This is a genomic window from Pedobacter sp. (genome assembly GCF_037719805.1).
Taxonomy (GTDB): domain Bacteria; phylum Bacteroidota; class Bacteroidia; order Sphingobacteriales; family Sphingobacteriaceae; genus Pedobacter.
On record NZ_JBBJLZ010000004.1, the window covers coordinates 576,716 to 634,386 of the forward strand.

Consider the following 57,671-nt stretch of genomic DNA (forward strand, 5'->3'; position numbering starts at 1 on the left):
TCTTGTAATCTGGTTCATCAGAAAAGTTGCCTTTGTAAACAGCGTATTTAAGTTGAGAGAGGGCCGGATGGGGCTTATCAAAACTCGTGTAACTGATGTTCTTAAATGCAACAGCTCCATGATCTCCTTGAATCCTGAGTGGACCGGTAATGCTTTCGTTATTGTCAGACGCACCGCGTGTAGGTCCTGACATTTCTACGTTCTCTTGTATTAAAATTCCATTTAGCCACAAATACAAGATCTTCGCGTTGGCCGTTTTTGCACCTTTATCATCGAAGCGTGGTGCTTGAAACGATACTTTTATATGCTGCCACAGGCCTGGTGCCCGGCTTACATTTTGACGCGGTGCGTACCCTTCATAGCCTTTCAGCCCCTCTGGTTTGCTATCGTCCCAGCGCTCGTAGATACCGCCATTGTCACTCGCTTTGGGATGTATTGTTCCCCAGGTATCGAACAATTGAACCTCATAGCGTCCTTGTAAATAAATACCTGAGTTGGCACCTCTAGCCATCATGTAGTCCATCTCAATGTCAATGTCGCCATGTTGAAGACTGAAGTAAAGATCGCTCCCAGGCTTTTTACCGTCAATTTGATTGACTAGAATACCTTTTCCTTTGGCAGTTGAAAAGTCATTAACTACCTCCAAATCCGCATGCACATCACCAACTATTTCCCAGTTTTTAGCTGGGACAGCAAATGCTGACAGATCATCTAAAGGAATCCGGTTCTTAAGAGCCTGTGCACTGATGCTACCTGGAGTTAAAAAACCGAATAGCCAAAGTGCGAGGCAAAATCCGGTATAAGTTCTTTTTTGCATTTAATATTAGTTTAGAGGTAAGTTCCTTTGTTTACCAGCGTTGTTTACCACCGTAATGCGTTTAATGTTACTATCACCAATGATAAACCTTGCCGACTGCGACAAAAAGGAAGTACCATAATAGAATTCCTGCCTTGCCGTTTTCCCGCTTTTATATTGAACTATAGCGTAAACATCGTTGGGCAGTACTGCTAGAGTTTTGGCGCCCGATTGCTGTTTAAAGATTTTTAAAAAGTCTTTATGCTGACTGGCAGCAACCAATACCTCTCCTTTACCGTCGCGCAGTTTCACTAAGGCTTTGCCGTTACCGGGTATGTAAATACCACTTTCCAAAATGCTGAGTGGTTTAAATCCCCCTTCACCATCCCCTTTCAGCAACAAGCCATTAAGGGCATCATATCTACCAATAGATACATCTGTTCCGTAGTCATTGCCGTTCATCAGCACATCAAGGTTACTATCACCGTCGAAATCACCAACCTCCATCCCATTAATTACTGACAGTTGAGCTTGCATTGGAAGCGGGATCAGGGTGAACTTACCGTTGCCGTCATTACGTAAAAAGCAAGATTTGAGCATATTGGCTTTAAGCCGCAATGCTCCCTGGCGCTGCTCAGGGCTCAGTATTTCATCGATGGTAGCTTTAGCGTATGATTTGTAATTGGTAAACTTCTTTTTCATGCTAATCATCTGCTTTGCCATATCATCACGCCCTGATACGGGAAATTCTTTGAGCTCCCCTTTTTCATCCTTAAGGAAAATAGAGGGTACGGCGCTGTAACCACTATTATCGAAATCTTTAGCTGTAACGTAAATGGGATACTCATCACTGGCTTGCATTAAGCTGTTTTGCCCGAGGTTACCTACAATATAATCAGTACGACCGGTATGGCGGAAGTCTCCCCCAACAATGGAGGTCCATAAACCAAGCTTGTTCTCAATACCCGTATTGGCTGTATGATTTACAAACTTGCCATGAACATTTCTAAGCATGGTAATGGGCATCCATTCACCAGCAAGGATTAGATCCGGCCAGCCGTCGTTGTCGAAATCTGTGAACAAAGCATCACAAACCATCCCTACGTTCTTCAGAATTGGTGCAGCCTGCGCGGTGACATCGGTAAACTTAGCAATGCCATCCTGGCTGTCATTCCGAAGTATGATGCTGGACACCGGTTTCGGATATTCCCATGGTTTTACCCGCCCAGAAATAAACAGATCAAGTTTTCCGTCTTTATTATAATCACTAGCCCTGACGCACAGTTTACTCGTCATGTTAACCGGGACAGCCTTAACATCAAGCTTAAAATTCCCTTTGCCATCATTTATATATAGCCTGTCCTGGTATTCAGCACTATTGGCAGCGCCCTCGTAGCCACCACTAGCTGCGTACAAGTCTAAGCTACCATCGCCATTTGCATCAAAAAGTAAGACGCCTGCATCTTTATAGTATGGCGTTTCCAACGCGGATTTAGGAAACAAATCCTTTTGAACAAACTTGCCGTTTCGCTGCTGTAAGAATAATTGCGTAGGGTTGTAAGCATTTCCACCGACCACCATATCGTCTAAACCATTGTGATCTACATCACCAACTGCTATTGCAGGACTGTATTCCGACAGCTTATGCGGCATCAATTTTTGCACGTTAAAATCAACAAAACTTGCATCCTTGCTGGCATAGTGCAGGTTTAGTGAATCAGTGACCTCTTTAAACAATGCCTTTGCAATATATTTTGGCATCAACGTAGAGCTACTTTCCGCATCTGCAATGTTCAGCAGCAAGGTTTGATCTGCCTTTATGTTAGTAAGCTTCTGCGTTTTACCATTTTGCCAAGTGATCAACAGAGAATCAACCTTAGATACCTTGCCCAAACCAAAATGAGCAATCCCCTGCATAGTTGACAGGTAGCCCCTGTAAGGGTTGTTTTCATATACTTGTTGCTTATCATGGTCATAATATACGTTAAGGACAGCTCCAAGCCCATTTACATTGTTCTTATCGCCAGCAAAACCTACTTGCAAGTAATGCCTCGCATCAAGCGTCTTTTTTTCGTCTCTTGAGGTATTGCGATAAATCAGCGCTTCATCATTGATGTTATTAATAACCATATCTAAGGCACCGTCATTATCTAGATCAGCATATACCGCCCCATTTGAAAATGTCGGTTGTTGAAGCCCCCACTCGGTGCTTACATCTTTAAAAGTGAGGTCGCCATTGTTGGAGAAACCGTAATTATGGAGCTTGATCTCCGGAATTTGCTTGATAACATCATGCTTTGCGGTTACCGCAAATGCTTCCTGCCGATAGGCCATGAAATCACGATCAGATACATCCCGTGGAAATCCATTGGTGACGATCAGATCGCGGAAACCATCATTATTGAAGTCGGCCACTAAAGGTGTCCAACTCCAATCGGTCTGTGCCACACCACTTAAAAACCCTATCTCACTAAAAGCGGGTGCACCTATTTCCCCAAGTTGACCAACACGGGGACCTTGATTAAGTTGTAAAGTATTGCGTACATATTGATATTGATAACCGTATTGATCAAAATTTTGGAAAGTTTGATAGCTACTAGGCCCAAGCATCATTTTCTTACGGTAATTGTCCTCCGGATTCATATCCAGTTCAATTACATCAGCAAGGCCATCATTATTGATGTCGATTACGTCCTGACCCATTGCATTATAGGAGGTGTGTTTGAAGTATTCTTTTGATCGATTGGTAAAGGAACCATTGTGATTATTGATGTATAATAGGTTGTCACCAGAGAAGTCGTTCGATATATAAATATCTATCCATCCATCCTTATTAAAGTCTACGGTTGTAGCAGCATGTCCAAATCCGTCCAGGCTAAGTCCTGCCTCTTTTGTAACATTTACAAAACGGCCGTGTTTAATCTTATCATCCCAATCGTTTCGAAACAGCTGACCAAGACTATGGTTATCGTTATAATTTACCGTTCCAAACAAGTTGGGGTTATAGCTGGCGGAAGCGCTGTTGACGGTTAAATACATATCCAGATCGCCATCATTATCGTAATCGAAGAAGTTAGCCATCGTAGATTGATTTCCAGCCTCTAGGCCATATTCTATTGATAAATCCTTAAAGGTTGGTATTCCATCTTTATTTACGCCTTGATTTACATATAACAGGTTATGGCGTCTATTTTCTTCTTTATAGATGGTGTTACAAACGTAAATATCTAAAAGACCATCATTGTTAATATCTACAATAGATACGCCACGGCCCCAACGTCCTGCACCGTCAACACCCGCTTTGTCTGTAATGTCTTCAAACTTAAAGTCTCCTTTATTTAAGTAAAGCCGACTGGCTACCATATTGCCTGTAAAATATAGATCAGGTAAACCATCCCCATTGAAATCACCAACACCAACTCCCCCACCATTGTATATATTTACCAGATCAAGGGGGTTAACTGTGTCAGATTCGGTTATCAAATTATTAAAATGGATGCCGGAATGAGTCGATGATATTTGCTCAAACAGCGCCTTTTTTTTACAGGACGAAGTGAGTAAAGCCAGTAAAACAATCAGCACAAGTGGAATTCTTATCATGTATAAACTTTTGCTATGGCGTGATGGTGATCCCATCAATAAAAATAAGAAAGACCCCTCCATTAAGGAGGGGCTTTCGTCAATACCACTTTCCTGTCTTAGTAACCAGGATTTGGTGCTAAGTTCGGATTTAGCCCAATTTCATATTGAGGAATAGGATATAACTCACGGCCAGTCGGAATCGATATGTTGTACACTTCTTTAACAAAAGAGGTAGCAACCCCTGCCCTTCTTAAGTTGTAGAATGTTGAATACTCTCCAGTGAGCTCGTGCCGGTAATCATGATATACCATTTGTAACGGATCGGTGATTACCTTCCCTTCGCTCATAAATACAGCCGGAGCAGTTCCACCGAATGCCCTGTCGCGAAGTACCTTGAGCGTAGCTAAAGCACCAGCATTATCCCCTGTTCTGGCCTGACATTCCGCTTTACTTAATAGAATCTCTCCATAGCGTAGCAGGATCTGATTTTGCGCACCAAAAATATTAGAAACACCCGAGTTGCCATCCAATGTCGGATCGCGCCACATTTTCGTACTGTAATAGCCACTGCGTGGAATCGCATTATCTGTTCCTATCCATGGGCGGGCGACCGTACCACAGGTGTTGATAATTTTACCGTCAGCGCCAGTATACTTGGCCCTAACTCCAGCATCTGCACTTGTAAAACCTGCAATAACCAGAGGATAACTTTTAATCCCACCTTTTGCAATTATAGCCGGACTTGGGTGTACATCACCAGGACCTAGAATAGAGGCCTCTTTACGAAGGTCACCTGCCTGAAATCCATCATATAAAATTTTGTTACCATAATCGTAACCAAAGTTTGATACCTCTTCAGGCATGCCAAAAGACCCGATCCATGCTACTTCGTTACCACCACCCCAGCTTTGAGTGCCCGCGGTTATAAATTGCACTTCAAATATTGACTCTGCATTATTTTCTTTATCATATTCGTGTATATCAATGAATTTCGGCAATAAGCTATACTTGCCGTTAAGTTGATTAAAACTTACAATAGCCTCAGCATATTTTTTTAGCCACATCTGCGAAGCCCCCAGGTAACCTAACGCGGCTCCTTTCGTTGCACGACCAAGGTCAGAAGCATCGTATCCTTCTTTCCACGGTAATAAATCTGCAGCAATCTTAAGATCTGCTTCTACCTGGGTGAATACTTCTGTCTGACTACTTCTCGGTTTCAAACCGTCATTAGCCCCATTTGATAATTCTAACGGTACCCCACCGAAGCTCGAGGCAAGATAATAGTATGTCATGCCGCGTAAGAAATAGACTTCACCAGTAAGCCGATTTGCCAATGCTTCATTCAAAACGCCTTTTCCCTTCATAGTTTTCAAGATTTCTAGTGCAGAGTTTGCACGAGCAATACCGATATATGCTCGTTCCCAAAACACCTGGATACCACCAAAAGTACTTGGTATTGCATAGGTATTATAAAACCTGTCGTTACCCCAGTTGAAAAAGTCATGAGTCTGAAAATTAGCATAATACCATAATGACTTTTTCAGCAAGTCAGCATTCTGGTACGTATCATATATCGCGTTTACTATTGCGACACCATCTTCAGGCTTATTAAACAATGCATCTGCAGTTGGATTAGAGGAATCACTTTGATTTAAAAACCCTTTTTTACAACTAAAGGGCGTCAATACTATCAGTCCCGCTGCTAGTATAAATAAATATTTTTTGTTTTTCATTTTTCGTTTCTATAACTTTAATCGACTAGAATGTAACATTTAAGCCCAGGGTAAAGAACCTCGACGAAGGATAAGTACCCACATCAACACCAGAGGCGGTTGGACTTGCTTTTGCAGCACTATTATTATTAGGGTCTGTACCAGTTGGCTGCCCAATCTCCGGATCTAGGCCACTGTATTTAGTAATCGTAAATAGATTTTGCGCAGCCATGTAAAATCTCACTCTATTTAACGTCAACTTTTGTGCAACTGCTGTAGGAAGTGTGTAGCCTAAGGTAACGTTACGTAAACGTAAATAACTTCCGTTTTCAACGTATATGCTGGAAGCCACGTTATTGGCGCTCACATCGTCATTATAGTTTACCCTTGCAAAGCGATTAGAGGGGTTTGTAGTTGACCATGCGTTTTGAGCATACTCTCCACTTACGTTTTGTATCCCTACAAATCCCGGTGCCTGAAAACTTTCTAAGTTACGTGCTTGGTAATTAAATATTTTATTGCCGTAACTGCCATAAAAGAAGGCATTAAAATCAAAGGCTTTGTAAGCAAGGTCTACGTTAAATCCTCCATAAAACTTTGGAATAGGACTTCCTAAACTAGTCCTGTCATCAGCTGTGATCTGCCCATCACCATTCAAATCTCTGAATTTACGGTCTCCAGGTTGTGTTTTCTGAGCATCATTACCCTGATAATGTCCATCTGGTGCTCTAGCGTTCAATGCATCAATTTCAGCCTGAGTTTGGAAAATTCCAAGACTCTCATATCCATAAAATTCACCTACTCCCTGTCCTATATTTGTTTGGCTAAATTCTGTCCACCCGTTTGCTGGTGTAGTCAGCAGGACTAGATTTCCGATAAAGTTTTTAGTTTGTGTAATACTTAATAACTGATTTTTAACTGTAGTAATGTTTACACCCAAACCATAAGTAAAGTCACTAACCGTGTGTTTGTAGTTTAAAGCGATCTCAAAACCCTGATTTCTAATGCTACCTGCATTCTGAGCAGATCTTTTTACACCAGATTGAGATGATGTTGGAATGTCCAATAAAAAGTCTTTAGAATCTTTTCTATAGTAATCTACTGTTAAATTAAGGTCGCCATTTAAAAATGATGCATCCACTCCTATATCTGTTTGTCTTGAAGTTTCCCAGGTTAGATTTTGGTTGTCAAGATTGATATAAGCTAAACCAGTTTGATAAGAGCCACCAAATGGATAACCTACATTGGTTGGTGAAGTTGCAGGTCCCCCTGAAGAATATCTAGCAAGGTATTGGAACGGACCGATACCTGCCTGATTTCCAACCTCACCATAACTTGCTCTAAACTTTAAATCTGTAATCGCCTTAACATCCTTTAAGAAAGATTCTTCTTTTGCTCTCCATGCAATTGATCCTGAAGGAAATACACCATATTGATTGCCTTCATAGAATTTAGATGAACCATCTCTTCTTACCGTAGCAGTAAAAATGTACCTGTCCATAAATTTATAATTTAGTCTTGCAAATTGTGAAGCAAGAGTATAGGTCTGCTGGTCTCCGTAGGCAACAAGGTTGTTCACTTTGGAAAGATCCCTAATGGCATCACTGATTAGATTATTACCATTACCACCAATCCGGCGAAAGGTATTATCCTGTTGTGAAATACCACCAACGAAATCTATAGCATGTGCGCCAAACGTTTTCGTGTAAGAGATCGTATTTTCCCAAAGCCATTCAAAAGTATTGTTCGCGCTTTGCGAATAAGTATTCAAAATATTAGGACTTGCTATGCCATACTGGTCAAACGAGCGGGTGTCTGAAGGCATAAAAAAGTAACCCGAATAGTCTGTAGTATTGATACCTAAATTTGTTTTGATCCTCAACCCTTCAAACAAAGTTGCTTCTAATGAACTGGTACCTAAGAAGTAATTGGTTAGGTTAGTCGCATCTTGTCTTTCAATAGTATAGAGAGGATTGTTCCAGCTTTTTACATAAGTGTTTTGAGGATCGTAAAAACCGTAGTTACCATTTCCATCTTTAGCTAAGTTAGTCAGTTTATTACCACCAATGGTTGGTATCAATTCACTTAATGTCGCTAAAGCACCTGTGCCAAAAGGATTGTTGGCATTTTGTCTGGAATATTTAGCGGTTGAGGATGATTTAAGCCACTTGGTAGCATCGTAATCAATGTTTAAACCAAGATTGATCCTTTTAAAATAAGAACCTGTTACTACACCTTTTTGATCGAAGTAACCTGCAGAAAATGCAGATTGTACTTTTTCACCACCTCCACGAACTGCGAGATTATAATTTTGTCTAAGGCCGGACCTATAAACTTCGTCCTGCCAATTAACATTTTGCAGGGCTGATGGGTTAGCCCATTCTGCTAAACGGTCAAAACCGGCAGTTTTATTTGCAAGTGTTGCCCATTGTTCTGCGTTTAAAACACTGTACTTTTTAGGTTCAGACTGTATAGAAGTATAAGCATCCAATGCCACTTCGACACCGTCTCTTCTACCTTTTTTAGTGGTAATGATAACAACACCATTTGATGCGCGCACACCATAAATGGCTGTTGCCGATGCATCCTTCAAGATGTCCATTGATGCAATGTCATTGGGGTTAATGTTGTTAAGACCACCAGTGATCGGGTATCCGTCCACTACATATAAAGGATCATTACTACCCAAGCTTCCTATACCACGTATGAGTACAGTTACGCCACTGCCGGGTGCTCCGTCATTATTGGTTACCTGTACGCCTGATGAACGGCCCTGTAATGCTTGATCTAAAGCCGTAACAGGAACTTTTGCTACTTGTTCTGCAGTAACAGAGCTTACAGAACCTGTTAGATCTTTCCGTCTAGATGTACCGTATCCTACAACTACAATTTCGTCTAATGCACTTACGCTTGAAGACAACTTAATTTCGTAAGTATTGCCAGCGCCAACTATCAGCTCCTGTGAGTCATATCCTACAATACTTATTACCAAAGTTGAATTTGCAGGTACGGCTAATTTAAAAGTGCCTTTAGGATCGGTCACCACGCCTATATTAGTTCCTTTTATTTTAACAGTAGCACCGGGAACAACCCCATCCGCTGAGGTGACGGTGCCACTGATTTGCCTTGTCTGAGCATAACCAGTCAGACTTATCAAGAGAGATAAGCTAAGCACGATCATTACCACGAAATGTTTAATTTCTAGTCTTTTCATCATAGTTTATATTTAGTTTAATTGGTTAGACAAATCGGGCGGATCTCTAAAGGACCTGCTTATTCATCAAATTAAAAGTACGGGACTGTATTTAGATGCGATGTCACAAATGTTAACGTTTATACAACAAATGTTAACCTTATGTAAACACCTGTTTTTCAAACGATTAATTTAAAATCTAACGCGAACACAGCAATTTCACTTAAACAGCGGTCTCCGCCTGTTCCTTTTTATTCTTGCGATATTCACTCACATATTCTGATGGGAGCTGGCCGTATTCTTCCTTAAAAACTTTTGAAAAATAAGTGGGATTGTTGAAACCAACCTCATAGGCAACATTGGCAATACTTAACTGGCTTTTCTGTAGCAATTGCACCGCTCTTTTTAAACGCACTGTACGGATGCAGTCAACCGGAGTCTTGCCAGTCAGTGTGAGCAGTTTCTTATATAAAGAGACCCTGCTTAGATTAAGCAGTTTACTTAATTCCTCGACAGAGAAATTGACGTTTGTAATATTCGATTCTATTTTCTCGAAGGCACTTTTTAGAAACCTTTCGTCTTCGGATATAATATGGATGTCTTCTGCCTTAACTTCTATTTGTTTTTGATAAGTAGTTTTAAGGGTGTGCTGCATTCGTAAAGAATTGTGAATTTTCGATAGCAGTATTTCAAAGTTGAATGGCTTTAAGATATAATCATCTGCCCCACTTTCTGCCCCTGCCAACTGATCTTCTTCTGTAGTAAGCGCCGTTAACAGAATAACTGGAATAAAAGCAGTCCGTACATCAGCCTTTATCTTCTTACAGAGGTCGATGCCGTTCATTTCGGGCATACTAATGTCGCTAACAATAAGTTTTGGATGCATTGAAAGTGCCTTTTGCCACCCATCTTTACCATTGGCAGCCTCTATGATGTGAAAGCTATTTTTTAAATTCTCTTTCAAATAGAACCTTAGGTCATCATTGTCTTCAATCAGTAGAATAGTTGTCTTCTTACCAGCTCCAGGGGACATATCTACGAACTTTGGAACAATAGGAACAAGTTGTGCAGACTCTTCTTTAGGAGATATTTCTGGTTCATCGCGGTCATGATGCTGTGTTACTGGTAAGGTCACCGTAAAACAGCTCCCATAGTCAGGTTCACTTTCCAACGTAATTGTTCCGCCCTGCATTTTCACGAATTCTTTAGTTATTGAAAGACCTATTCCACTTCCCTGGTTCAGCAGACTTGCTGGCATACTATCCTGAAAAAAACGATCAAACACTTTTCCTTGATTTTCTATCGAAATACCAATACCCGTATCTATCACTTTTAATTCAAGACAACTCTTATCCTCACCGTTATTGTTTTTTAGCAAACCTAACATCACGCATATTTTCCCACGATTTGGCGTGAATTTAAAGGCGTTAGATAATAGATTGAACAAAATACGCTCTATTTTGTCATGGTCAAATTCGGTAATGTAAGGATCCAAATCACTTTCAATTAAAAATTCAATCTGTTTTTGCTGAGCAATGTCCATGAAAGATGCTGACACTTCCTTAATAAAATTAACGATATCTCCTTTCTTAAGACATAGCTTAAGTTCGTTATATTCCATTTTCCGAAAGTCAAGCAATTGATTCACCAGATTCAAAAGTCTTTTACCATTTGTTTTTATTGTGACGAGTTGACTATGCTGATCAGGGTTATTAGCCGTCTTAACAAGATTATCTATTGGCATTAAAATCAATGACAGCGGCGTGCGAAACTCATGACTTACATTAGTGAAGAACTTTATCTTCATAAGGTCCAGTTGATGCATTCTACTTGCTTCTGCTCGCTCTTGTTCTATTTTACGCTCAACCTCAATACTCGCCTGCCTACTTTCAAATTCGCGCTTTAGTTTACGAATGCCACGGTGACGTAAGTAAAGCACGCCCCCAAAAATTAATACAAGGTAACTGATATAAGCAACGGTTGATTTAAAAAAGGGGGGTAATACAGTGATGTTCATCGCAATCTCACTTCTATGAAGCTCTTTGCCATCCTTTAACCGCACCTTAAACACATAATTACCACCATCGAGATTCGTGTAGGTAGCTTTTCGATCACTGCCTGCCACTGTTATCCAGCCTTCATCGAAACCTTCAAGTCTATACTCAAGCTTTGTCTTATCTCTATTGAAATAATCACATGCCGCGAACTCTATATCAAAAACATTCTGGTTATGATTTAAAGTAATTTCTTTTGTTTCGGAAAATGCTTTTGTAAGCACCCCTTTACCATTTACACTGTCACTGGCGGTAACGCTTTTGTTAAACAGCTTTAGATCAGTAAACACCAAGCTCGGTTTGGGTTTAAAAATGTTCAGCATTTGGGGATCGAACACGTTAAATCCATGTATACCGCCGAATACCAATTCGCCACTTTTTAAGCGTTTAGCAGCATATAAATTGAATGCTCGGCCTTGCAGACCATCCAGTTCGTTATAATGATTTATGGCTACACTATACTTACCATTAACCTCAGTAAGCACAATGCTAGCAAGACCATTTGTAGTGCTTACCCACATTCGGCCTGCATAGTCTTCTATTATATTTGACACATTATCTGCAGGCAAATTCACTCCTTCTTCGATATTTATAAATTTATCTGTTTTAGTATTTAAAATACTCAATCCGTCTTTCGTGCCTATCCAAATAAAGCCTTTTCTGTCCTCTGTAATAGTATTAACGTCGTTGCCTACAAGACTATTTGAATTTTTAGATTTTGATGAATAGTGTTTTACTTTGTTGGTCCCCTTAATTAACACGTCTATCCCTTTATCCCGACCTATCCATTTATTTTGCTGACGGTCTTCGTAAATAATAGAAGTATAGTCTGAAATGCCTATGTTCTTAGGATGCCTAAACCCTTTTGTTTTTGGATTAAAAACATTCAAGCCGCCAGCAAATGTACCCACCCACAGTTCGTTGTTAGCGTCTTCGGTAATAGTATAAACACGGTCGTCTGTTAAGCTGGCCGGATCATTTTGATTGTGGCGATAATGTGTAAATGTTTTACCGTCATAGCAGTCTAATCCTCCGAAGTATGTGCCTATCCACAGTTTTTTTTGTTTATCGATGTATAACCTTACTACTATATCACTTGTCAGGCTATTTGGATTTTTAGGGTCATGCTTAAATTGCGTGTAAGTGTTTGTGGCTCTGTTAAAATAAATTAACCCACCCCCATTTGTACCTATCCATAAGTTTCGCTTCTCATCTTCTTCAAAGCTATTGACATCTTCAAAGGGAAGGCTTCCATGATCAGTAGTGATTTGTTGATACAACGGAAATTGCATGATACCCCTGTGATAATAATTTATCCCCTGTTTGAACGTACCTGCCCATATAATCCCAGTGTTATCCTTGTATAGATAAAGGCTGTTACCGCTCAACGATTTGGCATCATCTGCCCGGCTTATTATGTAATACACCTTTTTAGTGGTTGGGTCTATTACATTTATACCGCCATGATCTGATCCAACCCAAATTTTGTTATCGTCTGTTTGGATAATGCTGGTGATTACATTCGAATTAAGTCTGCCCTCCGGATTATCCTTACTATAATGCACCAGCTTTTTGGTTTGTGTATCAAAGGAATAAACTCCGATAGGCCCTGCATCAGAGCATATCCATAAGTTTTGCTTATTGTCCATGATCATGCTAAAGTTCTGCGGTTTTGTAGACAAGGCTTTTGCAAATCCATCGTACCGGCTAAGCACGCTGTTAGCTCTTATATCCAGTTGCTCGATCACGCCATCACTATAAATAAGCCACAAAAGGTGCGGCTGCGAAGCCACAATGTCAATGACATGATTAGAGTGTAATACTACAGGGCTGGTTCGGGCGGTGTGATATAAAACACTTTTCCCGTTCTTGGGGTTATGACGGTAAAGGCCTTTTTTATCTGTTGCAAACCAGAATTCACCCTGACTGTCTTTTTTGACGCGGGTGATTGGACTGACTGGTATTTTATAACGAAGTAGTTCAGATTTTATATCATTCACAAAGCGCTCCACCGTTGGGTCGTATATGCTTATACTGCTATGTGTAAAAACCCATAATTTATTTTCAGGACCTTCTGATATATTCATCACATGGTTATCAACCAGAGAACTTGGGTCTTTAATATTATGCTTAAACACCTTAAACCTGGCCCCATCATAACGATTAAGGCCGGATGTTGTACCAAACCACATAAAGCCTTTCTTATCCTTATAGATGCAATTGACCTGGTTGTCAGAAAGGCCGTTAGTGATGTCTAAGTGAGAAAATTGGTAGCTATTGCTCTGTGAATAAAGGTTTTCAGAAATGGCAAAAATCCATATAAATAATAGATATATTTTTAGACGCATAATTATACTTGGTAAACGATCAATTACACAGAATAATTGACCGTCCATTAAAGATAATTATAAATGTCACCTATCGTATAAATAACTAAAAAAAGTACATCTTATGCTACTACTATTTATTCAACACATGGTCTGCAGCCATCACCAGGAACAGATAGTCAGAAGTGCCCCCACCCAATACATACTCAGCTTGCTGCCATAAATATGGCCAGTTTAGAAGTTCCGGAAAATCAGGCCTTATCAATGCCGTACCTGATACAATACCGCCTGGTATATAAGAAAGATCAGCCCGGTTAAAACCATAGGCAGTAGTCATTGACTTTGCGCCAACACCCGAAGCAAAGGACGATGTGTTTGACCCTGGATGACACCCCAGTACAAAGTTCATTGCATGTAGCATGTAGTCGTCAGTAAAGATTTTTGGAAAGTTGGCATATAAAAAATACTGCCTGTAACCAAAGTTTTGTATTCCCCAGCCTGCACCCCAGATACTTGGCTCGTAAGGTACACCATACGGGGTCTTTTTGCTTTGTTGCTGTACCTTGGTGTAAAACGTTTTAACCGCAGCAGTGATTTTTTCTGTATATGCTGCATCCTTTATCAGGTCCATGGTACGACTAACCAGCCACCCGTTGTTTTCAATACCGCTAGCAATCCCCTCAGTGTTGGCAACTAAGAAGTCAGAATATTCCTTTTCATTTGTGGTAATTAATAACTCTGTAGCTAAAGCCACCTTCCATAAAGGCTTGACGTTTTTGTTATCTTGCCAAACCTGCCTGGCAATTTGCAGACACTGGTTGGACAACGTATCATTGTAACCTTTCATTACACGACTGGAGGCCGCTAATGCAGCTGCCGTTTGCAAACTACGTGCAGGGTTGTCCTCTGTAAATACCCAACGGTCATCAGCCGGTGACGGCTGTTTTGACACCGGATCGGTATTGACAGCACTGGTAATAAAAGGCTTATTATCAGTAATGTTAGCCGCATCGCCTAACAATACATACTGCCTTATAGTAGGCTCAATCACGCCTCGATAAAACCTACCCATGGCCTGGTAACCTCCGGTTATAGACAGTAAGCCATGCTCAATCTGCTGCAAAAGATCAGGTTTGCCATCTGGTTGATGTATTTCTACCAAAAGGTCTTTTTGATTGATCGTAGTATTGTCATACTTGCTTCCAAATTGCTCATAGGCCATTGTCAATCCATGTATGGTCTCGGCCTGCGACTCTACCCGTAGATCAAAATCCCCTGCATCATGCCAGGCACCCCTGTTAAGGAAAGGAACATTATCCCCGGGATTAAACTTTGTAAGTGTACTGTGCCCGGAGATATAACCGTCGAAATGATTGGAGTCAATTGGGGCCATCCGGGCATCATCCATGTGACATAAGCCATGCCATACCCGATATTTATCGTTGATTCGCATGTGACACATTTGGGCAGGCATAAAATATTCTAAAGTGGGCTGCCAGACATCATGCTTAAAAACATCTGTACTGATCTGGAATGGTTCGGTCTGATAGCTCCCATATTTCACTACATACATACCAGGTCTGGTGATTTTAGTAAAGTCCAGTTGTAAATAATGGTATCTTAAAAAATTTCCCCAGTCGGCCGGCGCCGCCTTTAAAGCGGTTTCTAAACCGCCGTTTTCGTTCACACGCATCAAAGAGACCGGTAACCGCCTCTTGTCGGCTTGATCGAGCTCTATAACAGCAATCTTTTGCTGTTTTGGATGATAGCCGACTTGCGAAACCTGCACGACAGGGTCCGACTGCCACCCTTCTATAGCATGTGGTGTCACCAACCATTCTATCGCGTTTTTAGTAGCACCTTTTGCAATTAAAGAGCGCACAACAAACCAGCCATTGTTATGTTTCGCTCGGCCGTCCAGCAGTTGCAAGTTGTTGTCCTTCAAATTTTCGATGATCATTCGCTGGCCACTTGTTTCTGGCGCTACCGTTAATTTTTTACCTGTAGCTAAAGGCATGACTTCGTCCTCACCATAAGCGCTCTTATACATTTGGCCATTTGCTTGTGGCGTAAAAATTCCGAACTGCTTATCCATGTAAAAGGATTTACCGTATAAGGTACCCGGAAAAAGCTCTATATTGAACCCTACCCGTCCTATCCACTTATCCGGTAAAGGCTGATCCAGGTCAATAATTATTTTAAAAGACTTACCCACCGGTAGAACCCTTATCTTATAAGCGAATTTTAGATCCGGATAAATAATTGGGTTAAACCCTTTACGGTCTATTTCTGGATTCGGATATTCCATGCGGACGCTTATTTCATTCTTATCAATTACCCTTTTACCTACTTTCGGAATGGGCGACCATTGTCCGGGAGTGGGCTCCAATCTTAAATCTCCATTTGTAGCTACGCGGTGCCCATTTTGAATGATGCCCACACCTCCCTGATGCCCTTCCGGATAAAAATCGTGAGCAAGCATCACGTTTACACCCTGATACTCCAGGTACTCCAGCTTGTTCAAAATCATTTGACCTGAGCCCTTCTTTGATTGAGCTATGACACTCAGATTTGAAGCAATTGCTGCTATTGTAAAAAATGTGATAATTAGAAAATATCTGTTGTACATGTTTATCATTTGGTTTAGTCTTTAAAATAAGTTATTCTATTTGAATTGGACCCGCGTAGACCGGTTTCCCTGGAGGTCAATTGCTTCCAGATATATGTTTTTGACTACTTTTAAGTCAGCCTCCTTCAATTCAATGTATAAGAGCGGCGTAAAACCTACTCGTTCATTACCATTATAAATATCGTATCCCATCATCTTGTCGTTATCACTGGCTTTGTTCCAGCTTAAGGCAATTGTGCCTTGCCGACTATCCTTCTTTAAATTTGTAGGAACTGTTGGCGGCTTTTTATCGGGAGCAAGCTGTGAAATGCAATTGATGAATGACCGAAGATTATGATAGGTACCCTTCCATATTTGTCCCTTTAACGCTGTCTTATATTCAGGCTGCTTGTCAATGCCACCCTGATACCAGTCGCCATGCTCCTGATCTATCAGGTAAGTTTGAATGTATTTCCATAATGCCTGGAACTTCTCATAGTATTTCTGCGGGTCGTTCGGATAATAGTGGTCCATGATCAATAGGGTATTTAAGCCCTCTGCCTGTGCCCACCAATTCTTTGTATTTGCTAAAATGCTCATGCCAGTTTTATTATTGAAGTAAAATCCTTCGTCATAAAAGCCACCAACGTTTTTATCCCAACCATTGGCCAGCGCATGATCTACCATTTTCTTACCCAGAGAAAGTACGGCATGATTGTCTTTCCCACCAAGTATATGAGCTGCTTCGAGCATTAAATAGGCGGTTTCAACATCGTGTCCGAAAGACACATGGTCAATATTTTTATATTTTATGATAGCAGTTGCAGCCGAATCCCTTATCATCACCGGTGTCCAATCCGGTTGAAAAAACAGTTGGAGATATCCCTTTTCGTTGATGATTTTATCTCTAAGTAAAGTTAACATCTCGGCTAGCCTGTCCTTTAAGAGCTGATTCGGCCATACCTTGTAGAGCTCAATAAATGCCTCTAACAAATGTATAGATGTATTTTGATCCTTATAACCAAGCTCCATGTTTACGTCGATGCCAGCAGGCCTTTTAATTGGGGTACCATTACGTTCCATGTGTTGATAATATCCCTTATAGACAGGGTCATGGCTATGATGTTCAAGCCAAAGAAACGTACGCCGGGCTAAACTCAATGCGCTGGTATCACCAGATTGCTGGTAATACGCTGCCAGCGCATACAATGCAAAAGCGTTACCATATGCCTCTTTAGCTTCGAATGCTCCTTTCTTGGGCATGCCTTGTCTGTCGGTATACGTATAGAAGCCACCATATTTATTATCCCACAAAACATCTTTCAAAAAGAAATAGCCTTGCCTGGCGCCATCAACATAGTATTTTGTATCTGGAAAAAGCTGAGCAGCCTTAGCATTACTCCAAACATGGCGTGCTTGAGTAACAATCATCTTATCCTGATTACCGACAGGCTTAAAGTCATAGCTGAATGTACTTAGGAAGCCTCCGCTTAGGGTATCTATAGAGCGTGGGTACCATTGTTTCAAAAGTTTATTGACCATCGCATCTTGCATTTCTGCAGCAACGGCCGACCGCCCCTGAGCCTGCACATTACTAAACATAAACGGCTGGGCGACTAAATAACCAATGATAAGAAACAGATATAAATGGGAATGCGATTTATCCATGAACTAACTCCATATAGTAAGGTAAAGCTATTCATACCCTTTACACGCGAATAACACGGATGTTAAAATCTATAGAAAAAATGTTAACTTCAGGCAGCTAGCATCTATACTACCAATGAAAGGTTATCCTACATTGACGCTTCAATGGGTTTGCCAAAACACTAAATCTCGGGAGGGCTACTGAGCATTAAGTATCACTATCCCGCTGAGAGCTAGTAAGCGAGTTAGTGATACCTTTAATTTGAAGTTTGTGACGAACAAATGCGTAAGGAGCGCTAAGTGGTTAATCGTTATCGTCTGTACCGCGGGTATTTTGCGAATTAACATCACCGTTCCCCTGGTTAATATCGATAGGCTCGTCCTTGCCGTCATAACCAATCATCGTGTCTTCAATGGCGATCTATAGCCACTGTCTACTGATTACCCAAACACTTCTTTAGCTTTGCCAACTGCCTTACCTAGATCGATACCCTCACCAAGCACACCTTTGAACAAATCACCTGTCTCTTTGAGGCGGTCAAGTGCATTATGAATGTGGAAGTGCTGAATCGTAAGCCCTGGCTTTACCTCTTCCCAGTCAAGTGGCATAGATACCGTTGCCCCTGGCTTCGGTCTCAAAGAGTAAGGACCGGCGATGGTTGCTCCGGGTCGGTTCTGTAAAAAGTCCAGGTACATCTTTCCTTTCCGTGCAGCGATGCTGCGTTCTAAACTAGTGTAATCAGGAATCTCTTTATGAACCAGTTTTACAATGATGTTCGCAAATAATTGCGACTGCTGATAGGTATATTTACCATCAAGAGGTATATAGATGTGCATCCCCGTCGATCCTGAGGTTTTAGGGTAAGAGGGAACATCTATAGCGTCTAAAATATCTTTTGTAATCCGCGCCGCCTCTACCACCTGATCATACGTATGTTTATCAGGATCCAGATCTATAACACAATAATCCGGGTTGTCAGGAGTTTCCACACGACTAAACCAAGGATTGATTTCAATGCAACCTAAAGAGTTCATCCATAGCAAACTAGCTTCATCAGTGCCCACAAGATATTTAGTCACCTTTCCTTCGTCAGTAATGTGATCAAATGTTTTAGCCCATTCTGGTGCCTTGTCTGTCACATTTTTCTGATAAAAGCTTTGTCCATGAATACCGCCAGGAAAGCGGTTCAGCGACATTGGCCGGTCCTTCAGGTAAGGCATCATATACACGCCTACTTTATAGTAGTAATTTAACAGATCCCCCTTGGTGATTTTATCTTCCGGCCAGTACAGCTTAGTTACATGATTGAATTTTATAGACTGTCCGCAAACCTTCTTAGTTTGCGTATCCTCAGTTGGATTCAGTAGCGTTTTGCGTTCAGCGCTTTTCACCGGATCCAGCGTTAACTCCGGCTTTTCAACATTGCTTTTCGCCTTGCGAGTTGCTTTTACAGGCGCTTCTGGTAGCTCTTCGCTTTCTTCCACCGCCTCCTCAGTGCTCACCGGCTTTTCCAAAACCACATCCGTTGCTTTCTTGTCGGTACGCATTCCTTTGAAAGAAGCTTGACGAAACACCCCATCACTGGTGATCTCCGCAAAGGCAACCTCGCAAACTAGCTCTGGTTTCAACCAGGTAGGCTTCGCTCCGGTACGCTTTGGTCGGAAACGAGTAGGCTTGTCGACATCTACTTCGTAGTCAAAAGGACTTTTCTTGGTGATCAGTGGTTCAAACTGAGCCATCATTTCCTTTTGTAATTTGTCAGAGAAACCAGTTCCAACCTTCCCGACAAATTGCAATTCATCACCTTTGTATACTCCCAGCACTAACGCACTAAAGGACTTTCCTGTGCCTGGATTCTTAGTAAAAACAGCGATCACAACTTCCTGCCTGCGTTGAACTTTAACCTTCAACCATTCTCTGCTCCGAAGATCCGAGGTATAAAGGCTGTCTGCCTTCTTTGCAATGATACCCTCTAATCCAATCCGCTCTGCAGCAGCAAAGAAGTCGATCCCACTTGCATTAAACACCTTACTTTGCCGGATGTGGTCATTATCTGTTGGAATGATCGCTTTTAAAACAGCCTGTCGCTCGCTCAAAGGCAAGCCCATCAGGTTTTTGCCTTCATACCATAGAATGTCAAAAATATAATAGACCAGGTTGCCGTCGGCTTCACTGCGCCAGTTTTGCATCCCACCGAAATCAGAAATCCCTTTCTCATCTAAAACCAACAATTCACCATCGAGTACCGCATCAATCCCCCATACTTCAAGCGCATCATTGATGGGATAATACTTTTCAAAGGGAAGATTATTACGGGAAATTAACTGAACACCTTCCTCTTTATCTATTATGGCAAGGCTTCGATACCCGTCCCACTTAACTTCAAACAACCATCCGGGCTCATCAAAAGGTTCATCTACCAAAGTGGCCTTCATTGGTTTAATGTTCGTGGGGACTTTCGATTTAGGCGCCGACTTAAGTATTGACTTGACATCTACCTCTTCCGTTTCTTCACTGGGTATTTCTTCCGTTAACTCTTCATCTGGATCTACATCTTCCTCATGGCCGTGTTGCCAAACCTTTTCACTCGTCTTCTCCATTTCAGCTAGCGTTTTGCCAGAAAGAACTGACTTCTCCTTGCTGGTGATGTCATTTCCTGAGGCAAACTCATCCTTGTGTTTGATCAGTAACCATCCGTTCTCCCCCATTCCATGGGTCTTGACCAATGCGAACTCCCCCTGGAGCTTTTCTCCATAAAGAATCACTTTGACAGAACCAGCCTCGAGCTGGGCAATGAGGTGCTTTTCCTGTGCCTTTTTGCCTTTGATCTTCTCAATAGGCTCGTAAGTTCCTTTATCCCAAACGATGACTGTTCCTCCTCCGTACTCGCCTTTCGGTATCAGACCCTCAAAGTCTTTGTAGTCGAATGGATGATCCTCTACCATCATTGCCAGCCGCTTAATTTTAGGATCGGTTGAGGGACCTTTAGGTACCGCCCAACTTTTAAGAACGCCGTCCATCTCTAGCCTGAAATCATAGTGGAGCCTGGTCGCATCATGCTTCTGAATAACGAACTGAAGTTTAGTTTTACTACTGGACTTTCCCGCTTTAGGTTCCGCAGTTTTCTTGAAATCACGCTTTTTGTTGTATTCTGTTAGGCTCATAGGACCGTTACTTTGGTTATAATAAACATTTAGCGGTGCTGAAAGTTTAGCAGGGGGTGGTAAAGCACACGGTATAAAACTACTTGGTCTATAATTTGTTACCAAAAGAGTAAGAAAACAACTATGGACAACTATCCCATTACCCTTACCTTAGACGAACAGATTCACTCCTTCGAGATTGGAGAATATCTTCACAATGACGGACAAAGTTGTAAGGTGAAAGTATTTCAGGAAGGTAAATTTGTTGCCAGCTTTCAGCCAGATGACCACAGCTACCTGCACATCTGCCAAAACCCAGGCAATTTAGAAGAATCGCTACTGCATCTATTGGCAGACGAGATTGAAGCACACCATCCATATGGAATTAATAAAGACTTAGAAATATAGTTATGAGATCAATTTGGAAAGGAACCATCGGATTTGGTTTAGTAAGTATCCCAATGAAATTGTATTCAGCAGTTCAGACCTCATCACTTGACCTGGATATGCTGGACGGGCGTGACCATGCGCACATTAAGTTTCAGCGAATAAATGAAACGACCAGGAAGGAAGTACCTTATGACAAGATTGTAAAAGGTTACAAGTATAAAGAGGACAGTTATGTAATTGTTGAAGAAAGTGATTTTGAAGCCGCGGCACCCGAAAAGACTAAGACCATTGAGATTGAAAGCTTTGTAGACATCGCTTCGGTAAATCCGATGTTTTATGAAACTTCCTACTATGTTGAGCCGGAAGCAAAAAGCAACAAAGCGTACGCCCTACTGCTACAGGTGCTCAAGAAGTCTAAAAAAGCTGGATTAGCACGCTTCGTATTGCGAAGCAGTGAAAGCCTATGTATTGTTCACCCTGTCGATAATGCTTTAGTAGTAACACGGATCAGGTTTGCACAACAGATCAGAGGTCAGGAAGACTTGAACATATCTGACAAAATTGCCATCAGCAAGAAAGAAATGGATATGGGTCTGGCGTTAGTGAATCAGTATGCAGAAGACTTTGACGTTTCGAAGTACAAAGATGAGTATCAGGAGAAACTCCTAAAATTGATAGAAGCAAAAGCTAAGGGTAAAAGGCCAACCATTAAAAAACTTAAACCGCATAAAGAGAAGGAAGACGACTTGTATAGCCAGTTGATGGGAAGCCTGGGAGGTACAAAGAAAAGAGCGTAAGAGCAATTTAAGCCAAATTAAATGAGTCGACCCTCTTTTTCAGCCTTAGTATCCAATCCTGAACCAATTGCTACGCCCATGCCAATGCCTACCGCTATGCCGATCCCAATATTTTTAAGGGCTACGCCAAAAGCGACTCCAATTGCAACACCCAAGGGCATCCACCTCGCAAGATGATGCCCTTTACTCACCATATTGAATTCCTTTAAAATAAACGCACGATAGGAAGAAAGCTCTTTCAAATAAAGCTTAACGGAATCTGGCCGACTAAGCTCAGCGATAGGAATGATGCTAATTAAACTTTCCGTTTTAAGCCTGAAGTTTTCCTTTTGTTCATCACCTTGTGAACGCAAAGGAACTTTGGCTATAGCTCCGCTGATGTAATCAATTCCATACTTTTTTTGCGATGCCTCGTTAAGGCCAACAGATTTTTGATTAAGAAGGGCACGCTGCTCCTCCTGCCACGTTGCAGATAGACTCATAACGTAAATATACGTGATTTGTCCACCAAATGCTGCCATTGCTTATCAAAATTCTCGAAATACACGCGGTACCTTTGCCACACAATCAATAGCAATGTCAAACATCATCATAGAATCATTGAGAAAACTGATGGAAAAGTTTCTATCGCGAGCAGTAGTAATCAGTAATCAAAAATGGGCCGACTCCCCAATATACGAGCTAAAGTTATCCTTGCCAGGGATCAACGTTGAAGCCTGGAAAACTATCAAACGGCTAAAAATACAAGTAGGGCCATTGGAATATCGGGACTATACCCCTGCCTTATGGGATAATGCAAATAATTCCTGCACCTTATTTATAGATGCAGGTCACACTGGTACAGGCAGTGAATGGGTTACTAATCTTCGTGAAGGCGATCAAGTACTGCTAAGCGATGCTCATGCTGCAAATTTACCAGGCAACAAAGGTCAGGTTTTGGGTTTAGGTGACGTTTCTGCGCTTGGACACTTCCTAGCCTTGAAACAGCTAACTGATCAAGCCATTTATCCAATTCAAGTTGGTATCTTTACAAATGGCCAGCATCAACCTCCTAAGAACTTTACAACGGAACATCGCGAGTTCTCCTTGTTACCTTGTAGTGGCGCAGATGCAAATACCGTCTTGCAAAACTGGGCAATGACATTGGATCTCGGAGTATTTTCTTCCATTTATATAGCAGGTAACAACACTTTAGTGAAAAACCTCCGTGCCCAGCTTAGAAGCAAAGTGAATGTGGAGGTTAAAATCTATGGACATGGCTTCTGGTCTTAAATAAACAGTCATGGAAACTCAAAATATTGCAGTTATACCAATGCCTTTCGGTGCCGAAAAAATACAGTTCGCTATAATCGATGTAGTGCACACCCAGGACTCCGAACACTTGCTGTTGCCTCATCGCCATGAACACTACTGCTGCTTTATTGCCACTGCAGGATCTGGGCAATTTAAAGTGGACTTTCAGGTGTATAGTTTATGTGCTCCTTGCGTGATGGTTTTGTATCCAGGTCAAGTTCACGAGCTAATCGAGGGAACTGGGATAAAGGGCTGGGCATTAAATTTCAGTTCAGATATAGTAGACGAAGTGCCTAAGAATATTTTCGAACAGGCCGTTTCACCACTTGGAGCTATCGATTTAGATGAAACTCAAAAGCAGTGGTTTACCTCGCTGATGTCTTTAATGGAGCAGAGCTTTTCGCAGCAGGCACCCGGCTCTTACAGCCAAACCATTCAAGCCATGACCAACGCGTTTTTCTTTAACGCTGCTGAAATTTTTAGCCTTCAGGACAAACAACGTACAGTAAGTCATTCTACCAGGAAAATTGAAATCGTTCAGACGTTCCGAAAATTGATTAAACGTAACTTCAAACAGTTAAAGCGGCCAGTAGATTACGCAGCACTAATGCATGTAACCGTTAGCCATTTAAACGATACGGTGAAGTCAGTTACAGGATCTTCGGCTACTTTGCTCATTCAACAACACTTGCTCACGGAGGCGCAGCGTTTACTTTATTACACTACTTATAATATCAAAGAAATTTCTCACTCACTAGGATTTGAAGATGAAAAGTACTTTACAAGGTTGTTTCATAAGAGAAAAGGCGTTAGTCCAACTGTATTTAGAAAGTCTACAGCCTCATGATTAATCAGATTAAATTTATAATGGTATTCAATACTGATGTCCAAACTCACCGTGAGGCAATCCTGCTAACTGAAATATTGCAACAACAATTCAAAGGTCTACACGTGAATTTTGATTTGCAGGACGAGGAACGTATACTAAGAACTGAGGGAAAGATTGCAGCGAAAGCCGTTGAAAACCTTGTCGGGCGATTTGGTTTCAGCTGCAAGTTCCTGTCTTTTGCAGAACCAATCGGTTAATTTAAGTGATCTGGTTTGTTTGATATTGCTGTATAAGAAATATCTTAAATGTTTTGTGTAAAGCATTGATTTCTTTATATTTACCTCTAACCAAACTACTATTATGATCGCCAATCATTCTAAACCTGTTGCACAGGCCGAACGCATTACCGCTGTTGATATTTTACGAGGAGTTGCTGTTTTAGGAATTCTATTAATGAATATCCCCTATTTCGCGCTACCTGAAAGTTTTTCCGACGTTTACCACAGTGATTTACACAGCCCCAATTTCTGGTCGGACTTTGTAGTCACCGTCTTATTTGAAGGGAAAATGAGAGCTTTATTCTCTATGATCTTTGGTGCCGGAATTTTGCTTTTCATAGAGCGCAAAAAGAACGTAGGAGCAAATTATAAAGGACTGTTCCTCAGTCGCATGGGTTGGCTGGTACTTTTCGGTCTCATTCATGCTCATGTGTTGCTTTGGATGGGAGACATTTTGTACTACTACGGGTTGATTGGAATGCTTGCGTTTCTTTTCCGCAATATGAAAGCGAAGTATTTGGTCTGGGGAGTGCCTATTGTGGCGATAATCGGTTTTGTTACCGGTACTCAGTTCTTTCAGCATGTGCGCCATACCCGTCTCGAGTACAATACTGCGGTTGCGCTTCAAAAGCAAAATAAACCACTTAGTGTTGAGCAAAAAACTGCGATCACCAACTGGCAAGAGATGGAAAAGGAGTTCCTGCCAAATCAAACCCTCATCAATCAGCACACTGCATCTATGAAGGGAGATTACAATTCAGTCGCTAGCTACGTTCGACCATTATCATGGGATGGGCAAACGAAGTATTTGATATATAGTATTGGTGATATCCTGGCGCTGTTCATGCTGGGAATGGCTTTATATAAATGGAAATTCTTTTCCTCAGGCTGGTCAACGAAACAATATCGGCGAACTGCGCTGATTGGCTATGGCATAGGACTGCCGTTGGTGTTGGTAAGTTTCTATCACTCTTATTTGCAAACCCCTGGAAGTGCTGCAGAAATTCACTTTATTGAAACCAATACGGTGCCATGGTGGGGTATCATCTACCCTTTTCAGCGCATTTTTCTGGTGATGGCACATGCAAGTGCTGTACTATTACTTATCCGCGCGGGGGCATGGAGCTGGCTGATGGTTAGACTATCGGCGGTTGGTCAAATGGCTTTCACAAATTATATTATGCAAACGGTGATTTGTAGCTTGTTCTTCTTTGGTTATGGGTTGAACTATTTTGCAGAACTCCAGTACTACCAGTTATTTTACTTAGTCGCTGCAATTTGGTTGTTCCAATTAATCGTAAGTCCCATTTGGCTAAAGTATTTTTTATTCGGCCCCTTAGAATGGTTGTGGCGTACTTTAACCTACAGGCGATTGCAACCTATGCTGCGTAAGCAAGAAGTGCTTAATCCGCTGGTTGGAATAGGCTCCGTTTAATTACTCTTAGTGTACAATCGCCCGTCCTGCCCGCCGAGGTGAATACCTGGTGAGATTTAAGGTTAACTTAACATTACTTTGGTAAATTTGAAGATGATATTTTTGAGACTTCCATTTGCTCTTGTGACGTTTTGCCTGCTCTCAGCGACAACTTTCGCCCAAACAGTACATTTATCAAATGGCGTGACAGCCCACCGCGGCTATTCTGCAGCATACCCTGAGAACACAATGACTGCTTTCCGGGAAGGGATAATGTCGGGCGCAGACTGGGTCGAGCTGGACATTCATAAAACTTCAGACGGGAAGATTGTGGTAAGTCACGATGGCAAAACAGGCCGCACATCGGGCAAGGATTTAATTATAGCAAACTCCACCTACAAAGAACTGCAAGAGCTTGACGTAGCTACGGAATTTCGCACATTGAAAGGATTAACACTAAAGGAATGTCCCATACAGCGAATGCCGCTGCTGGAGGATGCCCTAAAACTGATTCTCAATCATAAACGTTCGAAACTATCAATCCAGCCGAAAGCTGATTGCGTAGCTGACGCAATTCGCATTGTCAGAAAATTAAATGCGGAACATATGGTCGGTTTTAATGATGCCAGTTTAAAATATATGTCTCAGGTTAAAGAGCTGGCTCCCGCTATTCCGGTGTTTTGGGACCGTGGTCCTGATACCGATATCAATAAAGATATTTTGATCGCCAAAGAGAAAGGATTCGAAACGCTTGTGATCAATTATAAAGGTATTAACCCTGACAAAGTACAGCGAGTTAAGGACGCTGGTTTAAAGGTTGGAACCTGGACTGTCAGCGATAAAGAAAACTTAGAACAATTCATTAAGCTTGGCCTCGACAGGATCTACACTGACAATCCTGTACTGCTGATTGCTCTGAAAAAATCACAGGTGTTAAAAATTAATGGCAGAAATTAACCCTTTTTGGCGATCATCACATTCTTTCCTTACCGCTATATTTAAGCTTCAACTCAGGGTTTTTCGAATACTCGTCCCAAAGCTCATCAATCGTTTTGCCGCAAAGCTTCATCCATGTGTCTTTAGTATAAGTGCGGTTCCTTAACTCTTTATCGATCTGGATAATCATACCTGGTTTAATCTTCTGATCTATCCATTCAAAAAAGCGAGCGGTTATTCGGTAGCTATTTTCATATTTTTTCTCGTTATGCTTCGCTGTGAAATCTGGCAAGAACCATTTTGAACCAATGTTATCAACCCCATATTTATAACGAATAAAATCCGCGATTCCCTCAGTCAGCCAAACAGGTCCTGATCCATAACCGTAGCCTTGTACCAGGTGCATTCCTTCGTGTGTCACTATATCAATATCGGTGGGATGAGCATTCATGTAATTAGTGCTGAACAATATTCGGTTACCGCTTGCCTCAGCGACGCCTTTGTAAGCGGTATCAGTCACAAATATCACATCATGCGTAGTCTTGTCATTAAACGTACTTACCAGTACAGGAAACACCTTGAAATAGGTTTCTATAAGGTCTTTTTGAATCACTGGATTGAACGCCGAGTTCTTATTAATGAAAACCAACTGATAATCGCCCGTTTTCACCGTGTCAACTGAATTCCAGTTTTTATGAAGTGCCTTTTGTAAATTAACCTGAAAATTGTCAAAATTGGCTTTTTTCTTTATCCATTGGCTGTTCACTACAATCTCTCCTGGCTTGGCGCTTAAGGAAAAACTTTTTACAGTATCAATCACTCGCATTGTCACCTCTCGCCTGGTACGATATCCATCTGCTACCGCAAATGCAGGGTAGGTGGTTCTAAACGCAGCATTTATCACAGCAGTATCCAGGGAGACTTTTGTGTTGTTTGCGATTGTTATTGCATAAGGTCTGGGTTCGTTACGTCTGCGCGGAGGTGTTTTGCCCTCTGTTGTACTGGCAGGTACAGTCTGCGCGAACGCTGACACTGAAAGCATTACTAAAAAAGTCAGAATTGTAGTCTTTTTTTCCATGAGGTGATTATTTGGCCTAAAAATAAGTTTTGTATACCTATTATCCTGTAAAAATGAAGCTACAATTTCCTCACAAATTTCTAGGTCATGTTCTCACCATCCTTGAAATGCAGCCTTCTAAAAATGAATCCAGATAGGATAGTTAAAGTACCCACTACTAAAAATGTATACCTGAAAGCATTGTGGATCTCATCATGGATCAGTTTCACATCCCCCTCAAAAATCTTCAATACGATTAATCCAAACGCAATACCGAAACCAATTGCCAACTGCTGATTAACTGAAACCAACGAATTGCCACTACTCGTATGGTATTGACGCAAATCAGCGATAGAAATGGTATTCATTGCAGTAAATTGAATAGAGTTGAAAAACCCAAGAACAGCAATAATAGGAACGTACCAATAGATAGACGAACTAGTCGCAGGTATGGCCATACAACAGATCAAAAAACCAATAATAAAAGTATTGGTCATTAAAGTGGTCCGGTAGCCGAGCTTGTTCAAGATTCCAATGACCGCAGATTTGCCGATCATGGCCGTTAATGCCATTGGAGCAACTATCCAGCCTGACGTTACCGCAGACTCCCCATAGGCGATCTGAATCATCATAGGCAGCAATAATGGAATAGCGCTGATGCCCAAACGAGTTGCCAGATTCCCTGCAATGCCGACTCTAAAGGTTCTAACCTGAAACAAGTTAAGCGGAAATATTGGGTTGTTATCAGTCGTTGCATGGCGATAATAGAAGTACAGCATCAGAAAACCAGATAGCAATACCATTAAAACCGGCGTAATGTGAACAGTATTTCCGAATAACTCTAAGGATATGGAAAGCAGCAAGGAAGCCGCAGCGAAGATGAGAAAACCTTTCAGATCGAAGTCGATGATTGGCGACTTGTAATCCGGCATGTACCTTAAGCTTAACAAGATACCGAGAATTCCCATTGGAATATTGATGAGAAAGATCCAGTGCCAGGATAGGTAGTCGACCAGATAACCACCTACCAGCGGTCCTAGAACAGGTCCGATAAGTGCTGGAATAATGGCAAAGTTCATTGCTTTCAAAAGATCCTTTTTTGGGAAAGTTCTGATCAATGCTAATTTCCCAACAGGAGTCATTAAACTGCCCCCTACCCCTTGTATCATTCTCGCAATCACCAACTGCGTTAAATTATGGGCAAGGGAACAAAATAGAGATCCTGCAATAAATAATACCAGCGCAAAAATGAAAACCTTTCTTGTCCCGAACTTATCAGCCAGAAAACCGCTCACTGGCATAAACACCGCCAGTGTCAGCACGTAACTGATGATGGCGTTCTGCATATTCAAAGGCGATTCATTCAAATCCCTCGCAATGGCAGGCAACGACGTGTTAAGGATCGTTGAATCCAGCATCTGCATAAATATTGAAGTTGCCAGAATTACCGGGAGGAATTTTCTTATTGATTCTGGTGTCGGCGTCGATACTTTAGAAATCATTGCACTCGAATCTCTTAAGAATCCGGAGCCCTAAGCTCGTCATTTGCAAGTGAATTAGACCATGAATCCTTCTGACTATCTAAAGCTGCGTTTCCAGTCAAAGGGATGTCCGGATCAGTACCGGAAGCTAAATCATAGCTTGATGCAAAGCTATTCAACCCCGGGTCTTGAGATCTGCTTCCTACTTCAGAGAATCCCTCGGATTTTTTTTTTAGCACATAAGCTACCGCTTCGTAAAGCGCGATGCCAATTAAGGCGTTTCTTATTATTCCCATGATATACCTGTTTGTTGCACAACAACTTCTCTTGAAAAAAGATTTACTTCAGCGCATTTGCGGTAATTAAGTTTGAATTTAAAATCTAGGGGAATTGCACAAAGTACTTGATGAAACGGGATCTTTGCAGCACCCCGGCTATTTGGCTTCAGTAATTCAGATAGCGCAAAGACAGTAGCGGTAAACACAGCAGCTTTTAAAAAGGAAGCGGGAAAAGATCCTACCGACCCTTCCCCGCTCATCTAAATTAACGCTCTCGGTATCTAATACGCTGTATGGTTCCCATTATTATCCTTATTGCCAAAAAAAGTCAGATTAGGTAATTCACACCTGTTTGATCAGTAAAAACACTTGGGGGCGTTACGGCAAATAACCGAGCAAATGCTTCGTTTACTTTACCAACGCTCCAAGCCATTTAAATTCGCCATAAAGTAGGATTACCGCGGTAGTGGGTAATCTTTTCAATGATTTCCTGCACCTGGTCACCACTTAACTCGTTCAACCCGTCGCTGGTATACGTATACGCTTTATAAGGCTGGTCGAAAAAAATGGTGCCAAGGTAATTCGGGTTTTTTGTCTTATCAGGAGTCAATAGGTCATCGGTGTTATCTGGCTGATGTTGTTCCGCTCCAGGCTGCGCCCGGTAAAGCGTGTAGCTATAGGTAAGCACAGGGTGACCATCAGCGTGAGCATCCGCATCAGGAATGACCATCACCTGGATGTCGCTTTCAATATTAAAATAAAATGGTTTCATAAAATTCAGGTCCGTTAGATATACAACAGGAAAGCAACATAATATAGCAGCCGTTGTTTAAAATCTAACACCTTAAAATCGCTCTACAGTAACAATAAACCATTGTCCTTGAGCTCTGTGAAGGTGTCGCTATTTAAGAAGGTTTGAAAGTCGCCAACTTCCGAATCTTTAAAAGATTTTTCTACTTCTACGAATGAAGATACTGACCCACTTGTTACCGAGAGCAAGGGCAAAGTCTCACCCAACCACCGGCCCCATTCTTCCTTTGTATGTACAGTAAAGCTATCTCGTTTATTGTAAAAGGTTAAGACGGCCATATTTAAGGGTTTGCCTTTTCCGCGTTTCACATAGTATTTGATTGCGGGAGGACTGCCCATCCAAATGAACTTTGTGCTCGGTTTAATAATTTTGGATTCATGAAAAGCCAGCGCTTGTTCGATATACTTTGGAGATACGGTGGTACGCGGAACCTTAAAATCAAACCATTTATCAAGGCTAAAATCAAAACATATACCGTGCATGTAATTAAACAATGACTTCCGCAGACCTTCGCTAAAAAGCTCGTGTTTGGCGCCACTTTTATCAATATGCGCCAAATCATTATTAGCGAACGTCCCTATCTGCTGACTTACCCGTTTTACTCCGAATTGGTCGGGATTTAAGCCAACGGGACTGTGCGCCGTCATGGCAAACTGGTGCCAAAAGCCGGATTGCAAAACCCCATTCATGAAAAGCTGTCGCACAATCTCCAGGGAATCGATAGTTTCCTGAGCGGTCTGGGTAGGAAACCCATACATTAAATAAGCATGCACCATAATGCCAGCCTGAGTTAAATTCTCTGTGACTTTTGCTACCTGAGCAACCGTTACTCCCTTATCTATCAATTTGAGCAGTCGATCCGAAGCTACTTCCAATCCCCCGGAAATCGCAATACAGCCCGATTCCATTAGGAGTATCGACAAATCAAGGGTAAAACTTTTTTCGAATCGAATATTTGTCCACCATACAATGGTTAAGTTCCGTCTGATGATCTCCAGCGCCAAATCTCTTAGTAACGCAGGAGGAGCAGCTTCATCCACAAAATGGAATCCATTCTGACCGGTTTGTTTAATAATTTCTTCAATACGATCACAAAGCAAAGCGGCGGTAACAGGCTCGTATCGCTTAATATAATCTAATGAGATATCGCAAAACGTGCATTTGCCCCAATAACAACCATGGGCCAGGGTAAGTTTATTCCACCTGCCATCGCTCCACAAGCGATGCATAGGATTAGCCATTTCGATAACTGAGAGGTACTTATCTAAAAGTAGATCGGCGTAATCTGGAGTACCCACATCCCTTTGTGCGTAATCATATTCCTTTGAACCGTTGAAATAAGTAACGATGCCATTCTCTAGCGCGAAAGTTCTTTTAAGATCGGCTTTGCTCCTTTCTCCTCTTAAATGTTCGATGAGGTGGAAAATGGGTGCTTCTCCATCATCCAATGTGATAAAATCAAGGTAATTGAAAACCCTTGTTTCTTTGAGCGACCTTAATTCCGTGTTGGCGTATCCCCCACCTAATGCGATTTTGATCGATGGATGATTCCGTTTGACCCATTGTCCGCATTTAAAGGCACTATATAAGTTGCCTGGAAAAGGAGCAGAAAGCGCAATGAAATCCGGTTTCACCTGCTCAATTTTATCCTTTAAAATATCGATTAGAATAAGGTCGACAAAGCTGTCCTGATGATTAAGAACGGTATCTAGTTCATCAAACGTAGAAGCGGACCTTCCGAGCCTTTCAGCATACCGGCTGAAGCCAAAATGCGGATCGATAGCTTCTACGATCAGATCAGAGATATCTTCCAGGTAAAGTGTGGCCAAATGCTTTGCCTTGTCCCGGGTACCCATGGTGCCAAAAGCCCATTCGAGATCATCCAATTGTGCAAACCTGGATGCCTCTGGCAAGTAATTACCCTGACAAATCAGATGTGCCAGAGTTGGGTTATTGTCTTGCAAGAAGTTAATAACGGCATCTATGGTTTTGATATATTCTTTCTGAAGGTGAAGAATCCGCTGACTATTAGCGGATAGCTTAACCTGCTTTTTAGTTACTTCGAGAAACAAGTTCGTTAATCCGGCAGAGGAGAACAAGGCTAAAATTACCTCAATACCCAAATCCATTTGATACGAAGAGATGCCTTTTGTATTCAAGAATCCTTTCAAATACGCTGTAGCGGGATACGGAGTATTCAACTGGGTAAATGGAGGAGTAATGAAAAGTATAGTCGGATTCAATGTTACAGGGTTATGGAATTGCCCTGCAAAGTTACCGTAAATTTATTTTGAATGGTAGTTGTTGTTCCTATTCTACTTTGGGGAGAGATGGCCACCGATTATCAGCTGCCATCTCCAAAATTTTAAGGATTCATCTTCGCAAATGTGCCTGCAATCACTTCGGGAGATGCTTTTAGCATCACATCGCTAAAACCAAAAGTAAGTTCCTTTTTGCCTTCTTTTAGTTGTGCAAAAATTGCTTCTACAAAATCGCTTACTAAAGGGTTGCCATCATGAATACCTTTACCCCCTAAATCAGTATTAAGCGCTGGAGGAATAATTTCTATGACCTCTATCCCTTTAGGCTGTAACATATAACGTAATGAAAGTGTGAATGAGCGGAAAAAGGCTTTGGTAGCACAGTATACCGGAACCTTTGTAAGCTGTACAAAGGCCAATCCAGAGGTCACATTCATAATCGTTTTAAGCTTCGGCAAATTGCTTAGCAAGGTAATAAGATGAAGCGGCGCGACAATATTGGTTTCAATCTCATTAACTGCTTTTTCATAAAACTTGTCGTCTTCTAAACCCATCCAATTCTGAACTCCAGCATTGTTTACCAGGACATCTAAGTCGGGGTGCTCATTCGCCAGCCATTCATAAAGATCTGTTCGGTCTGATTCCTGAGAAAGATCACAAACCCGGGCAATCACTTGAGGATATTTATCTGTTACTTCTTTCAATACTTCTGCACGACGACCGCAAATGATCACGGTATTCTGTTCAAGTAAAAAGCGTTCCGTTAAACCTAAGCCAATGCCCGTGGCACCTCCTGTAACTAGTATTTTATTTTTTGATAGTTCCATATCGTATTTTTATCTTGATACAAAAGTACATGCATTTAAGTATCCTCTTTTGTCTTAGTTTAAGATAATAAACATTTTGTACTATCATTTGCATGTTTGCCGAATAGTTGAACGATTATTATTGCACGTTGCCGTTCAAACGAGATTGCGCCCGAAAGCTGCTAGGCGTCTGACCGGCATAGCGAGTTTCCCCTCACAGTGGTGACAGGGCGCTATTCAGGTAACCTCTTTAACTGTATTGCTTAGGTGAACTGGATGAATACAAAACTTACTCCTTTCCTGTATTTTCAAAATGGCTAAGTAACTATCTATTTTGGCTTAGTATAATTAATCTATAACGACCAAATTTGCTAGATAAATTAGAAGTCATCATACAGCTTGTGATGAGTGTTATAGAAAATTACTAAAAATGAATATTGTAAAATTTATAGAACAGTGGATTGCAGTCAGCAATAGTTACAATACAGAAAGATACCTGCAATTTTACGCCGAGACTGCTGTATTTGACGATCCTTCAGTTGGCAGAATATTCAATGGAAGACCTGGCATCAAAGAATATTTTACCAGTTACTTTATCGGATACCAAACGCAAACTAGGAAAGTAGAACTGATTGTACATGATGAAAATCGGGCGCATTTAGAAGTAGAATTCACAGGGGACTTTCCTGAAGGGAAAATTGGGGGCACTTTTGATTTTAAGTTTGAAGCAGGAAAGATTGTTTATGTATTAGCCGATTTAATATAAAGTAGGCAATGGATCTGTACTGCTTAGATTTTAATCTTCCCTAATCTTTTGTCGGTGCAGCATACCCCAATCAATCATCGTCTGAATCAAAGGGACGAGGGTTTTGCAATATTCGGTGACTTCATATTCGATTCGTACAGGTGTTTCTGGATAGACAGTTCTGGTAATCAATTTGTTCATCTCCATCTCCTTTAGTTCCCGCGAGAGCATCCTTGAGGTAATCCCGGGAACACCGCGTTCTATTTCACTAAAACGCTGAGGACCTCCGTTACATACTGAAAAAATGATGGGCATTTTCCACTTACCACCGATTACATAAATTGTATCAAGCAAAGCATCAAACTCTTTAGTTGATGTTGCGTCCTCTATATTTTTTCTCATTTTTATTAGTTGCTATACACCGGTATACTGCTTACAAATGTATACTTAATATAACAGTACATTTGTTAAATATAATAAGATGATGAAAAAATTTGAAAATAAGTTAGCTGTGATCACCGGTGGAAATAGTGGCATGGGTTATGGGACTGCAAAATTACTTAAGGAATTGGGCGCAACTGTAGTCATTACCGGAAGAAGGAAAGAAGCCATTGAACAAGCCGCAAAGGAATTGGGTGTACACGCCATTTTATCAGATCAGGGAAAACTGGAGGATATTGATAGTCTGGTAAGTAACGTTAAAGACAACTTTGGAAAGGTAGATATCTTATTCATCAATGCCGGTATTTCGGGGACATCTTCGATTGAACTGGAAACGCCAGAGAATTTCGACAAAATGATCAATGTAAACTTTAAAGGTGTATACTTTACCTTAAGCAAATTCATTCCTCATCTTAATGATGGCGCCTCTGTTGTGATCCTCTCCTCTGTACTCGCTTCTACGGTAAGTTCAGGTTTATCCGTTTATAGTGCGAGCAAGGCCGCAGTTAATTCTATTATGAAAACGGCAGCTTTGGAACTTGCTCCAAGGAAGATCAGGGTAAATGCGATCAGTCCTGGTGCTATTGATACAGAATTATTTAGCAAAATGGGCATGGATGAGGGAACACTGGCTGGCATGACAGACTACCTGATTAGCCTGACACCAATCGGGCGTATAGGGAAACCAGAAGAAATAGGGCAGCTTGTTGCCTTTCTGTCTAGTCATGAAGCCGCTTTCATTACCGGTTCAGACCATGTCATTGATGGAGGATCGACGCTACTGTAATGTCTGATCGCTAAGCGATTTCTTTCTTATCCGTTTTGGCTACATCATGGTCCGTTCCGGCTACTCCAGCCTAAAGACGGACCATGATCTTTGTATCAATCTAAAGCAAAACAAAATGGAACAGAAAACAATCTTTATTACCGGCGCATCGACCGGACTAGGCAAAGCAACCGCTAAACTATTTTTGGGCAAGGGATGGAAGGTAATAGCCACCATGCGTACTCCTGAAAAGGAAACGGAACTAAATCAACTACCAAATCTGGTTTTATTACCGCTTGATGTTACCAATACGGCGCAAATCCATCAGACTGTACAAAAAGCGTTGGAGACGGGCCCTATTGACGTAGTGTTTAACAATGCCGGCTACGGTTTGGTAGGTGCAGTTGAATCGCATTCAGAGCAACAAATTAGAGCGCAGTTTGACACCAATTTCTTTGGTACCCTTGAGGTGATACGTTCTTTTATCCCTTATTTCCGCCGTCAGCAAAAAGGGCTTTTTATCAATACAACTTCGCTTTGCGGCCTGGTATCTAATCCGCAATCGGCGGTATATAATGCAAGCAAATGGGCATTGCAGGGGCTGGCGGAAAGCATGTCATATGATCTGGCTCAATTTGGTATTGGCATCAAGAACGTAGCGCCCGGCGGCATCAAAACTGAATTCATGAAAGGCATGCAGGTGACAGAGGATAAAGCTTATGAAACAACAATGGCCAAGATGATGGAAGGTTTTAATGATGGCACACTAATGGAATTTACTGACGCTGACCTCATAGCTCAAGTGGTTTATCAGGCTGCTACCGATGGCCAGGATCAACTGACTTACCCTGCCGGTAACGATGCTGTTCGACTGTATGCCAAACGCCTGGCTGAAGGACCTGAATCGTACCGCATTAATCTTACAAAATACCTTAATTTGCCGAGCCCTTATCAACTTTAGACAGCTTAACAGTCTGCATCCATGAAAACAACTGTAAATCTACCTGTATTATTTAATTCTATTTCGGAGCTGCACCGGGCGCTTGGCTTACCAAAGCCCCTGCACCCGCTGATCAGCCTGGTCGACTATAGCAATATTCGAGCTGACACTACTGAACTTGAAAAGGGCATCATCTTCAACTTTTATAAAATATCATATAAGAAGAATTACACTGGTAAATTTAAATACGGTCAGTCCTATTACGACTTTGATGAGGGGGGTTTATCTTTTGTATCACCAAACCAGGTAATCTCGGTTTCCGATGACGAAGGCGATTACGGTGGCTATACTTTGCTTGTCCATCCTGATTTTATCCGAAACTTTCCACTTGGCAAAAAGATCAAAGATTATGGTTTCTTTTCCTATACGGTTGCAGAAGGGCTGTTTCTTTCGGACAAAGAAAAAGAGATAATTATCAGCCTGTTTAAAAATATAGAAACAGAATTGGCCTCAGCCATTGACCTGTTTAGCCAGGAAGTAGTGGTATCCCAATTGGAATTATTACTAAGTTATAGCAAACGGTTCTATAACCGACAATTCATTACCCGTAAATCAGCAAGCAATGACCTGCTTTCAAAAACAGAGGAGCTCCTGGATAACTACTTCAGTGTAGAAAAAGCCTTATTGAAAGGTCTTCCATCGGTCCAGCAAATTGCAGATGAACTGAATGTGTCCTCTCATTACCTCGGTGACATGCTTCGTTCCCTAACAGGGCAAAACACCCAGCAGCACATTCACAACCGACTAATCGATAAAGCCAAGGAACTATTAACCACAACAAACCTCACTGTAGCGGAAGTGGCTTATCAACTTGGATTTGAACATCCGCAATCATTTAACAAGCTTTTCAAAAACAAAACGAAGGTTTCTCCTATGGAATTTAAGCAATCGTTTAACCGAAATTAAATATATGACATAGAGAATTATAATATGGTCTATATTGAGTGAGATTTGGATGGTGATATGGTACATTGGGAAAGTATTGGCATGATGTACACCACTTGAATCGCAATTCCACTTCCCTCTTCCGTTTAAATACTATTTAAGCATGTACGTCATATTGAATTTTCGAATAAGATGCCATTGCTTGATACTACTTTTTCGCCTGCTCAGTTTAAAAAATATATGGCTGCTTATAAAAGTTCGGCTCTAAATAAGTATAAAAATTCTTTTGTTGTAGTACCAGTTTTGATAAGAAACATGCGAGGTGGAAATATAACGATCGCACAAAACTTTGAGTTTTTTAATGACTTCCAAGACCTGATACCTAAAAACCTGACGGAAAAAGAACATCAAAAAGAATCATTTTACTTCAAAGTATAGTGATTGCATTGAATGACAATTTGCATAAAAGAAGATAGGATTAACAGCATTTCCTTATAAATGTCACCTTACTATATCTAAAACACCATCCCATCTTTATTATACTTTCCTTTATACTCCAACGGTGATAACCCGGTGTATTTCCTGAACACTTCACGAAATGCCTTTACATCATTATACCCAACCTGATACATGACTTCATTTACGGTCTTCTGGGTCGTTTCAAAGGACTTTTTAGCAGTTTCTATTTTTACACGCTGGGCGTATTCGAGCGGCGTATTACCTGTCGCCTTTATGAACCTCCTATCAAAATTCCTTCTGCCAATATTGAATTTTGAAGACAGATCCTCGATGGTAATCTTTACTTCAACATTGTTTTCAATATAGTGCTGAGCATGACTGATGATCTCATCATCATGAGTTTTCTGTCCGCTGAAAATTTTGAACTCCGATTGCGTGTTTCTTGAGATCTCTATCTGGAAGACCTTGGAGCAATAAATGGCTGTTTCCCGGTCATAGTACTTTTCAACCAGGTATAAGATGAGGTTAAGAAAGGAATATGCTCCACCGTTGGTATACAACCCCTTTTCATCGGTAATTAATCTATCGGTCTGTAAGTTAACCTTTGGGAATCTTGAGCGGAACTGCTCTGCAACTGCCCAGTGGGTAGAACAGGTCTTCCCGTCCAAAAGTCCTGAAGCCGCCAGCAGGAACGTACCGGTGCATATCGTGGCGATCTCCGCACCTGCCTTATACTTTTCATGCAGCCACAATACCAACTGCTGGTTATCCTTCATCGCAAGTTCGTAATTATGATTCAGTGATGGAACAATGATCAAATCAGTTTCTGAAATCTTCGAGATGTTGGTATGTGGTCGTACCGAAAATAACCCTGCACTGAAATCGATTTGCTCAGAAACACCTGCCAACTGGATATGGAACAACTGTTTCTTCCCAGTCACTTGCCAGTATAGCTCGGCTTTTGAAAAGATCTCAAAGCTGCCTGTAATACTGCTCAGGTTATTCTCGCCGTTGGGCACAACGATTGTCAAACTTTTCATCGCTTTTTATTCCAAAGTTAATGCAATACCCTGTCCGAATCAACCCATCATATTGTCCAATTTACACCCTATGTAAATGTAGAATAGTCGGTTACTTTGTTAAACTCATGACTATGAATAAAACTCTCATTTTCTTTTTTATGCCATTAGCTGTCCAATTCGGCTGCAATAGCTCCGTTAAGAAAGCTTCAACAAATACTGAACTTCAAATAAAACATATTATGAATAGCAATGATTTTACATCGACGATTGTAGTCGACCAATCAAAGGAAACAGCATTTAAGGCTATTGAAAATTTTCGTGGTTGGTGGTCTGAGGATATACAGGGTTCAACCGATGAGCTCAACAAAACATTTTTTTATCATTACAAAGATGTCCACCTCTGCAAATTGAAACTCATCGAAAGAATCAAAAATAGGAAACTGGTCTATGAAGTGACCGACAACCAGTTCAACTTCGTAGCGGATAAAACAGAATGGATCGGCACCAAACTCATCTTTGAACTCGGTGCGGAGGGAAACGGAACAAGAATCGTGTTCACCCATCAGGGCCTGGTGCCCGAATTTGAATGTTACAAGGTCTGTCAGGATGCCTGGACCAGTTATATCCAAGGAAGCCTGAAACAACTGATAGAAACCGGACAGGGCAAACCTAATGGCAAAGAAGGTGGCCTCAACGCTGAACTTGTTCAAAAGTGGGGACTACCAGACAAATAATCTATGCGTTTCAAAATCTAACGCTACCCTATCAACTTTTCTGAACCCGCTTGCTATCTACCCAGTAAGCAAGCCCGATGATAATAACCATTAGTGTTACAAGAGTGGCAAACAAAGTTGTTGTCGAAGCAGGAGGCGGCGGGCCAAAAGTATTTGAAATATTGAAAACGATCAGCAACGCAGCAAACGACCAAAAACCCCATTTTCCTGCACTGGTTCTAGCTTTTGTGACACCGTTGTAAACATAAACGCCAGCTAAGAAGAGAATCGTTTCAATTGTGAGTGAGATGGCCACATGGTTCCAAAGTCCGAATCCGAATTTACCTTCTCCAAACGGAGATAATGGGAGGTCTGCGGTGTGAACCAGGAGATCCAAAAACCAGTGACTTAAAACACAAAGACCAATAATGAGAGCACCTTGCTTGTCCTTCTTAATTAACAAATAAATAAGCCCAACAACTAGACCCCAGATAATACCTGCTAGCAAACTATGTGTATATGGGAAAAAAAGAAAATCTAAGGCATTTGATTTGGTGTATCCAGGTACTATTGCAACCTTTTCAATGTTAAGTACTAATAAAAAGGGCCAAAGAATATCAACAAATTGTGTGGCAATGAAAAGCGTTCCAAGAGAAACTTTCGGTGCTGCTTTTTTAGCAGCAAAGGATAGTGCGAAATGTCCAATAAACATGGTGTAATGTTGATTTAATTATCTGTAACACAATAATCTGCAAAATTAATCAATTCTTCCTACGATAAAAGTTAAGAAAAGATTAATATTACTAGCCATATAATTTTGTACCACTTATTCTGCATACATTGACAAAATCCAGATCGGTACAAGTTTAAGTCTCGGTCGGGTCTGGCTTTGATTGCTTCCGCCTTGAATGCGCCATGCTTCCGCGTTGTTTCCGCCTTTTGTCTAGAGAAAAGGCGGAATTACCCCCCAAGCATTGTGTTTTCATAGCACCTTCACTCAAACCCCGACCCGAGCACAACCAAAGAGTAAGTATGATCTAAAGTATAAAGTGAACAATACTTACAACTAACCAAATTTAAGCATATGGCAATGTTAAACGGAGATGGGTTTTCTGGCATGATCGGACCCTTCGTAATTAGAAAAATGAAAGATGGAAGGTCGGTCATACAAATCAAACCAAGGCACTATAGATTAAATGCCAAATCAAAGAAAACTACTACAATGTGGGGTTTTGGAAGTACAGTCGCATGCCTGATCAGGAAACAGTTGTCGTCAGCTGTCATGTTGTATGATCCTGGAATGGTTAACCGTTTCAATGATCCAATTAGGGATGTGCTAAGTCATTGCTATAACAGCAAGGAAAACGTATTTAACTTTGAACAAGACAGTTTCAATAGGCTAACTGACTTTGAGTTTAACATTAAATCTCCGCTTATAAACTTCTTATGGGTTAAACCAGTAATGCTTTTAAAGGATAATGTTTTGACAGTGACTATACCTGAATTCCAGATAGGTTCGCAGTTCACTTTTCCTGCTCGAACAAACACTTGCCAGGTCACCATTTTAGTAACGCAAATTAACCTCAATCAAGCGCTTACCAGGGAAGAGTTGGAAAGCACCTTCGAAATCAACGCAGACGAGCTAAACCATCCTGAAAGAACGCTGACATTTAATCTTGCAAATGAAAGTATTAGTGTTGCGGCAATAGGCTTGGCCTTTTTCAAAAGAACAAATGACATTAGAACTCCATACAATTCAAAATCGTTTAGTCCTGCTAACGTAATCGGGGCAGTAGTTACAGGCGGCGTTTACGTGGAACCACCAGCACCGTTGCGTAGCCATGTAGGCTATAGTAAGGAATGGACATTCGAGTCTAAATTGAAGTTTTAAATTTATGGACGATAACACTCGGCGAAGCTTCATTAAAGGGTCGATCCTTTTAGGTGCAGCAATGACAATTCCTGCTAAGGATAGTGCATATGCCTTCAATCATTCAATAGGTAGCTCAGATATGAAAATACTGTTTCAGGGCGATTCAATTACTGACGGAAATCGTTCCAGAGATAACGATTGGAACCATGTGATGGGCCACGGCTATCAATACATCGTCTCCAGTAAGCTATGGTATGAGCATCCTGATCGTAAATTTCATTTTTTTAACCGCGGTATCAGCGGAAATAAAGTAACCGATTTGGCCGCCAGATGGCAAACAGATGCGTTAGAGATTAAACCTGACGTATTGAGCATTCTAGTTGGGGTGAATGATGCAAATGAAGCAGTAAAAGGCAATCTTAAATTTACAGCACAAAGCTATAAAGAAGGCTATAGGGAACTAATAGATAGGAGTAAAAGCGAAAACCCTAATCTAAAGCTTGTAATTGGCGAGTCTTTCCTCTTGCCAGTAGGTGCCGTAAAAGCTAACTGGGAGCGTTGGACAGACGAAGTCGCCCAAAGGCAAGTCATCGCAAAAGATATTGCACGGGAATTCAATGCCACATTCGTCCCCTATCAAACTGCATTTAACGAGTCGCTTAAAAGGGCGCCGGCAGAGTATTGGATTTGGGATGGTATTCATCCAATGCCAGCCGGTCATGAATTGATGGCAAGAGAATGGTTAAAAGCGGTAACAAAGGCCAGGCTACTTTAGAAGATCATCACTAATTTGTCCCCTCTTCTCCATATCGCGAATAATTGCGTCAATGCAAGCAGTGGCAATTACGCCCTTACCTTGCGACTTGCCAAAGTCAATATACCAGTTTGCCGCTTTCCCTTTCGCACTGTCTCCTAAACGCTGAAAAAAGCTCCGTTGCCTGATACGGGTTAAAATGGGACTTGACTCTTTCTTTTCAAGATCAATAGGGTTCTTTACATGATCAAGAATGCATTTAATGCGTTTTTTAACCTTCTCCTCTAGCCCAAGGATGTAACTAAGCTTAATTGTAGGGTAGGCATACTCCTCCTCTGTCGGTGTTTCAATGACTTTGTAATCACCATTTTCCCCTGTTTTTTCTAACCGTAAGTCAGGAATAATTGGTAATGATTCTTTTCCACCTTCCATGTACCGATAGTTGGTGACTCCCTCATACCCGAAAGCGAGAATGGCATTGTTCGCTTCGGTCGGTGCAGAGAAATGCTTTTGTAGAAACCGCTGACAATTACGCCTTCCCAAATAGAAATCATGTTTCCTAAAACCCTTAGAGAAAAACCCGCCAAAGCCACCTAAGGATCCACAGGCTAAAGGATACGTCTGTGTTTCACTTTTTTGCGTTCTGCTTGGCATAATGAGGAAACGAGTGTAATCTTCGCTTAAATACGCACGCCTGATCTGGTCATCTTTCATCATCAACTGGCCTCTCATGGCAGACAATATGGAGGGAATAATGTGACGCCAAGCTTTCTTTGGTGCAAACTCCTCACTGTCTACTTCATCATCATTAGGAAAAGGGTCGATCATGAGCACCAGACTATCAAATTCACATGCCTTTGTTTTGGGAACATAGGCCGCAGCTTCGGCCTCCAAATCTTCAAACGTTTTGGTGTCGGTGTTCTCAGTTGAGCTTTTTATCATAGTCCGTCGCCGGTCATCCAGCAATTGCTGGGTAATTTCATACGGTTCATTATTAATAATACCACCATCTACGTTTAAGGAAACGAAATCTTCAGGGCTTAAAACGTCATACTCGACTGTTTTCTCATGAAGGGCGGTAGCATGAGGGTCTGTTAGTCGGAGATTAAGAAATTTGTTGTCATTGATATATTGGATCCTTCTTTTTAGCAACCTGGATTCTAGTCCAATTGGAAAGGCGCCAGTAGACATCGCTGCATCAGCCAGAACATCAGTATTGAGCCCGTCTGGAAGATTGAAGTTTACAGGGATGCGGCCATCATTTCCATATTCAGTATCACTCAGTTTGAAGAAAGCATAGTCTTTATGCATCTTCATGCGGTGCTCCCTTCTGCCACTACTGGTGTTGAAAGTAACTTTATAGTGAAAGCCTCTTAAATTCGTTACTGTTGTAAACACGTCGAGATCGTTGGCAATGTATTTCCGATCATATCTTTTTTCAGCCCTGGTATCTGTTAAACCCTGCGCGATTTGCTCTATAAATTTGGAGTTTAATCCGGCCCTCACCTCCTTATTCGAATTGGTCTCGTCGGATTCAATGTCTGTCGTGTTCAGCATCAGACTGATCATATCCTCTTTGTCAGTTTCCGTCAGATTTACCCAGGAGTTGTAAAGGGGATTTTTTGTGGTGTATTGCAAATCGTCCTGGTGACTTTGCGTTACTGGTGGAAATTCTGACTGGACACCCGCAGCGGTTACAGCAGCAGTCATCCCACCAGCAGATGCACCTCCTAATACTTCGATGGAGAAATTATGTCTAGGTATTCCGCTAAGCTTCCCTGCTGCCTGAAGCGCCTTGGCTTTCTCCCAGTGCTCTAGTGTCTCTAATAGGTAGTCCATCACTCCTGCCGTATATGCCCCGGCAGATATTGCGCCTGCCATGCATATTCCAGCATGGAAAGTGAATTGCTTGTCTTTATTTTCCATTATATCAGCTCATCTGGTTAGAATTACCTTCTAAATTACGAAGAGCGTTATGGTAGTAAAATAGCTAGTTATAGTCATTTAGAACCTCGGCGCTTGGTGAGAGGGAACCCTATACGGTGTATCCCTCGTAGAGGTCCGACGTTAGATCAGACTGCCAGAATTCTTTGGTATCGATGTCCATGATAGTTAAACGCCCGGAATTCCCTGCCCCGGTATCAAGGTTGTAAATATTAAATGCGCTCAAAGGTTGATCAGAGTGTGTCTTGGTTGTTGGCGTATGGCCTATGTAAATCTCCTTAAAATCAGCCTCGATACTAAACTGTTCTTGGTACTCCTGACAGTGCAAAGCTTCCTCCCATAGGCTTCTGTCCCAATAATAATTTTCCGGATCTTGAGCCAAAAAAGGTAATGAAGCATTAAATCCCGCATGTACAAAACATCGCTGTTCCTCATCAATGTAATAAGGCACTTGATTGCTAAAGAATGTCTTATGGCTTTCAGGGATATCTTTAGGCTCCAGTGCACTTTTATACCCAGCACCTTTTAAAAAGAAACGGCCGCTCTTCTTTACATGCTTGAGATAAGAAGATAGTGTCGCCTTACCTCCATAGTTCCAGGAATAGGGATGAAATTCTGTTTGCGCAAACTCATCAAACCAGTCGTCATGATTGCCTTTTAGAGCAATAAGATGTTTAACCTTCAATAATTCTTCGACACATTCATAGGATTGAGGATATCTATCTACCACATCACCCAACTGAATTAACTGGTCATTTTCATAATCAAACGCTGATCTTTTAAGGCATTGTTTTACTGCCTTGTATGCGCCGTGAATATCTCCCATCACCAGTTTTCTCATGCTTCTTGTCTTTAATCGAATTGCATTCAAAAATAAGGCCTAATCTCAATTAAATACATTATACCTAACGGAGTCGCAGGGACAACAGGTTTTAAATAGAAGAAAGTACTAATTGTTAACGACAAATACTTGGTTAAAAAGTCTAATTTTATTTCGTTGTGGACACCAGTCCATCACTTGCCAAATCTATGCTGTCCCCGAAAACCAAAAGAAATATTTCACGCGTCATTCCTTTTGGCGTGCTGTGGTTAATTTTTAGCTTAATTTATTGTATCCTGGAAAGAGGCATCCTGGGACCGGTTGACTTCTATCCATCTACAGGCAATACGTACAGCTTTTCAAGAAACATACTTACCATACCAATTTCGGGGCTGTTTATGGGATTTTTAACAGGAATCCTGGAGATCGGTTATTTCAATAAATGGTTTATCAAGAAGAGCTTCACCAAAAAGATTATACTGAAATCACTGATCTATATTTTGATTGTGCTCGTCTTCCTCTCAGGCACGGTGTTTATCAATGCGCTGTATACGCAGGAAACACGATCTTTCGGAAGCTTTTCGTCTCTTTTATGGGCGTTTTTTAGCGATTATGCCTTGGTCGGTATCATGCTTTATATTGCTTCTATAATTGTGCTCACACAATTCTATGCTGAATTTAGCGACAGCATCGGACCAGGGACACTACGCAACTTTTTTTTGGGCAAATATCATCATCCAGTCGAGGAAGAGCGGATATTTATGTTTCTCGACATGAAGTCCTCCACTACGATAGCCCAACAGCTCGGCCATGTCCGGTACTTTGAAATGCTACGTGAATATTTCTTCGACCTCTCTGCCGAGGTAATCAACTATGGTGGCATCATTTATCAGTATGCAGGTGATGAGATGATCATTTGCTGGAAACTGAAAGATGGATTGAAGAACAACAACAGCATCGAGTGCTTCTTTGCTATGAAACGGGCATTAGAGGAGCAGAAGGGTAAGTATCGAGAGAAATTTGGCCTTTTACCAGGGTTCAAGGCTGGGCTGCATTTCGGAATGGTCACTGCTGGTGAGATCGGATCGTTAAAGAAAGAAATCATTTTTACAGGGGACGTGCTTAATACTTCGGCAAGGATACAGGGGCTATGTAACCAGTTCGACGCTGACTTACTGGTATCAGCGGAGATGGTTGACATAGTTGAGCTTCCCTCTCATTACGTAGTCGAATCAGTTGGAGCACATTTGCTCAAAGGGCGCAATTCCACAATGGAAATCTTTGCAGTTTATTTCCAACCGAGTGCTGGTGCAATATGCTCCAATATCGACGATAACACATGAATATTGTAATCAACACCCAGCGTGTTTGGAATGGTTAGTAGCAGGGTATCCGCTTCTTGTATCGCTTCATCCTGAGCCAGGTCCTTGATAAGCTGATCAGGTTCGGCGGCATAGCTCTTTCCGAAGACCGCACGTTGATTGGCTTCAATATACCCAAAACTGTCGCCCCCTTTTCCTTGCTGTCCAAAATACATTCTATCCTGTTCGTTCACCAACGCAAAGATGGAGCGGCTTATTGAAACCCTAGGTTCGCGCGCATGACCGGCTTTTGCCCATGCTTCCTTGTAAATCCTGATTTGTTCTGCCTGCTGGATATGGAAAGGTTTGCCATTTTCGTCAAACTTAAGCGTGGAACTTTGAAGGTTCATCCCATTCTCAGCTGCCCAGACGGCGGTTGCATTTGAGGCGGCTCCCCACCAGATCCTTTCGCGCAATCCCTCTGAATGCGGCTCAAGACGTAGCAGGCCTGGAGGATTTGGAAACATTGGATTGGGATTAGGCTGAGCAAAGCCAACGCCTCTTAATTTATCTAGAAACTGTAAAGCCTTTTGTCGGCCCATATCTGCTTCGGTCTCCCCTTCTGCAGGTTGATAACCGAAATGTCTCCAACCTTCGATCACCTGCTCAGGAGATCCACGGCTAAGGCCTAGTTGTAAACGGCCGCCGGAGATGAGGTCTGCAGCACTGGCATCCTCCACCATATACATCGGGTTTTCGTAACGCATATCAATCACTCCTGTACCAATCTCTATTTTGCTGGTCTTGGCACCGATAGCCGATAGCAACGGAAAAGGTGAAGCTAGCTGACGCGCGAAATGATGCACCCGAAAATAGGCACCGTCAAGACCGATTTCTTCTGCTGCAACAGCCAGATCAATGGATTGAAGCAAGGTATCGCCTGCAGTACGAGTTTGGTATGATGGATGATCAGACCAATGTCCGAATGATAAAAACCCTATTTTCTTCATTGCTAGCTGGATTGTTTCCGAGCAAATGTAAGCATCCCTGGGATTTGAGGAGGTCACGGCTTGGTAAAACATTCTTCGCTTCATTTGATTGTACGATTGCGTTAACCTAAACGATAATCATTCTTTTAGTTTATTGAAGGTCAAGATTATTGTCATAAGCATCAATTCGATTTCAGGGACTGAATAATTTGATATCTTAGCATATGCAAAAGGAATTGGCGGAAGAAAGATTGATGTTAGCAAAGATTGCCGACGGAGATCAGTACGCCTTTGAGCTCCTATTTACCTTATACAAAAACAAGGTTTACGGATACGCTTTAAAAATCTTACAGTCTGAATCGTCAGCTGAGGAAATTGTTCAGGAGACCTTTATTAAGCTCTGGCTGAAGAGAGTTCATTTGCGGCAAGTTGATAACTTTGGAGGTTATTTAAGAACAGTTGTAAAAAACGAAACTTTAAATGCGCTCAAGAAAGTAGCGCTGCAGCAAAAGAATTATAGTATTATTCAGCAAGAAAAAACTGAAGAAGATTCGACAACTGAATTGTCAATAGAATATCGGGAAACAAAGCGATTATTGGAGTCAGCCATTGAAAAACTCCCAAATCAGCAAAGAAAAGTATATAATCTTTGTCATGTTGAAGGATTAAAGCAAAAAGAGGTCGCAGAAAAGCTTAAAATATCACCTTTGACAGTAAAAGTACACTTGAGAGAAGCCATTAAAGCAATTAAAACTCATTTGGACACCAATGGTATCATAAAAGAACTCGCTCTCCTATTATTTATTTTGAAATAGTCAGTTTTCAACTACTCCTTTTTGAAATTCCAGTTGTCATGTTAGTATAAGATGATAATTAAAGTGTTCAAAAAGGAAAAATAATGTCCCAGGAAAGATTTGCGTATTTATTTCGGCGTTATGTTGATAAGGTTAGTTCTCCTGAAGAACTGGACGAATTGATGGCTCTGCTTCGCGACCCTGATCAGGCTTATAACGTAGAACTGGTCCTCGATCAAATCTGGAACAACAGTCCAGATGTAGTCCTGGAAAAGAGCAAGTCGGACGATATATTTACAAAGGTTATTTTTTCTGATCTTCCACTTAAAAAGACTGGTAAAATAGTACCATATAGATACTGGCTGAGTCTGGCGGCATCAATTTTTATAGCCTGTATTGCTGCCTTCTTATGGTTTAACAATCCAGAAAGGACAGATCAGGTTGCATCTGCGGCTTCTGTTAAAGCCGAGATACCTCCCGCTACCCCTATCACCATTACAACAACGAACGAGCATCAAAAAATTACATTACCTGACGGCAGTACGGTGGTGTTAAATAACAATAGCTCGATTACCTACCCAAGCGTCTTCCCTGGCAATAAAAGAGAAGTTCAGTTAAGTGGCGAAGGATACTTTGACATCAATCATGATGAGAAAAAATCCTTTACTGTTTTCACCGAGAAAATTAAAACGACAGTTTTAGGAACTGCCTTTAATATTAAAGCATATAAAAATGAAGAAGACATCACCGTAACCGTTACGAGGGGAAAAGTGAGCGTATTGGGTGATAAAGCCGTTTTAAGCATCATTACGCCAAATCAACAAATGGTGTTTAATAAGAATTATCAGAAACACAATGTCGCCAAAGTAGTCGCCAAAAACAGTATCCAATGGCAGGAAAGCGACCTCTATTTTGATGACATCTCCATGGAGCAGGCCACCGAAATCCTATCTAAACGCTTTAACATACCAATTACTTTTAAGAATACTAAGGTTGCGAAATGTCGCTTTACAGCTACATTTTTAAAGGGAGAATCTCTAGTCGAAATACTTAACGTGATATGCCCTTATAATAATGCACAATACGAGTCTGTGGCCGGAAAAATAACCATCTCCGGCAGTGGATGTGACTCTTAATATATACCAACGAAAGAAACCACCAACTAAACCAAACCCAACAACATGAAAAAAGTTTACCGGACACGAATTTAAATGAACACAAAAGCGCTCTGTCGTTGAAACAGAGCGCCTGATTTGAGATGCAGCGCTAACTGTATCTCAGACATTTTAACAAATTTCTAAGGATTCATTTAAAACACTTAAAACTATGTATTTTTCTGCACCATTCGCAGAGCGCAGGAAGAAATCTATCTTCTTCACTGCATCGAACCCGCGACATTTAATTCGTCAACTTATGCGCATCAGCTTAATTACAGCTATTTTAACCACCATCACCTTCCAGTTTTTGTTTGCAGTAGACCTTATTGCGCAGCCTGCTCAGCAAGTAAAGATCTCTCTGGAGCTCAGGAACGAGAGTGTTACTTCAGCCATTAAAAAGATAGAACAGAACAGTCAGTTCAGGTTTCTATATAGAAACAATGAATTGAAGGATCTGAAGGCAGAAAATCTGCCCATGAAGGAAAGATCAGTGAAAGAAACTCTAGAGTTGATTTTCAAAGGAACAGGCCTGGATTTCAAGCAAATGGATAATAAAATCCTGATATCTAAAATAAATGAGGTAAATGAAACTTCAGCGGTTACGGCAGACGGAGAGCTGACAGGAATTGTAACCGACGAAACCGGACAACCATTACCCGGGGTATCAATCCGAATTAAAGGTAAAAATCCAATCACGACTTCCACCGATGCAAATGGACATTTTGTGATCCGCTTCCCTTATGATAATAATCCGGTAGTGACGATTAGCTATATCGGATATATTACCCGTGAGATACCTATTAAAAACCAGACTTCTATACGAATTGAACTTAAGCCTGAGGTCGGAAGTTTAAACGAAGTACAGGTAATTGGGTACGGTACGACCACAAGAAGGACCAGCACCGGTTCCATTGCTTCGATCACTGCACAAGATATCAGCAAACAGCCTGTAGGAAATCCCTTGGCGGCGTTGTCTGGCAGACTGTCTGGCGTATTGATTGCACAAAACAATGGAGTCCCAGGTAGTGCTGTACAAGTGCAGATCAGAGGCCAGAACTCGTTGTCCTCAGGTGGAATCCCATTATACATTATTGATGGAGTACCTTTTACAAACTTCAATGGTGGCTCACCTGCAAATGATAACCTGAACGCATTCGGAACTTCGGGCGCAAGTGGAGGCGTCAGCCCTTTTGGAATGATTAATCCATCTGATATCGAGCGTATAGACGTTTTGAAAGATGCAGATGCGACTTCAATTTACGGATCGAGAGGATCAAATGGTGTAGTTCTTATCACGACTAAAAAGGGAAGATCTGGCGGAACCACTTTTGGCGTGAATTTGAACACCGGGTTTACAGAAGTGAACCGTATGATTCCTGTTCTAAACCTGGAAGAATATTTAACTCTAAGAAAGGAAGGATTCAGCAATGATGGAGTAACGCCGAATTCTACAAACGCACCAGACCTGACCGTTTGGGATCAGAACAGCAGTACCGATTGGCAAGACATGTTTATTGGGGGAAGAGGACACATTACTGATTTACAAGCTTCTATGTCTGGCGGAAATGATCAGACCCGCTTCTTCTTCAATTCGGCTTACCGCAAAGAAAGTACGGTCTTTCCTGGTGACAATAGTGACCGCAGGTTTTCATCCCGACTTAATCTGGATCATAATTCTCCTGACAAAAAATTCAATGCATCTCTCTCCGTTAACTACAGCAACGCGAATACGAATATACCTACGTCGGATCTTGCTTCAGTGTATAACTTACCACCTAACCTTCCGCTGTACGATGCTGCAGGAAAATTATTTTGGGCAAATAGTTTCACTAATCCTTTGGCGAGTTTGCTAAGGACATACACTGGAGTGACAACTAACATGATAAGCAATGCAAATTTATCGTATAAGATTTTACCTGGCTTAACTGCAAAAGCTAATTTTGGGTATACGATTACCATGCTGGATCAAGCTACAAAAAACCCTGCTTCATCACAAAACCCAGTAAATAACCCAACGAGTTCGGCTGTGTTTGCTGATAACAAGGCGCAAAATTGGATAATTGAACCGACTTTGGAGTATTCCAGAAAAATTGGTGATGGTAAATTATCGGCCGTTGTTGGAGCGAGTTACCAAAAAAATACATCTAATTCATTATTCATTACTGGCAGTAACTACAGCAATGAGGCGTTACTAGGCTCCTTGCTCGCTGCCGGGACTACGACTATAAACTATAATAACATTTTAGCTTATAAATATAATGCCGTTTTCGGAAAGCTGAATTATGACTGGAAAGAGAAGTATTTAATTAATGCTACCTTTAGAAGAGATGGTTCGTCGAGGTTTGGCCCTAATAATCGCTTCGGAAATTTTGGTGCTATTGGTGCTGGATGGGTGTTTTCACAGGAAGATTTTATTAAAGACAATCAGTCATTCCTAAGCTTCGGAAAGTTAAGAGCTAGTTTTGGAAGCACAGGAAATGACCAGATCTCTAACTTCATTTACCTTCCGCTTTATTCTTCTACTACAGCATATCTTGGAAACGCAGCCACTTCCGTTGTTACGCTACCAAACGAGAATATTAAGTGGGAGTCGACTAAGAAACTAGAGTTTGCAATTGACCTGGGCTTCTTGCAGGATAGAATTTTATTCACAGCGAACTATTACCGGAACCGCTCGTCTGACCAAATCACGGCTGCAGCTTTAACCACACAATCGGGTTATAATTCTTACACTTCTAATTTACCGGCAACAATCCAAAATAAAGGGTTGGAATTAGAACTGAACACCACGAACATTACATCGAAGGACTTCTCCTGGAAAACATCTGTAAACTTTACGTTTACAGATAACAAGTTGCTATCGTTTACAGATTTGGATAAATCGTTCTACGCTTCGAGCTATGTGGTTGGAGAATCTATAAACCTGATTCGTTTGTATCACTATACAGGTGTAAACGCCACTAATGGCACTGCAACTTTTGAAGATAAGGATGGTAATGGGGTAATTAACGCGAGCGATCGGTATGTCGCGGATTTAGGAACACCGTATTTTGGTGGTTTCAACAACACCTTCAGCTACAAAAGCTTTGAATTAGGCGTCTTTTTCCAGTTCAACCACCGCTTTGGGGTTACACAAATCTTAAATACACGTCCAGGCGCTTTAGTTAACCAGAACGATTACTGGCTCGACAGATGGTCAGCTGGCAACCCAAATTCCTCAATCCCTGCTGCTACCGCAACGGCCGGGTCACCAATTTACACTTCGTACAATTTATACACCTCATCTGACGCAGTTTACGGTGATGCATCTTATCTAAAATTAAGATCAGTTAATTTAAGTTACAGCTTGCCTGTACAATGGGTTAAACAGATCAAGTTGTCAAATGCCAGTGTATTTGTACAAGGCCAGAATTTATATACCTGGGCGAAAAATAAATATGTACTTGACACAGAAACAACCATTCAAGGTGGCCCAAGTGGCTTAGGTACAGGCACTATTGGACAAGTTTTACCGCCGCTTAGGACTATTGTATTTGGCATTAACTGCACATTCTAACTAAAATATTATGAAAATAACATATAAAGATTTCCTTACCAAAGCATTGATTGCCGGAGCATTATTAAGTACCTCTTCCTGCAAAAAGTTTGTAGAGATTGGGGCACCTCCTACTCAAATCTTATTCGAAGAGGCATTTAAATCAGATGCTTCAGCGCAAAGTACCGTCCTGGGATTATATTCCAGTGGAACTTCTGCTCCAGGAGTAATTGGTTTCTACTCTTTTCTTGCCGGAATTTCGGCAGACGATCTGCAATACAATTCGACTGATGCACTTTACCAGGAGTTTGCGACTAATGCAGTGACAAATACGAATGGCTATGCTGCCAACGCATGGGCTTCATCCTTTGGTTTTATTAAGAATGCAAACAACATCATTAGCGGATTGACTACTTCCACATCGCTTACGCCTGCTTTAAAGAATCAACTGTTAGGTGAGGCTAAGTTTATGCGTGCGTTTGCTTACTTCTATCTTGTCAATTTATATGGTGAAGTACCTATGCCTATGAAAGATGATTATTCTGCGTTTGAAAACGCAGCCTTACCACGCTCACCTGTAGCAGCAATTTATGCTCAGGTGCTGACAGACCTGACTGAGGCGCAAACTTTGCTGCCTGTTACCTATACAGGCACGTTTAGGGGCCGTATAAATAAATATGCAGCAACAAGCCTACTTGCTCGTGTTTACCTTTATCAGAAGAATTATGCAGGCGCAGAGGCACAAGCCTCCGAGGTAATTTCATCGAACGTTTATAGTTTGCCTGCACCAGCCACTGCTTTTATAAATACAAGCAATGAGGTGATCTGGCAGATTGCTAACATAAATGGATTTACCACTTTCGGCACGAACTATGTCACTTCTGCTACTGTTATTCCTACCTATTCCTTAAATGATGACACTTACAAATCTTTCGAGGCAGTAGATTTGCGCAAGACCAACTGGACGGCGCTTAAGACCATCGGTGGTAAAACCTATAACACAATTACTAAATACAAAGTAGCTTCTGGTACCGGTAATGAGTACAGTGTAGCGCTGAGATTTGCTGAACTTTATTTAATCCGGGCTGAAGCAAGGGCACAACAAAATAACCTAACGGCTGCAAAGAGTGATTTGAATATGATCAGAGTCCGGGCTGGACTTCCTGCAATCAGCACTGACCTATTACAACCTCAATTACTTACTGCTATTGAACAGGAAAGACGAGTGGAATTTTTTGGAGAATGGGGCCATCGTTGGTTGGACTTAAAGAGAACAAACCGTGTAGATGCAGTAATGAGTGCAGCGAGACCAACAACATGGAAGCCGACTTCGGCATTATTTCCAGTACCACAGTCGCAAATCTTAATAAATGCTAGCCTGACGCAGAATCCAGGATACTAATTGAATTTCATAACCTATACCCAAATGAAAACATCAAATAAACATTACGCTGTTGCCGGACTACTTGCTATTGCAGGGGTTCTTTCAGCGGGCCAATTGCATGCACAAACGGAGCCCATAGATAGTACCCGAGCTACGCTCGAGCGGTTAATTGCATCTACTAGTCCTGAAGACAAGGCAACACTGGATCAGAAACTTCAGATGCTTGCTCAAGCTAAAACGGAAAAAGAAATGGATCTCGCGATCAACTATTATTATCGCTTGAAACAAATAAAAGTTTCCGATTCGCTTGTTACGGCACAGGCAATCCGGTTCCCTGCTGGCGCTCGTGCGCGAAGTAACGCCTCCAGTAAATTGCTGAGTACACTAACGACTCCGGAAGCCAAAGAAGCTGCCTATAAGGTCTGGATCAAACAATTTCCACCGGTTGGATCGGGTGAAGAGTTAGTTTCATACGATTACTTTGTGTCCGCTATCGCAAGTGACTATGCCAGGGAAAAGAAGACAGCCAAAGCGATTGAGTTCGCTAACAAATTGCAGGCAGAATTTTGGAAGGGGAACGGATATAGTGGTCTTGCTCAGATCTTTTATACCAATGGCGATCTAAACAATGCGGCTATATTTTATAAAAAGGCAATTGATAGTACAAAGCCTTTTTACGATGGCAAGATGGGCAACGGTAACGCGGCAAAGTTTTCTGCTTCAGGATATCTAGGGATGTGCTCAGCTTATGCGGGGATCCTTATCGAACAGAAAAAATACAAGGAGGCGTTAACTTATGCTGAATTTGCAGTTAAGAATTCAACGGTACCTACACCAAAAATGAATTTTCAATATGCAACATTATTAATGAACTTAAACCGAAACGAGGAAGCCTTTGCAAGACTGGAAGAAGCTATTAAGTCAGGCAAAGCAAGCAACGACATGGTCGCCTTATTTAAGACATCTTACATTAAGGTTAAGGGTAGTGAGGCTGGTTTTGACGCTTATAAGACGGAAATTAGAAATGGGATCATAGCCAATCTTCAGCAAAAGTTGAACAAAGAGATGGTAAAAACTACTGCGGCTGATTTTTCACTTACTGACCTGCAAGGAAACAATGTGAGCTTAAGCAGCTTCAAGGGTAAGGTGGTAATACTTGACTTCTGGGCGACCTGGTGTGCCCCTTGTAAAGCATCTTTCCCGGCGATGCAAATGGCGGTGAATAAGTACAAGAGCGACCCTAATGTAGTCTTCTTGTTTATCCATACCTGGGAAAAAACAGAATCACCTGTAAAGGATGCTGATGACTATATTAAGTCTCAAAAGTATACTTTCCAAGTCGTAATGGATTTGAAAGCTGCTGATACTGGTGTTAACAAAGTTGTTAGCGCTTACAACGTTAAAGGGATTCCATCTAAATTTGTAATTGATCCGCAAGGGAATGTTAGATTTAGCTTGATGGGCTTTGATGGCAGCAATGAAGCAGCTGTTGACGAGATCTCAATGATGATTGATATGGCGAAGAAAGGCTAATTAAATGGAGTAATATATTTGACAATTAAGGGCAGGAATCGTTGATTCCTGCCCTTAATTGTTTTGTGCTTTGCTTTGTAATACCTTCGGCGAGAATCAATAAAGTTACTGCGCTTTTGACTTTATATTATTACGCACTAAGCGGTCTTTAAAAACCAGGTAATATATTCGTTAACGGCTTGCTCAATGAAGTCCTTGGTACTACCGTCCTTCAACACACCATCTTCATCGAATGCTTCACTAATTTTTGATAGATATACCTCAGGCTGTTGCATTACAGGCATATTCAGATAAACCAAATTCTGTCTTAAATGGTGGTTGGCCCCGAATGCTCCCTGTAAACTTGGTGAGTTACTAAAAACGGCCGCAGGCTTCGCATTCCAAACACTCTTTCCATAAGGTCGGGAACCTACGTCCAGTGCGTTCTTGAGTACCGCCGGAACCGACCGATTATACTCCGGTGTGATAAAAATAATTCCATCGACAGCTGTTACTTCATCTCTAAAAGAATGGTAAGCGCTAGGTGCGTTGCCATCATCGTCAAAATCCTGATTATAAATGGGAAGATCAGCAATATCAATGATCTTAAATTCAAAATTGTCGGGTGCCATTTCAAGTAAAGCGTTAGCTAACTTTTTAGAAAACGACTCCCTGCGAAGACTTCCTGCAATGATTCCGATTGTGGTGGTCATGTCTGTCATAATGATTAAGATTTAATACATAACAATAAGAGCCCTCACAAGTTTTACATCGTTAGTTCATATACGGCTTAAAGCACCTTGATACTTCTTTGTATCTGCTTAAATGTCAAAGAAGTGCTAGCTGTAAATAAATATTATTGTCCGGATTTACTGAGTTTGAAATATCTGGCTTAATTGCGATCTTAGGTAGCAATTAAAACCAACGAATATGGAAAAAAGAGAATATACCCTTGATGAACTGATTCTTGAGGCCGCAGAAAATCCTTCTGAGAATGACTTTTTCGAGTTAGAGAAACCTGCCATGCTGGAAATCAACCTCAAAAGTCAGAAAATTCTAGCGAAGGCCGGCACAATGGTAGCATACGTAGGCAACATCGATTTCAAAAGAGAGAGCATGCTTAGCAAAGGGTTCGGAGGGTTAATTAAAAAAGCGCTTTCCGGGGAAGGCACTTCATTAATGTATGCCTCTGGAACGGGAAAACTCTATTTGGCGGATGAGGGAAAAAAAGTTAAAATTATAAAACTTCAAAACGAAGCCATTTTCGTCAATGGCAACGACGTGCTGGCGCTGGAAGAAAGCATTACCAACGAAATCAAAATGCTTAAAAGTGTTGCTGGAATGGTTTCTGGCGGATTATTCCAGGTTAGGCTTGCTGGTACAGGATATGTCGCAATCACGACTCACGGAGAGCCAATACTACTCAAAGTGACTCCGGGGCAGCCAGTATTTACTGATCCGAACGCAACTGTAGCCTGGTCAGAAAACTTAACCCCAGCTATAAAAACAAACATCACTTTCGGATCTTTTATCGGACGCGGTAGCGGCGAATCTTTCCAACTAGAATTCATGGGACAAGGCTGGGTATTGGTTCAACCCTATGAAGAGGTGAAATACGCTCAGAAATAAAGTGTGCTCAGGCTTGTTCCAATGAAATTAGATAGGCTGGTGATTGTAACTTCATGACTAGCCACATAGGTATCACTTTGAGGCGTAATGATAAAACTGTATTTCGGTGCCAGGTCCTGAATGCAGTTTAAAAAGCCCCTGGAAACGACAGGTGCATTTGACAACTTAATTTCTATACATGCCACAGGGTTAATTCCCTGAACGAGGAGCAGATCGCATTCCGCTCCTGCCTGAGTCCGATAAAAAAACAGGCC

44 protein-coding genes (2 of these 44 running past the window's edge) are annotated in these 57,671 nt (G+C 41.4%); 21 read left to right on the plus strand and 23 right to left on the minus strand.

The genetic code is table 11. The features are described from left to right. From WKF66_RS15830 to ligD, 8 genes are all read right to left on the minus strand, one after another. Window positions 1-817 carry the 5' end (the start) of a 3-keto-alpha-glucoside-1,2-lyase-like domain-containing protein gene (locus tag WKF66_RS15830; RefSeq protein WP_489675447.1) on the minus strand. The gene continues 1,016 nt to the left of window position 1, outside the view, so the window shows 817 of its 1,833 coding nt (coding positions 1-817); the start codon lies at window positions 815-817; its stop codon lies beyond the left edge, outside the window. Between the two features lie 6 nt (window positions 818-823). Next, a complete protein-coding gene (locus tag WKF66_RS15835; protein WP_489675448.1) occupies window positions 824-4,396 on the minus strand; it encodes a VCBS repeat-containing protein in 3,573 nt (1,190 codons plus the stop codon). 98 nt (window positions 4,397-4,494) lie between these two features. Next, window positions 4,495-6,111, minus strand: coding sequence for a RagB/SusD family nutrient uptake outer membrane protein (locus tag WKF66_RS15840; RefSeq protein WP_489675449.1), 1,617 nt, complete (start codon window positions 6,109-6,111; stop codon window positions 4,495-4,497). Between the two features lie 25 nt (window positions 6,112-6,136). Beyond that, window positions 6,137-9,307 carry a SusC/RagA family TonB-linked outer membrane protein gene (locus WKF66_RS15845; protein WP_489675450.1) on the minus strand — a complete coding sequence of 1,057 codons (3,171 nt, stop codon included), beginning with the start codon at window positions 9,305-9,307 and terminating at the stop codon, window positions 6,137-6,139. A 199-nt stretch (window positions 9,308-9,506) separates the two neighbouring features. Continuing rightward, a complete protein-coding gene (locus WKF66_RS15850) occupies window positions 9,507-13,733 on the minus strand; it encodes a hybrid sensor histidine kinase/response regulator transcription factor (RefSeq protein WP_489675451.1) in 4,227 nt (1,408 codons plus the stop codon). A 64-nt stretch (window positions 13,734-13,797) separates the two neighbouring features. After that, a complete protein-coding gene (locus WKF66_RS15855; RefSeq protein ID WP_489675452.1) occupies window positions 13,798-16,293 on the minus strand; it encodes a glycoside hydrolase family 9 protein in 2,496 nt (831 codons plus the stop codon). A gap of 36 nt (window positions 16,294-16,329) precedes the next feature. Continuing rightward, window positions 16,330-17,940 (minus strand): AGE family epimerase/isomerase, encoded by a 1,611-nt coding sequence (locus WKF66_RS15860; RefSeq protein WP_489675453.1) that lies wholly within the window; start codon window positions 17,938-17,940, stop codon window positions 16,330-16,332. Between the two features lie 420 nt (window positions 17,941-18,360). Next, window positions 18,361-21,084 (minus strand): DNA ligase D, encoded by a 2,724-nt coding sequence (gene ligD, locus WKF66_RS15865; RefSeq protein WP_489675454.1) that lies wholly within the window; start codon window positions 21,082-21,084, stop codon window positions 18,361-18,363. 123 nt (window positions 21,085-21,207) lie between these two features. Here ligD and WKF66_RS15870 point away from each other — a divergent pair, with 123 nt between their 5' ends. Then, window positions 21,208-21,471: a hypothetical protein gene (locus tag WKF66_RS15870; protein WP_489675455.1), complete on the plus strand. Its 264-nt coding sequence runs from the start codon at window positions 21,208-21,210 to the stop codon at window positions 21,469-21,471. 2 nt (window positions 21,472-21,473) lie between these two features. Beyond that, window positions 21,474-22,250, plus strand: a complete 777-nt coding sequence (ku, locus tag WKF66_RS15875; RefSeq protein ID WP_489675456.1) for a non-homologous end joining protein Ku — start codon at window positions 21,474-21,476, stop codon at window positions 22,248-22,250. 17 nt (window positions 22,251-22,267) lie between these two features. Here the strand turns inward: ku and WKF66_RS15880 are convergent, their stop codons facing one another. Next, a complete protein-coding gene (locus WKF66_RS15880) occupies window positions 22,268-22,771 on the minus strand; it encodes a glycine zipper domain-containing protein (RefSeq protein WP_489675457.1) in 504 nt (167 codons plus the stop codon). A gap of 55 nt (window positions 22,772-22,826) precedes the next feature. Between WKF66_RS15880 and WKF66_RS15885 the strand changes: the two genes are divergently transcribed. The 5 genes from WKF66_RS15885 to WKF66_RS15905 all read left to right on the plus strand — a co-directional run bounded on the left by WKF66_RS15885 (window position 22,827) and on the right by WKF66_RS15905 (window position 27,021). Continuing rightward, entirely contained in the window at window positions 22,827-23,522 is a 696-nt protein-coding gene (locus WKF66_RS15885; RefSeq protein WP_489675458.1) for a ferredoxin reductase domain-containing protein, read from the plus strand. A gap of 10 nt (window positions 23,523-23,532) precedes the next feature. After that, window positions 23,533-24,390, plus strand: coding sequence for an AraC family transcriptional regulator (locus WKF66_RS15890; protein WP_489675459.1), 858 nt, complete (start codon window positions 23,533-23,535; stop codon window positions 24,388-24,390). Between the two features lie 20 nt (window positions 24,391-24,410). Further along, the gene (locus tag WKF66_RS15895) at window positions 24,411-24,629 is read left to right on the plus strand and encodes a hypothetical protein (protein WP_489675460.1); all 219 of its coding nucleotides are present in this window, start codon (window positions 24,411-24,413) and stop codon (window positions 24,627-24,629) included. A 103-nt stretch (window positions 24,630-24,732) separates the two neighbouring features. Beyond that, window positions 24,733-26,085, plus strand: a complete 1,353-nt coding sequence (locus WKF66_RS15900) for a DUF418 domain-containing protein (protein ID WP_489675461.1) — start codon at window positions 24,733-24,735, stop codon at window positions 26,083-26,085. Window positions 26,086-26,178: 93 nt separating this feature from the next. Next, a complete protein-coding gene (locus WKF66_RS15905; RefSeq protein ID WP_489675564.1) occupies window positions 26,179-27,021 on the plus strand; it encodes a glycerophosphodiester phosphodiesterase in 843 nt (280 codons plus the stop codon). A 16-nt stretch (window positions 27,022-27,037) separates the two neighbouring features. Here WKF66_RS15905 and WKF66_RS15910 read toward each other — a convergent pair whose 3' ends face one another. The 6 genes from WKF66_RS15910 to WKF66_RS15935 all read right to left on the minus strand — a co-directional run bounded on the left by WKF66_RS15910 (window position 27,038) and on the right by WKF66_RS15935 (window position 33,715). Continuing rightward, window positions 27,038-28,078 carry a basic secretory protein-like protein gene (locus WKF66_RS15910; protein WP_489675462.1) on the minus strand — a complete coding sequence of 347 codons (1,041 nt, stop codon included), beginning with the start codon at window positions 28,076-28,078 and terminating at the stop codon, window positions 27,038-27,040. A gap of 80 nt (window positions 28,079-28,158) precedes the next feature. Continuing rightward, window positions 28,159-29,559 (minus strand): MFS transporter, encoded by a 1,401-nt coding sequence (locus tag WKF66_RS15915; RefSeq protein WP_489675463.1) that lies wholly within the window; start codon window positions 29,557-29,559, stop codon window positions 28,159-28,161. Window positions 29,560-29,573: 14 nt separating this feature from the next. Continuing rightward, complete coding sequence (locus tag WKF66_RS15920) at window positions 29,574-29,834, minus strand: hypothetical protein (RefSeq protein ID WP_489675464.1); 261 nt, start codon at window positions 29,832-29,834, stop codon at window positions 29,574-29,576. 415 nt (window positions 29,835-30,249) lie between these two features. Further along, window positions 30,250-30,588 (minus strand): hypothetical protein, encoded by a 339-nt coding sequence (locus tag WKF66_RS15925; RefSeq protein WP_489675465.1) that lies wholly within the window; start codon window positions 30,586-30,588, stop codon window positions 30,250-30,252. An 83-nt stretch (window positions 30,589-30,671) separates the two neighbouring features. After that, window positions 30,672-32,870: a B12-binding domain-containing radical SAM protein gene (locus WKF66_RS15930; RefSeq protein WP_489675466.1), complete on the minus strand. Its 2,199-nt coding sequence runs from the start codon at window positions 32,868-32,870 to the stop codon at window positions 30,672-30,674. A 122-nt stretch (window positions 32,871-32,992) separates the two neighbouring features. Further along, window positions 32,993-33,715 carry an SDR family oxidoreductase gene (locus WKF66_RS15935; RefSeq protein WP_489675467.1) on the minus strand — a complete coding sequence of 241 codons (723 nt, stop codon included), beginning with the start codon at window positions 33,713-33,715 and terminating at the stop codon, window positions 32,993-32,995. Between the two features lie 409 nt (window positions 33,716-34,124). Between WKF66_RS15935 and WKF66_RS15940 the strand changes: the two genes are divergently transcribed. After that, window positions 34,125-34,460, plus strand: a complete 336-nt coding sequence (locus WKF66_RS15940; RefSeq protein WP_489675468.1) for a nuclear transport factor 2 family protein — start codon at window positions 34,125-34,127, stop codon at window positions 34,458-34,460. 30 nt (window positions 34,461-34,490) lie between these two features. On the opposite strand, the gene WKF66_RS15945 is transcribed toward WKF66_RS15940, so the two are convergent. Then, window positions 34,491-34,841, minus strand: coding sequence for a winged helix-turn-helix transcriptional regulator (locus WKF66_RS15945; RefSeq protein WP_489675469.1), 351 nt, complete (start codon window positions 34,839-34,841; stop codon window positions 34,491-34,493). Between the two features lie 79 nt (window positions 34,842-34,920). Here WKF66_RS15945 and WKF66_RS15950 point away from each other — a divergent pair, with 79 nt between their 5' ends. From WKF66_RS15950 to WKF66_RS15960, 3 genes are all read left to right on the plus strand, one after another. Further along, complete coding sequence (locus tag WKF66_RS15950) at window positions 34,921-35,667, plus strand: SDR family NAD(P)-dependent oxidoreductase (protein WP_489675470.1); 747 nt, start codon at window positions 34,921-34,923, stop codon at window positions 35,665-35,667. A gap of 115 nt (window positions 35,668-35,782) precedes the next feature. Next, on the plus strand, window positions 35,783-36,607 hold the full coding sequence (locus WKF66_RS15955) for an SDR family oxidoreductase (RefSeq protein WP_489675471.1): 825 nt from the start codon (window positions 35,783-35,785) through the stop codon (window positions 36,605-36,607). A gap of 21 nt (window positions 36,608-36,628) precedes the next feature. After that, window positions 36,629-37,552 (plus strand): helix-turn-helix domain-containing protein, encoded by a 924-nt coding sequence (locus tag WKF66_RS15960; protein WP_489675472.1) that lies wholly within the window; start codon window positions 36,629-36,631, stop codon window positions 37,550-37,552. A 494-nt stretch (window positions 37,553-38,046) separates the two neighbouring features. On the opposite strand, the gene WKF66_RS15965 is transcribed toward WKF66_RS15960, so the two are convergent. Beyond that, complete coding sequence (locus WKF66_RS15965) at window positions 38,047-39,030, minus strand: GlxA family transcriptional regulator (RefSeq protein ID WP_489675473.1); 984 nt, start codon at window positions 39,028-39,030, stop codon at window positions 38,047-38,049. A 113-nt stretch (window positions 39,031-39,143) separates the two neighbouring features. Between WKF66_RS15965 and WKF66_RS15970 the strand changes: the two genes are divergently transcribed. Next, window positions 39,144-39,746, plus strand: a complete 603-nt coding sequence (locus WKF66_RS15970; protein ID WP_489675474.1) for an SRPBCC family protein — start codon at window positions 39,144-39,146, stop codon at window positions 39,744-39,746. Window positions 39,747-39,777: 31 nt separating this feature from the next. On the opposite strand, the gene WKF66_RS15975 is transcribed toward WKF66_RS15970, so the two are convergent. Next, a complete protein-coding gene (locus WKF66_RS15975; protein ID WP_489675475.1) occupies window positions 39,778-40,437 on the minus strand; it encodes a hypothetical protein in 660 nt (219 codons plus the stop codon). Window positions 40,438-40,809: 372 nt separating this feature from the next. Here WKF66_RS15975 and WKF66_RS15980 point away from each other — a divergent pair, with 372 nt between their 5' ends. Both WKF66_RS15980 and WKF66_RS15985 read left to right on the plus strand, forming a co-directional pair. After that, window positions 40,810-41,616 (plus strand): hypothetical protein, encoded by an 807-nt coding sequence (locus WKF66_RS15980; RefSeq protein WP_489675476.1) that lies wholly within the window; start codon window positions 40,810-40,812, stop codon window positions 41,614-41,616. 4 nt (window positions 41,617-41,620) lie between these two features. Then, window positions 41,621-42,373: an SGNH/GDSL hydrolase family protein gene (locus WKF66_RS15985; RefSeq protein ID WP_489675477.1), complete on the plus strand. Its 753-nt coding sequence runs from the start codon at window positions 41,621-41,623 to the stop codon at window positions 42,371-42,373. Here WKF66_RS15985 and WKF66_RS15990 read toward each other — a convergent pair. Continuing rightward, complete coding sequence (locus WKF66_RS15990; RefSeq protein WP_489675479.1) at window positions 42,365-44,278, minus strand: patatin-like phospholipase family protein; 1,914 nt, start codon at window positions 44,276-44,278, stop codon at window positions 42,365-42,367. The two genes, WKF66_RS15985 and WKF66_RS15990, sit on opposite strands and share 9 nt — an antisense overlap. A gap of 109 nt (window positions 44,279-44,387) precedes the next feature. Further along, a complete protein-coding gene (locus WKF66_RS15995; RefSeq protein ID WP_489675480.1) occupies window positions 44,388-45,137 on the minus strand; it encodes a metallophosphoesterase in 750 nt (249 codons plus the stop codon). Between the two features lie 188 nt (window positions 45,138-45,325). Between WKF66_RS15995 and WKF66_RS16000 the strand changes: the two genes are divergently transcribed. Continuing rightward, the gene (locus tag WKF66_RS16000; protein WP_489675481.1) at window positions 45,326-46,459 is read left to right on the plus strand and encodes an adenylate/guanylate cyclase domain-containing protein; all 1,134 of its coding nucleotides are present in this window, start codon (window positions 45,326-45,328) and stop codon (window positions 46,457-46,459) included. Here the strand turns inward: WKF66_RS16000 and WKF66_RS16005 are convergent. Beyond that, entirely contained in the window at window positions 46,405-47,427 is a 1,023-nt protein-coding gene (locus WKF66_RS16005; RefSeq protein ID WP_489675482.1) for an LLM class flavin-dependent oxidoreductase, read from the minus strand. The genes WKF66_RS16000 and WKF66_RS16005 overlap by 55 nt on opposite strands. A gap of 203 nt (window positions 47,428-47,630) precedes the next feature. On the opposite strand from WKF66_RS16005, the gene WKF66_RS16010 reads away from it, so the two are divergent. The 5 genes from WKF66_RS16010 (at window position 47,631) to WKF66_RS16030 (ending at window position 55,809) form a co-directional block, all read left to right on the plus strand. Continuing rightward, the gene (locus WKF66_RS16010; protein WP_489675483.1) at window positions 47,631-48,221 is read left to right on the plus strand and encodes an RNA polymerase sigma factor; all 591 of its coding nucleotides are present in this window, start codon (window positions 47,631-47,633) and stop codon (window positions 48,219-48,221) included. Window positions 48,222-48,304: 83 nt separating this feature from the next. Next, a complete protein-coding gene (locus WKF66_RS16015) occupies window positions 48,305-49,336 on the plus strand; it encodes a FecR family protein (RefSeq protein WP_489675484.1) in 1,032 nt (343 codons plus the stop codon). Between the two features lie 277 nt (window positions 49,337-49,613). Continuing rightward, complete coding sequence (locus tag WKF66_RS16020; RefSeq protein ID WP_489675485.1) at window positions 49,614-52,913, plus strand: TonB-dependent receptor; 3,300 nt, start codon at window positions 49,614-49,616, stop codon at window positions 52,911-52,913. A gap of 10 nt (window positions 52,914-52,923) precedes the next feature. Continuing rightward, complete coding sequence (locus WKF66_RS16025) at window positions 52,924-54,294, plus strand: RagB/SusD family nutrient uptake outer membrane protein (protein WP_489675486.1); 1,371 nt, start codon at window positions 52,924-52,926, stop codon at window positions 54,292-54,294. Window positions 54,295-54,318: 24 nt separating this feature from the next. Beyond that, on the plus strand, window positions 54,319-55,809 hold the full coding sequence (locus tag WKF66_RS16030; RefSeq protein WP_489675487.1) for a redoxin domain-containing protein: 1,491 nt from the start codon (window positions 54,319-54,321) through the stop codon (window positions 55,807-55,809). A gap of 137 nt (window positions 55,810-55,946) precedes the next feature. On the opposite strand, the gene WKF66_RS16035 is transcribed toward WKF66_RS16030, so the two are convergent. After that, a complete protein-coding gene (locus tag WKF66_RS16035) occupies window positions 55,947-56,510 on the minus strand; it encodes an NADPH-dependent FMN reductase (RefSeq protein WP_489675488.1) in 564 nt (187 codons plus the stop codon). A gap of 208 nt (window positions 56,511-56,718) precedes the next feature. On the opposite strand from WKF66_RS16035, the gene WKF66_RS16040 reads away from it, so the two are divergent. Further along, window positions 56,719-57,417 (plus strand): AIM24 family protein, encoded by a 699-nt coding sequence (locus tag WKF66_RS16040; RefSeq protein ID WP_489675489.1) that lies wholly within the window; start codon window positions 56,719-56,721, stop codon window positions 57,415-57,417. Here WKF66_RS16040 and WKF66_RS16045 read toward each other — a convergent pair. Next, window positions 57,408-57,671: the final stretch of an ATP-binding protein gene (locus WKF66_RS16045; RefSeq protein ID WP_489675490.1), read on the minus strand. It continues 906 nt past the right edge of the window; the window shows 264 of its 1,170 coding nt (coding positions 907-1,170); the start codon falls outside the window, past its right edge — the gene reads right to left on this strand; it ends in the stop codon at window positions 57,408-57,410. The two genes, WKF66_RS16040 and WKF66_RS16045, sit on opposite strands and share 10 nt — an antisense overlap.

What these genes read in the sequence shown, in the direction of transcription:
- WKF66_RS15835 (WP_489675448.1), bottom strand. Translation starts at nt 4,396, where the DNA reads ATGATAAGAATTCCACTTGTGCTGATTGTTTTACTGGCTTTACTCACT.
- WKF66_RS15975 (WP_489675475.1), bottom strand. Translation starts at nt 40,437, where the DNA reads ATGTTTATTGGACATTTCGCACTATCCTTTGCTGCTAAAAAAGCAGCA.
- ligD (WP_489675454.1), bottom strand. Translation starts at nt 21,084, where the DNA reads ATGAGCCTAACAGAATACAACAAAAAGCGTGATTTCAAGAAAACTGCG.
- WKF66_RS15880 (WP_489675457.1), bottom strand. Translation starts at nt 22,771, where the DNA reads ATGGCAGCATTTGGTGGACAAATCACGTATATTTACGTTATGAGTCTA.
- WKF66_RS15985 (WP_489675477.1), top strand. Translation starts at nt 41,621, where the DNA reads ATGGACGATAACACTCGGCGAAGCTTCATTAAAGGGTCGATCCTTTTA.
- WKF66_RS16005 (WP_489675482.1), bottom strand. Translation starts at nt 47,427, where the DNA reads ATGAAGAAAATAGGGTTTTTATCATTCGGACATTGGTCTGATCATCCA.
- WKF66_RS15885 (WP_489675458.1), top strand. Translation starts at nt 22,827, where the DNA reads ATGTCAAACATCATCATAGAATCATTGAGAAAACTGATGGAAAAGTTT.
- WKF66_RS15965 (WP_489675473.1), bottom strand. Translation starts at nt 39,030, where the DNA reads ATGAAAAGTTTGACAATCGTTGTGCCCAACGGCGAGAATAACCTGAGC.
- WKF66_RS15905 (WP_489675564.1), top strand. Translation starts at nt 26,179, where the DNA reads ATGATATTTTTGAGACTTCCATTTGCTCTTGTGACGTTTTGCCTGCTC.
- WKF66_RS16020 (WP_489675485.1), top strand. Translation starts at nt 49,614, where the DNA reads ATGCGCATCAGCTTAATTACAGCTATTTTAACCACCATCACCTTCCAG.
- WKF66_RS15870 (WP_489675455.1), top strand. Translation starts at nt 21,208, where the DNA reads ATGGACAACTATCCCATTACCCTTACCTTAGACGAACAGATTCACTCC.
- WKF66_RS15945 (WP_489675469.1), bottom strand. Translation starts at nt 34,841, where the DNA reads ATGAGAAAAAATATAGAGGACGCAACATCAACTAAAGAGTTTGATGCT.
- WKF66_RS15935 (WP_489675467.1), bottom strand. Translation starts at nt 33,715, where the DNA reads ATGGAACTATCAAAAAATAAAATACTAGTTACAGGAGGTGCCACGGGC.
- WKF66_RS16040 (WP_489675489.1), top strand. Translation starts at nt 56,719, where the DNA reads ATGGAAAAAAGAGAATATACCCTTGATGAACTGATTCTTGAGGCCGCA.
- WKF66_RS15860 (WP_489675453.1), bottom strand. Translation starts at nt 17,940, where the DNA reads ATGGATAAATCGCATTCCCATTTATATCTGTTTCTTATCATTGGTTAT.
- WKF66_RS15980 (WP_489675476.1), top strand. Translation starts at nt 40,810, where the DNA reads ATGGCAATGTTAAACGGAGATGGGTTTTCTGGCATGATCGGACCCTTC.
- WKF66_RS15855 (WP_489675452.1), bottom strand. Translation starts at nt 16,293, where the DNA reads ATGTACAACAGATATTTTCTAATTATCACATTTTTTACAATAGCAGCA.
- WKF66_RS15970 (WP_489675474.1), top strand. Translation starts at nt 39,144, where the DNA reads ATGAATAAAACTCTCATTTTCTTTTTTATGCCATTAGCTGTCCAATTC.
- WKF66_RS16025 (WP_489675486.1), top strand. Translation starts at nt 52,924, where the DNA reads ATGAAAATAACATATAAAGATTTCCTTACCAAAGCATTGATTGCCGGA.
- WKF66_RS15910 (WP_489675462.1), bottom strand. Translation starts at nt 28,078, where the DNA reads ATGGAAAAAAAGACTACAATTCTGACTTTTTTAGTAATGCTTTCAGTG.
- WKF66_RS16000 (WP_489675481.1), top strand. Translation starts at nt 45,326, where the DNA reads ATGCTGTCCCCGAAAACCAAAAGAAATATTTCACGCGTCATTCCTTTT.
- ku (WP_489675456.1), top strand. Translation starts at nt 21,474, where the DNA reads ATGAGATCAATTTGGAAAGGAACCATCGGATTTGGTTTAGTAAGTATC.
- WKF66_RS15925 (WP_489675465.1), bottom strand. Translation starts at nt 30,588, where the DNA reads ATGAAACCATTTTATTTTAATATTGAAAGCGACATCCAGGTGATGGTC.
- WKF66_RS16035 (WP_489675488.1), bottom strand. Translation starts at nt 56,510, where the DNA reads ATGACAGACATGACCACCACAATCGGAATCATTGCAGGAAGTCTTCGC.
- WKF66_RS15915 (WP_489675463.1), bottom strand. Translation starts at nt 29,559, where the DNA reads ATGATTTCTAAAGTATCGACGCCGACACCAGAATCAATAAGAAAATTC.
- WKF66_RS15890 (WP_489675459.1), top strand. Translation starts at nt 23,533, where the DNA reads ATGGAAACTCAAAATATTGCAGTTATACCAATGCCTTTCGGTGCCGAA.
- WKF66_RS16010 (WP_489675483.1), top strand. Translation starts at nt 47,631, where the DNA reads ATGCAAAAGGAATTGGCGGAAGAAAGATTGATGTTAGCAAAGATTGCC.
- WKF66_RS16015 (WP_489675484.1), top strand. Translation starts at nt 48,305, where the DNA reads ATGTCCCAGGAAAGATTTGCGTATTTATTTCGGCGTTATGTTGATAAG.
- WKF66_RS15920 (WP_489675464.1), bottom strand. Translation starts at nt 29,834, where the DNA reads ATGGGAATAATAAGAAACGCCTTAATTGGCATCGCGCTTTACGAAGCG.
- WKF66_RS15840 (WP_489675449.1), bottom strand. Translation starts at nt 6,111, where the DNA reads ATGAAAAACAAAAAATATTTATTTATACTAGCAGCGGGACTGATAGTA.
- WKF66_RS15900 (WP_489675461.1), top strand. Translation starts at nt 24,733, where the DNA reads ATGATCGCCAATCATTCTAAACCTGTTGCACAGGCCGAACGCATTACC.
- WKF66_RS15845 (WP_489675450.1), bottom strand. Translation starts at nt 9,307, where the DNA reads ATGATGAAAAGACTAGAAATTAAACATTTCGTGGTAATGATCGTGCTT.
- WKF66_RS15940 (WP_489675468.1), top strand. Translation starts at nt 34,125, where the DNA reads ATGAATATTGTAAAATTTATAGAACAGTGGATTGCAGTCAGCAATAGT.
- WKF66_RS15955 (WP_489675471.1), top strand. Translation starts at nt 35,783, where the DNA reads ATGGAACAGAAAACAATCTTTATTACCGGCGCATCGACCGGACTAGGC.
- WKF66_RS15950 (WP_489675470.1), top strand. Translation starts at nt 34,921, where the DNA reads ATGATGAAAAAATTTGAAAATAAGTTAGCTGTGATCACCGGTGGAAAT.
- WKF66_RS15995 (WP_489675480.1), bottom strand. Translation starts at nt 45,137, where the DNA reads ATGAGAAAACTGGTGATGGGAGATATTCACGGCGCATACAAGGCAGTA.
- WKF66_RS15850 (WP_489675451.1), bottom strand. Translation starts at nt 13,733, where the DNA reads ATGGACGGTCAATTATTCTGTGTAATTGATCGTTTACCAAGTATAATT.
- WKF66_RS16030 (WP_489675487.1), top strand. Translation starts at nt 54,319, where the DNA reads ATGAAAACATCAAATAAACATTACGCTGTTGCCGGACTACTTGCTATT.
- WKF66_RS15960 (WP_489675472.1), top strand. Translation starts at nt 36,629, where the DNA reads ATGAAAACAACTGTAAATCTACCTGTATTATTTAATTCTATTTCGGAG.
- WKF66_RS15990 (WP_489675479.1), bottom strand. Translation starts at nt 44,278, where the DNA reads ATGGAAAATAAAGACAAGCAATTCACTTTCCATGCTGGAATATGCATG.
- WKF66_RS15895 (WP_489675460.1), top strand. Translation starts at nt 24,411, where the DNA reads ATGGTATTCAATACTGATGTCCAAACTCACCGTGAGGCAATCCTGCTA.